This is a genomic window from Hallerella succinigenes, assembly GCF_002797675.1.
In the GTDB taxonomy this organism is placed as follows: Bacteria; Fibrobacterota; Fibrobacteria; order Fibrobacterales; family Fibrobacteraceae; genus Hallerella; species Hallerella succinigenes.
In genome coordinates, this window is the sequence record NZ_PGEX01000001.1 from 2016158 (window position 1) to 2070860 (window position 54703).

General features: G+C 47.2%; 65 protein-coding genes and 2 pseudogenes (2 of these 67 cut by a window edge). 42 read left to right on the top strand and 25 right to left on the bottom strand.

Annotation, left to right across the window (positions count from 1 at the left end; genetic code table 11):
• The 4 genes in view from infB to ribF are tightly spaced (each overlapping or abutting the next) and all read left to right on the top strand, a layout consistent with a single transcriptional unit that may run on beyond the window.
• On the top strand, positions 1–1837 hold the 3' portion of the coding sequence (gene infB / locus BGX16_RS09215; RefSeq protein WP_100425774.1) for a translation initiation factor IF-2. Its footprint begins 1238 nt before the window's first position; only the last 1837 of its 3075 coding nucleotides appear in the window; its start codon lies off the left edge, out of view; the stop codon is at positions 1835–1837.
• Complete coding sequence (gene rbfA, locus BGX16_RS09220) at positions 1837–2220, top strand: 30S ribosome-binding factor RbfA (protein ID WP_100425775.1); 384 nt, start codon at positions 1837–1839, stop codon at positions 2218–2220. Before infB ends, rbfA begins: the two co-directional genes overlap by 1 nt.
• A complete protein-coding gene (gene truB / locus BGX16_RS09225; protein WP_100425776.1) occupies positions 2210–3130 on the top strand; it encodes a tRNA pseudouridine(55) synthase TruB in 921 nt (306 codons plus the stop codon). The genes rbfA and truB overlap by 11 nt, the downstream gene beginning before the upstream one ends.
• Positions 3130–4011: a riboflavin biosynthesis protein RibF gene (gene ribF, locus BGX16_RS09230; RefSeq protein WP_100425777.1), complete on the top strand. Its 882-nt coding sequence runs from the start codon at positions 3130–3132 to the stop codon at positions 4009–4011. Before truB ends, ribF begins: the two co-directional genes overlap by 1 nt.
• On the opposite strand, the gene BGX16_RS09235 is transcribed toward ribF, so the two are convergent.
• Together BGX16_RS09235 and BGX16_RS09240 are read right to left on the bottom strand one after the other, a co-directional pair.
• Positions 4008–5897, bottom strand: coding sequence for a heavy metal translocating P-type ATPase (locus BGX16_RS09235; RefSeq protein WP_100425778.1), 1890 nt, complete (start codon positions 5895–5897; stop codon positions 4008–4010). The genes ribF and BGX16_RS09235 overlap by 4 nt on opposite strands.
• 52 nt (positions 5898–5949) lie before the next feature.
• The gene (locus BGX16_RS09240; protein WP_100425779.1) at positions 5950–6168 is read right to left on the bottom strand and encodes a cation transporter; all 219 of its coding nucleotides are present in this window, start codon (positions 6166–6168) and stop codon (positions 5950–5952) included.
• Positions 6169–6338: 170 nt separating this feature from the next.
• On the opposite strand from BGX16_RS09240, the gene BGX16_RS09245 reads away from it, so the two are divergent.
• On the top strand, positions 6339–6710 hold the full coding sequence (locus BGX16_RS09245; RefSeq protein ID WP_100425780.1) for an ArsR/SmtB family transcription factor: 372 nt from the start codon (positions 6339–6341) through the stop codon (positions 6708–6710).
• Between the two features lie 13 nt (positions 6711–6723).
• Positions 6724–7650: a ketopantoate reductase family protein gene (locus BGX16_RS09250; protein WP_100425781.1), complete on the top strand. Its 927-nt coding sequence runs from the start codon at positions 6724–6726 to the stop codon at positions 7648–7650.
• On the opposite strand, the gene ilvA is transcribed toward BGX16_RS09250, so the two are convergent.
• Complete coding sequence (ilvA, locus tag BGX16_RS09255) at positions 7647–8858, bottom strand: threonine ammonia-lyase (RefSeq protein ID WP_100426816.1); 1212 nt, start codon at positions 8856–8858, stop codon at positions 7647–7649. The genes BGX16_RS09250 and ilvA overlap by 4 nt on opposite strands.
• A gap of 202 nt (positions 8859–9060) precedes the next feature.
• Between ilvA and BGX16_RS09260 the strand changes: the two genes are divergently transcribed.
• The 6 genes from BGX16_RS09260 (at position 9061) to BGX16_RS09285 (ending at position 18519) form a co-directional block, all read left to right on the top strand.
• Complete coding sequence (locus tag BGX16_RS09260) at positions 9061–10494, top strand: oligosaccharide flippase family protein (protein ID WP_157797960.1); 1434 nt, start codon at positions 9061–9063, stop codon at positions 10492–10494.
• Positions 10495–10581: 87 nt separating this feature from the next.
• Complete coding sequence (locus BGX16_RS09265; protein WP_100425783.1) at positions 10582–11544, top strand: glycosyltransferase; 963 nt, start codon at positions 10582–10584, stop codon at positions 11542–11544.
• Between the two features lie 146 nt (positions 11545–11690).
• Positions 11691–12704: a glycosyltransferase family protein gene (locus BGX16_RS09270; protein ID WP_100425784.1), complete on the top strand. Its 1014-nt coding sequence runs from the start codon at positions 11691–11693 to the stop codon at positions 12702–12704.
• Between the two features lie 3 nt (positions 12705–12707).
• Entirely contained in the window at positions 12708–13859 is a 1152-nt protein-coding gene (locus tag BGX16_RS09275) for a glycosyltransferase (protein ID WP_100425785.1), read from the top strand.
• Complete coding sequence (locus BGX16_RS09280; protein WP_241899513.1) at positions 13856–15802, top strand: LTA synthase family protein; 1947 nt, start codon at positions 13856–13858, stop codon at positions 15800–15802. The genes BGX16_RS09275 and BGX16_RS09280 overlap by 4 nt, the downstream gene beginning before the upstream one ends.
• 113 nt (positions 15803–15915) lie before the next feature.
• A complete protein-coding gene (locus tag BGX16_RS09285; protein ID WP_241899514.1) occupies positions 15916–18519 on the top strand; it encodes an efflux RND transporter permease subunit in 2604 nt (867 codons plus the stop codon).
• Between the two features lie 218 nt (positions 18520–18737).
• Here the strand turns inward: BGX16_RS09285 and BGX16_RS09290 are convergent, their stop codons facing one another.
• Positions 18738–20726, bottom strand: coding sequence for an LTA synthase family protein (locus BGX16_RS09290; RefSeq protein ID WP_100425787.1), 1989 nt, complete (start codon positions 20724–20726; stop codon positions 18738–18740).
• 123 nt (positions 20727–20849) lie between these two features.
• Here BGX16_RS09290 and BGX16_RS09295 point away from each other — a divergent pair, with 123 nt between their 5' ends.
• Both BGX16_RS09295 and BGX16_RS09300 read left to right on the top strand, forming a co-directional pair.
• Positions 20850–21356, top strand: coding sequence for a low molecular weight protein-tyrosine-phosphatase (locus BGX16_RS09295; protein WP_100425788.1), 507 nt, complete (start codon positions 20850–20852; stop codon positions 21354–21356).
• 19 nt (positions 21357–21375) lie between these two features.
• Positions 21376–22371, top strand: a complete 996-nt coding sequence (locus tag BGX16_RS09300; RefSeq protein ID WP_100425789.1) for a GGDEF domain-containing protein — start codon at positions 21376–21378, stop codon at positions 22369–22371.
• Between the two features lie 90 nt (positions 22372–22461).
• Here the strand turns inward: BGX16_RS09300 and BGX16_RS09305 are convergent, their stop codons facing one another.
• Positions 22462–24390 carry a YgiQ family radical SAM protein gene (locus BGX16_RS09305; RefSeq protein WP_100425790.1) on the bottom strand — a complete coding sequence of 643 codons (1929 nt, stop codon included), beginning with the start codon at positions 24388–24390 and terminating at the stop codon, positions 22462–22464.
• Positions 24391–24449: 59 nt separating this feature from the next.
• On the opposite strand from BGX16_RS09305, the gene pgi (BGX16_RS09310) reads away from it, so the two are divergent.
• The 5 genes and pseudogenes from pgi (BGX16_RS09310) to pgi (BGX16_RS09330) form a co-directional block, all read left to right on the top strand.
• Positions 24450–26114, top strand: coding sequence for a glucose-6-phosphate isomerase (gene pgi, locus BGX16_RS09310; RefSeq protein WP_100425791.1), 1665 nt, complete (start codon positions 24450–24452; stop codon positions 26112–26114).
• 129 nt (positions 26115–26243) lie between these two features.
• Positions 26244–26729, top strand: coding sequence for a DUF3990 domain-containing protein (locus BGX16_RS09315; RefSeq protein WP_100425792.1), 486 nt, complete (start codon positions 26244–26246; stop codon positions 26727–26729).
• On the top strand, positions 26726–26953 hold the full coding sequence (locus tag BGX16_RS14880; protein WP_095879940.1) for a hypothetical protein: 228 nt from the start codon (positions 26726–26728) through the stop codon (positions 26951–26953). Before BGX16_RS09315 ends, BGX16_RS14880 begins: the two co-directional genes overlap by 4 nt.
• Positions 26943–27149 carry a DUF3791 domain-containing protein gene (locus tag BGX16_RS09325; RefSeq protein WP_095879941.1) on the top strand — a complete coding sequence of 69 codons (207 nt, stop codon included), beginning with the start codon at positions 26943–26945 and terminating at the stop codon, positions 27147–27149. The genes BGX16_RS14880 and BGX16_RS09325 overlap by 11 nt, the downstream gene beginning before the upstream one ends.
• 109 nt (positions 27150–27258) lie before the next feature.
• A pseudogene (gene pgi / locus BGX16_RS09330) lies at positions 27259–27507 on the top strand (glucose-6-phosphate isomerase); the annotation flags it as partial.
• Between the two features lie 177 nt (positions 27508–27684).
• On the opposite strand, the gene BGX16_RS09335 reads toward pgi (BGX16_RS09330), so the two are convergent.
• Genes BGX16_RS09335 through BGX16_RS14890 form a run of 3 tightly spaced genes read right to left on the bottom strand, consistent with a single transcriptional unit; the run spans position 27685 to position 28306 of the window.
• Entirely contained in the window at positions 27685–27870 is a 186-nt protein-coding gene (locus BGX16_RS09335) for a hypothetical protein (protein ID WP_100425793.1), read from the bottom strand.
• Positions 27858–28199 (bottom strand): PIN domain-containing protein, encoded by a 342-nt coding sequence (locus BGX16_RS14885; RefSeq protein ID WP_241899518.1) that lies wholly within the window; start codon positions 28197–28199, stop codon positions 27858–27860. The genes BGX16_RS09335 and BGX16_RS14885 overlap by 13 nt, the downstream gene beginning before the upstream one ends.
• On the bottom strand, positions 28160–28306 hold the full coding sequence (locus BGX16_RS14890) for a hypothetical protein (protein WP_198514901.1): 147 nt from the start codon (positions 28304–28306) through the stop codon (positions 28160–28162). The genes BGX16_RS14885 and BGX16_RS14890 overlap by 40 nt, the downstream gene beginning before the upstream one ends.
• A 400-nt stretch (positions 28307–28706) precedes the next feature.
• Here BGX16_RS14890 and BGX16_RS09345 point away from each other — a divergent pair, with 400 nt between their 5' ends.
• From BGX16_RS09345 to BGX16_RS09370, 5 genes are all read left to right on the top strand, one after another.
• A complete protein-coding gene (locus BGX16_RS09345) occupies positions 28707–30017 on the top strand; it encodes an ATP-binding protein (protein ID WP_100425794.1) in 1311 nt (436 codons plus the stop codon).
• 787 nt (positions 30018–30804) lie between these two features.
• Positions 30805–31170: a hypothetical protein gene (locus BGX16_RS09355; RefSeq protein WP_100425796.1), complete on the top strand. Its 366-nt coding sequence runs from the start codon at positions 30805–30807 to the stop codon at positions 31168–31170.
• A 133-nt stretch (positions 31171–31303) separates the two neighbouring features.
• The gene (gene cas1, locus BGX16_RS09360; protein ID WP_100425797.1) at positions 31304–32200 is read left to right on the top strand and encodes a type II CRISPR-associated endonuclease Cas1; all 897 of its coding nucleotides are present in this window, start codon (positions 31304–31306) and stop codon (positions 32198–32200) included.
• Positions 32201–32244: 44 nt separating this feature from the next.
• Complete coding sequence (cas2, locus tag BGX16_RS15255; RefSeq protein ID WP_420866602.1) at positions 32245–32499, top strand: CRISPR-associated endonuclease Cas2; 255 nt, start codon at positions 32245–32247, stop codon at positions 32497–32499.
• A 95-nt stretch (positions 32500–32594) separates the two neighbouring features.
• Positions 32595–32801: a hypothetical protein gene (locus tag BGX16_RS09370; RefSeq protein WP_100425799.1), complete on the top strand. Its 207-nt coding sequence runs from the start codon at positions 32595–32597 to the stop codon at positions 32799–32801.
• A gap of 4 nt (positions 32802–32805) precedes the next feature.
• Here BGX16_RS09370 and BGX16_RS09375 read toward each other — a convergent pair whose 3' ends face one another.
• Positions 32806–33054, bottom strand: a complete 249-nt coding sequence (locus BGX16_RS09375; RefSeq protein ID WP_157797963.1) for a hypothetical protein — start codon at positions 33052–33054, stop codon at positions 32806–32808.
• A 111-nt stretch (positions 33055–33165) separates the two neighbouring features.
• Positions 33166–33507 carry a retropepsin-like aspartic protease gene (locus BGX16_RS15260; RefSeq protein ID WP_157797964.1) on the bottom strand — a complete coding sequence of 114 codons (342 nt, stop codon included), beginning with the start codon at positions 33505–33507 and terminating at the stop codon, positions 33166–33168.
• A gap of 169 nt (positions 33508–33676) precedes the next feature.
• Between BGX16_RS15260 and BGX16_RS14650 the strand changes: the two genes are divergently transcribed.
• The 5 genes from BGX16_RS14650 to BGX16_RS09400 all read left to right on the top strand — a co-directional run bounded on the left by BGX16_RS14650 (position 33677) and on the right by BGX16_RS09400 (position 38340).
• Positions 33677–33775 (top strand): PspC domain-containing protein, encoded by a 99-nt coding sequence (locus tag BGX16_RS14650; RefSeq protein ID WP_157797965.1) that lies wholly within the window; start codon positions 33677–33679, stop codon positions 33773–33775.
• Positions 33776–33978: 203 nt separating this feature from the next.
• Complete coding sequence (tet(O), locus tag BGX16_RS09385) at positions 33979–35898, top strand: tetracycline resistance ribosomal protection protein Tet(O) (RefSeq protein ID WP_100425802.1); 1920 nt, start codon at positions 33979–33981, stop codon at positions 35896–35898.
• Positions 35899–35948: 50 nt separating this feature from the next.
• On the top strand, positions 35949–37169 hold the full coding sequence (gene tet(40) / locus BGX16_RS09390) for a tetracycline efflux MFS transporter Tet(40) (protein WP_100426818.1): 1221 nt from the start codon (positions 35949–35951) through the stop codon (positions 37167–37169).
• Positions 37170–37819: 650 nt separating this feature from the next.
• Positions 37820–38053, top strand: coding sequence for a PepSY domain-containing protein (locus tag BGX16_RS09395; protein ID WP_100425803.1), 234 nt, complete (start codon positions 37820–37822; stop codon positions 38051–38053).
• Positions 38054–38106: 53 nt separating this feature from the next.
• Entirely contained in the window at positions 38107–38340 is a 234-nt protein-coding gene (locus BGX16_RS09400; RefSeq protein WP_100425734.1) for a DUF7675 family protein, read from the top strand.
• Here the strand turns inward: BGX16_RS09400 and BGX16_RS14655 are convergent, their stop codons facing one another.
• Both BGX16_RS14655 and BGX16_RS09405 read right to left on the bottom strand, forming a co-directional pair.
• Positions 38341–38586 (bottom strand): hypothetical protein, encoded by a 246-nt coding sequence (locus tag BGX16_RS14655; protein ID WP_157797966.1) that lies wholly within the window; start codon positions 38584–38586, stop codon positions 38341–38343.
• A gap of 111 nt (positions 38587–38697) precedes the next feature.
• Positions 38698–38988, bottom strand: a complete 291-nt coding sequence (locus tag BGX16_RS09405) for a hypothetical protein (protein WP_100425804.1) — start codon at positions 38986–38988, stop codon at positions 38698–38700.
• A gap of 265 nt (positions 38989–39253) precedes the next feature.
• On the opposite strand from BGX16_RS09405, the gene BGX16_RS09410 reads away from it, so the two are divergent.
• Entirely contained in the window at positions 39254–39523 is a 270-nt protein-coding gene (locus BGX16_RS09410; RefSeq protein ID WP_100425805.1) for a hypothetical protein, read from the top strand.
• A 229-nt stretch (positions 39524–39752) separates the two neighbouring features.
• Here the strand turns inward: BGX16_RS09410 and BGX16_RS09415 are convergent, their stop codons facing one another.
• Positions 39753–39962, bottom strand: a complete 210-nt coding sequence (locus BGX16_RS09415; RefSeq protein WP_100425806.1) for a DUF2213 domain-containing protein — start codon at positions 39960–39962, stop codon at positions 39753–39755.
• A 223-nt stretch (positions 39963–40185) separates the two neighbouring features.
• On the opposite strand from BGX16_RS09415, the gene BGX16_RS09420 reads away from it, so the two are divergent.
• The 3 genes from BGX16_RS09420 to BGX16_RS09430 are packed head-to-tail and all read left to right on the top strand — an operon-like array spanning position 40186 to position 41097.
• A complete protein-coding gene (locus tag BGX16_RS09420) occupies positions 40186–40458 on the top strand; it encodes a hypothetical protein (protein ID WP_100425807.1) in 273 nt (90 codons plus the stop codon).
• The gene (locus tag BGX16_RS15010) at positions 40418–40804 is read left to right on the top strand and encodes a helix-turn-helix transcriptional regulator (RefSeq protein WP_241899519.1); all 387 of its coding nucleotides are present in this window, start codon (positions 40418–40420) and stop codon (positions 40802–40804) included. The genes BGX16_RS09420 and BGX16_RS15010 overlap by 41 nt, the downstream gene beginning before the upstream one ends.
• A 59-nt stretch (positions 40805–40863) precedes the next feature.
• Complete coding sequence (locus BGX16_RS09430) at positions 40864–41097, top strand: lipoate--protein ligase family protein (protein WP_100425808.1); 234 nt, start codon at positions 40864–40866, stop codon at positions 41095–41097.
• Here the strand turns inward: BGX16_RS09430 and BGX16_RS09435 are convergent.
• From BGX16_RS09435 to BGX16_RS09460, 6 genes are all read right to left on the bottom strand, one after another.
• A complete protein-coding gene (locus BGX16_RS09435) occupies positions 41094–41543 on the bottom strand; it encodes a toxin glutamine deamidase domain-containing protein (protein WP_100425809.1) in 450 nt (149 codons plus the stop codon). The two genes, BGX16_RS09430 and BGX16_RS09435, sit on opposite strands and share 4 nt — an antisense overlap.
• Before the next feature lie 61 nt (positions 41544–41604).
• Positions 41605–41793, bottom strand: coding sequence for a hypothetical protein (locus tag BGX16_RS09440; RefSeq protein ID WP_157797967.1), 189 nt, complete (start codon positions 41791–41793; stop codon positions 41605–41607).
• A gap of 119 nt (positions 41794–41912) precedes the next feature.
• Positions 41913–43229 carry an ISL3 family transposase gene (locus BGX16_RS09445; RefSeq protein WP_100425318.1) on the bottom strand — a complete coding sequence of 439 codons (1317 nt, stop codon included), beginning with the start codon at positions 43227–43229 and terminating at the stop codon, positions 41913–41915.
• 763 nt (positions 43230–43992) lie between these two features.
• Entirely contained in the window at positions 43993–45345 is a 1353-nt protein-coding gene (locus tag BGX16_RS09450; RefSeq protein WP_198514820.1) for an IS5 family transposase, read from the bottom strand.
• A gap of 101 nt (positions 45346–45446) precedes the next feature.
• The gene (locus BGX16_RS09455) at positions 45447–45725 is read right to left on the bottom strand and encodes a hypothetical protein (protein ID WP_157797968.1); all 279 of its coding nucleotides are present in this window, start codon (positions 45723–45725) and stop codon (positions 45447–45449) included.
• An 812-nt stretch (positions 45726–46537) separates the two neighbouring features.
• Positions 46538–46771 (bottom strand): hypothetical protein, encoded by a 234-nt coding sequence (locus BGX16_RS09460; protein WP_100425812.1) that lies wholly within the window; start codon positions 46769–46771, stop codon positions 46538–46540.
• A 227-nt stretch (positions 46772–46998) separates the two neighbouring features.
• On the opposite strand from BGX16_RS09460, the gene BGX16_RS09465 reads away from it, so the two are divergent.
• The 6 genes from BGX16_RS09465 to BGX16_RS09490 all read left to right on the top strand — a co-directional run bounded on the left by BGX16_RS09465 (position 46999) and on the right by BGX16_RS09490 (position 51492).
• Positions 46999–47268 (top strand): hypothetical protein, encoded by a 270-nt coding sequence (locus tag BGX16_RS09465; RefSeq protein WP_100425813.1) that lies wholly within the window; start codon positions 46999–47001, stop codon positions 47266–47268.
• Positions 47269–47447: 179 nt separating this feature from the next.
• Positions 47448–48203: a hypothetical protein gene (locus BGX16_RS09470; protein ID WP_100425814.1), complete on the top strand. Its 756-nt coding sequence runs from the start codon at positions 47448–47450 to the stop codon at positions 48201–48203.
• The gene (locus tag BGX16_RS09475) at positions 48203–49375 is read left to right on the top strand and encodes a hypothetical protein (protein ID WP_100425815.1); all 1173 of its coding nucleotides are present in this window, start codon (positions 48203–48205) and stop codon (positions 49373–49375) included. The genes BGX16_RS09470 and BGX16_RS09475 overlap by 1 nt, the downstream gene beginning before the upstream one ends.
• A 49-nt stretch (positions 49376–49424) precedes the next feature.
• Positions 49425–49784: a hypothetical protein gene (locus tag BGX16_RS09480; protein WP_157797969.1), complete on the top strand. Its 360-nt coding sequence runs from the start codon at positions 49425–49427 to the stop codon at positions 49782–49784.
• Positions 49785–49831: 47 nt separating this feature from the next.
• A complete protein-coding gene (locus BGX16_RS09485; protein ID WP_073306514.1) occupies positions 49832–50878 on the top strand; it encodes an IS630 family transposase in 1047 nt (348 codons plus the stop codon).
• A gap of 287 nt (positions 50879–51165) precedes the next feature.
• Entirely contained in the window at positions 51166–51492 is a 327-nt protein-coding gene (locus tag BGX16_RS09490) for a hypothetical protein (protein ID WP_100425817.1), read from the top strand.
• Positions 51493–51856: 364 nt separating this feature from the next.
• Here BGX16_RS09490 and BGX16_RS09500 read toward each other — a convergent pair whose 3' ends face one another.
• The 5 genes from BGX16_RS09500 to BGX16_RS09520 all read right to left on the bottom strand — a co-directional run bounded on the left by BGX16_RS09500 (position 51857) and on the right by BGX16_RS09520 (position 53336).
• A complete protein-coding gene (locus BGX16_RS09500) occupies positions 51857–52180 on the bottom strand; it encodes a hypothetical protein (protein WP_100425819.1) in 324 nt (107 codons plus the stop codon).
• Positions 52181–52252: 72 nt separating this feature from the next.
• Positions 52253–52492, bottom strand: a complete 240-nt coding sequence (locus tag BGX16_RS09505; RefSeq protein WP_100425820.1) for a hypothetical protein — start codon at positions 52490–52492, stop codon at positions 52253–52255.
• Positions 52493–52496: 4 nt separating this feature from the next.
• Positions 52497–52769 carry a hypothetical protein gene (locus BGX16_RS09510; RefSeq protein ID WP_241899520.1) on the bottom strand — a complete coding sequence of 91 codons (273 nt, stop codon included), beginning with the start codon at positions 52767–52769 and terminating at the stop codon, positions 52497–52499.
• A 1-nt stretch (position 52770) separates the two neighbouring features.
• Positions 52771–53103, bottom strand: a complete 333-nt coding sequence (locus BGX16_RS09515; RefSeq protein ID WP_100425821.1) for a hypothetical protein — start codon at positions 53101–53103, stop codon at positions 52771–52773.
• The gene (locus BGX16_RS09520) at positions 53082–53336 is read right to left on the bottom strand and encodes a hypothetical protein (protein ID WP_100425822.1); all 255 of its coding nucleotides are present in this window, start codon (positions 53334–53336) and stop codon (positions 53082–53084) included. Before BGX16_RS09520 ends, BGX16_RS09515 begins: the two co-directional genes overlap by 22 nt.
• A gap of 179 nt (positions 53337–53515) precedes the next feature.
• Here BGX16_RS09520 and BGX16_RS14660 point away from each other — a divergent pair, with 179 nt between their 5' ends.
• Positions 53516–53677 (top strand): hypothetical protein, encoded by a 162-nt coding sequence (locus BGX16_RS14660; RefSeq protein ID WP_157797970.1) that lies wholly within the window; start codon positions 53516–53518, stop codon positions 53675–53677.
• A 173-nt stretch (positions 53678–53850) separates the two neighbouring features.
• Here BGX16_RS14660 and BGX16_RS09525 read toward each other — a convergent pair whose 3' ends face one another.
• Positions 53851–54120, bottom strand: coding sequence for a hypothetical protein (locus BGX16_RS09525; protein ID WP_100425813.1), 270 nt, complete (start codon positions 54118–54120; stop codon positions 53851–53853).
• 173 nt (positions 54121–54293) lie between these two features.
• Between BGX16_RS09525 and BGX16_RS14665 the strand changes: the two genes are divergently transcribed.
• Entirely contained in the window at positions 54294–54443 is a 150-nt protein-coding gene (locus BGX16_RS14665; RefSeq protein WP_157797971.1) for a hypothetical protein, read from the top strand.
• A 242-nt stretch (positions 54444–54685) separates the two neighbouring features.
• Positions 54686–54703: pseudogene (locus BGX16_RS15265) on the top strand (ORF6N domain-containing protein); its annotated part runs 81 nt beyond the window's last position; the annotation flags it as partial.

Below are 54703 nucleotides of genomic sequence, written 5' to 3' on the forward strand. Positions count from 1 at the left end.
CGGTGAACAGAAAAAGATTTTGAAGACTTCTGACTTCATCACGGTCGGCGAACTCGCCGGTATGATGGATCAGATGCCCGCACGTGTCATTGCAAAGTGCATGGAAATGGGCATGATGGTCACCATCAATGCTCGCTTGGATTTTGAAACGATTCAGGTCCTCGCCGACGAATTCGGCTATGAAGCGCAGCTGATGGAAGAATATGAAGAAGAAGTTCTCGGCGTGGAAGAAGAAAAGAGCGAAGATCTCGAACCGCGTCATCCTGTGGTTACCGTGATGGGTCACGTGGACCACGGTAAGACTTCTCTCCTCGACTGGATTCGTAAGACCCATGTGGTGTCGGGCGAATCGGGTGGTATTACTCAGCATATCGGAGCTTACGAAGTGACGACTTCTGTGGGCAAGGTCACGTTCCTCGATACGCCGGGTCACGAAGCATTTAGCGCGATGCGTGCTCGCGGTTCCCAGGTGACGGATGTGATCGTGCTCGTTGTCGCTGCGGACTCCATGGTGATGCCGCAGACGGTGGAATCGATTGAACTCGCTCACCGCGAAAAGGTGCCGATGGTCGTTGCCATAACGAAGATCGACCTTCCGACTGCAAACCCGGATAAGATCCGCGCTCAGCTCGCGGACCGTGGTGTCGAAGTCGAACAGTGGGGTGGTACCGTGAGCTGTATCGAAGTTTCGGCTCGTACCGGTCAAGGTATGCCACAGCTTTTGGAAACCCTCGCTCTCGAAGCAGAAGTCTTGGAACTCAAGGCTTCGAAGTCCGCACGTGCCCGTGGCGCGGTCGTGGAATCCAAGCTAGATGCGGGTAAGGGTTCTATGGCAACCGTCTTGATTCAGAATGGTACTCTCCACATCGGTGACCCGTTTGTTTGCGGTGTCTATGCGGGTCGAGTTCGTGCGATGTTCGATGACCATGGTAAGCAGATGAAGGAAGCGGGCCCGTCCGCTCCGTGTCAGGTTCTCGGCTTTGACGGTACTCCGCAGGCAGGCGACGAACTCAGCGTGGTGGAAGATGAAAAGACCGCACGTGAAATTGCTTCCAAGCGTCGTATGGCGGCTCGTGAACGCGATCTCCGCGCTCGTAAGTCGATTTCTCTCGAATCCGCTTATGAAGGCGTCAAGAACGGTACGGTTTCTGAACTCAATTTGATCATCAAGGCAGACGTGGGCGGTTCTTCTGAAGCGATCGCTGCAAGCCTTGAAAAGCTTTCGAACAGCGAAGTCAAGGTCAACATTATCCGCAAGGGCGTCGGTGCGATTACCGATTCCGATATCTTGCTCGCTTCGACTTCTCAGGCTGTGATCGTCGCGTTCCACTTGATGCCGTCGCTCTCTGTGCGTGAAATGGCTCAGAAGGAAGGCATTCAGATTAAGACTTACCGCATTATTTACGAAATCATCGACGATATCAAGAATACGGTGGAAGGTCTTCTGAAGCCGACGACTCGCGAAGAGCTCACCGGCGAAGCCGAAATCCGCCAGCTGTTCAAGATTCCGAAGATCGGTATCATCGCAGGCTGTATGGTGACGGATGGCGAAGTCGACCGGAACAGCCATGTGCATGTTTACCGCAACGGCGTCGAACTCGGTTCTACCGTGGTTCAGTCCCTCAAGCGTCACAAGGACGATGCGAAGTCCGTTGCCCGCGGCTTTGAATGCGGTATCGGTCTTAAGGGTTATGACAACCTCCAGGAAGGCGATATGCTTATGTTCTTCAAGGAAGTTACCGTTGCCCGTACACTCGCAGACGTTGCACGTGATGAAGCTGCCGCCAAGGCCGCTGCAGAAGCGAAGAAGGCCGCTGAAGAAAAGAAGGATGCTTAATGCCTCGTAATTCTCACAGCCATTCCAACCGCCGTGTACCGCGTACTGTCCGCTTGGACGAACAGTTCCGCGAAGAAATCAGCAAGCTCCTGATGAAGGGCTTGAAGGATCCGCGGATCGGTTTTGTAACGATTAGCCGTGTGGAAATCACGAACGATCTGAGCTATGCGAAAGTCTTTATTTCCGTGCTCGGTTCCGATCGTGAAAAGGCGGCGTCCTTGATTGGACTCCGCAATTCCGCGGGTTTTATTCGCACGTACCTCGGCAAGGCCTTGAAAATTCGCAAGATCCCACAGCTCTCGTTCCTGTTGGACGAAAGCCTCGATCATGCGATGCATATCGAAGAAATTCTCGCCGAATTAAAGGAACAGGGTGAACTCTAACCTTCCTCCTTCTGGACTGATTCTTTTAGATAAAACAGCGGGTGTTACCTCGTGTAACGCCCTTTTCCCTATTCGTAAAATTTTTAAGACGCGTCGTGTCGGTCATGCGGGTTCGCTCGATATGCGAGCATCCGGTTTGATTGTGGCTGCTGTAGGCAGAGCGACTCGTCTTTTGCCGTTTGTAGAAGCGGGCGAAAAAACATATTCCTTCTGCGCCCACTTTGGCTATTCGACGATTACGGATGAATGGGACGGTGAACTTGCCGAACAGGATCCGAGTTCGGAGCCGATTTCGGAAGAAGCGGTGCGTCAGATTTTGCCGCAGTTCATCGGTGAAATAGATCAGGTTCCGCCGGACTTTAGCGCGATCAAGTTGAACGGCAAGCGTGCTTCGGATTTGAAGCGCAAAGGTCGCGATGTGGAACTCAAGGCGCGTAAGATTACGATTCAGAATTTGCGCTTTGAAGGCAAATGCGAAGCTCCGGAAGGCATTTCGGGCCGTATCCGTAGCTCGTATCGGTTTTCGTGCGACTGTTCCAAGGGAACATATATCCGTTCGCTCGTCCGCGATATGGCGAAGGCTTTGGGAACGGTCGGTGCGGTTTCGGGAATCCGCCGGACGCGCATTGGACATTTGAATGTGACGGATGCGGTCAAGTCGGAAGAGCTTTGCGAAGCTTCGTTGATGAAACCGCAGGATTGCATGAAGTTCCCTGTAGTGAGCCTGACCGATAAGCAGGTAGAAGCTTTGCGTCAGGGCCGTGAAATGACGTGGAACAAGGAACCGATCCAAATCGAAGAAGGCGCTCCGAACATGGTTCTCGCTGTGGATAAGGACGGCGATTTAAAGGCGGGCTGCTCTTTTGAAAATGGAAAGCTTGCTCCAAAATTCTATTTGGGTTTGGATTGATGACGGACAAGGTTTTACGTGCTGCAACAGTGGGAAATTTTGACGGTTGCCATTTAGGGCATCAGCAAATTTTCCAGATTCTTCGCAACGAAGCAAAGGCGCACGGACTTGTGCCGACTGTGATTTCTTTTGAACCGCATACGCGCCATGTACTCGGCATTCCCGGTCATCCGGCTTTGCTCACGACCACCGAGGAAAAGGGCGCGTTTGTGCGTTCTCTCGGTTTGGATTTTTTGGCACTTCCGTTTTCGCGAGAAGTGGCAGAACAACCGTATCAGACTTTTATCCAGAACGAAATTTTAGACAAGCTGAACGTGAAGTTTTTGGTGCTTGGACACGATCACCGCTTTGGCGCTGCGGGCAAGGGAAGTTTTGATGCAATTTTACAGACCTTCCCCGAGCTTCCGGCGATTCAGGTTTCTGCCAAATATAAAGATGGGGAAGTCTTAAGTTCTTCCCGTATTCGGGATGCCTTGGAAAAGGGTGCAGTCGAACGTGCGACGACTTTCTTAGGACGTCCTTACCGCTTTCATGGAATTGTCGTTGCGGGAAAGCGCATCGGCAGAACGATTGGATTTCCGACGGCGAATGTGCAGACCGGCGTGTATAAGCTGATTCCCAAATACGGAGCTTACGCTGCCGTCGTTCGTCTTCAAGACGGTTCGGCGCACCGGGCTGTGGTGAACATTGGACTTCAGCCTTCGATCGGCGATTTGCCGCTTGCTGTGGAAGCGCACATTTTGGATTTTAACGCGGACATCTACGGTCAAACGATTGACGTGGACTTGCTCACGTTCATTCGTGCGGAACAGAAGTTTGCATCTATCGACGATTTGAAACGCCAGATCGGCATGGATGCGGACTTTGCCCGCAATTATTAAACTTTTGGACTCACCCAAAGATTGCGGACGGCATTGAGCACGGCGAGAATCATCACGCCGACGTCTGCAAAAATAGCCGTCCACATATTGGCAATGCCGAACGCGCCGAGCAAAAGACAGAGCGCTTTGATTGAAATGCAGAAGACGATGTTCTGATGCACAATGCGCATGCATTTTTTTGCCACATTCATCGCGGTCGAAATCTTTAACGGATTATCGTCCATCAGCACGATGTCCGCGGCTTCGATAGCGGCGTCAGAGCCCATCGCGCCCATCGCAATTCCGATGTCTGCACGGGAAAGAACGGGGGCGTCGTTGATGCCGTCGCCGACAAATGCCAAGGTTTCGGAAGGGGACTTTTTCGCTTTCAACAGTTCTTCGACTTTTTGAACTTTATCCGCCGGAAGAAGTTCTGCAAAGAAACTGTCTAGCTGGAGAGTTTTGGCAACATTTTCCGCGACCTTCTGCGTGTCACCGGTCAGCATAATCATTTGTTTGATGCCCTGTTTTTTGAGGGCGGAAATCGCCTGCTTGGAATTTTCCTTGATGATATCGGAAATCACGATATGGCCCGCATATTCTCCGTCAATTGCGACGTGGATGCATGTGCCGATGCGGTGACATGCGTGCCATTTGGCTCCGACATCATCCATCATTTTGCTGTTACCTACGCAGACGATTCTGCCGTTTACAAGAGCTTGGATTCCGCGGCCCGAAATTTCTTGAATGTCATCGACTTCGCAGCCGTCCGCTTCGTCGCCGTAGGCCTTTCTTAAAGAGTTTGCAATCGGATGCTTGGAGTAACGTTCTACGTGGGCGGTCAAATGCAACAACTCGTTTTTGTCAAGCTTTTCCGGGTGAATCACCGTGACTTCGAAGTTTCCCTGGGTCAAGGTTCCCGTCTTGTCAAAGACAAGCGTATTCGTTTTTGCAAGGATTTCTAAATAGTTCGCCCCTTTGATTAAAACGCCTGCGCGTGAAGCGCCTCCGATGCCTGCGAAGAAGGAAAGCGGAACGCTTACCACAAGAGCGCACGGGCAACTGATCACGAGGAAAATCAAGGCGCGGTAAATCCATTCTGTCCACAGAGGATCTCTGCCGATCGCAAACAGAACGAGCGAAGGAATTGTGGCGAGGGCTAGTGCGGAAAGGGTGACGATTGGCGTGTAAACCTTGGCGAACTTGGTAATGAACTTTTCGGATTTTGTTTTTTGGGAACTCGCGTCTTCGATGAGTTCTAGGATCTTGGCGACGGTGGATTCTCCAAATTCCTTCGTGGTGCGAATTTTTAGGACACCGCTCAGATTGATACTGCCCGAAATGATTTCATCGTTTTCGTTCACATCGCGCGGTAAAGATTCGCCGGTGAGCGCAGATGTGTTGAGGGTCGAAAAACCTTCTACGACAACGCCGTCGATAGGAACCTTTTCGCCGGGCTGTACCACGATAATCGTGCCGACTTCCACATCGTCCGGGTCGACTTGTTCGAGTTTACCGTCATCGGTTTCGATGTTCGCATAGTCTGGGCGAATGTCCATGAGTTTTGCAATGCTTTGTCGGCTCTTTCCCACGGCGTAGCCTTGGAACCATTCTCCAATCTGATAAAAGAGCATCACCGCAATCGCTTCGACATAATCGCCTGTCTTAAAGAGTCCCAGGAAAATGGCGCCTAAAGTGGCGATCGCCATCAGAAGGTATTCGTCAAACGGCTGCTTGTGCCAAATGCCTTCTGCCGCCTTCTTCAACACGTCGTAACCGACGATCAGATAAGGAATGACATACAGAGTAAAACGCAAATAGCCTTCGATAGGCACAAAATGCAGCGCGATTAGCATCACGGCGGCAGTGATGATTCGGATCAGATTTTTCTTTTGTTTTTGGCTCATAGGGATTCTTGAAAGCTAAGGTAAAAGACCGCATTTCTGCGGTCTAGACGTTTTAGAAGAAGACTTCGCAGTCGGATTCGACTTTTTTGCAGTTTTCGCGAACAGCTGTCATCACGGCGGTTTCATCAGCGCCTTCGTCAAATTCCACCTTCATTTTAAGCAGCATGAAGTTTACGGAAGCGTCTTTCACGCCGGCAGTGTTTTTGGCGGCGGATTCCATTTTACCTGCGCACACAGGGCAGTCCACATCGATTTTATAACTCTTTTTCATTTCAAACCTCTTTTTTGAAAAGTTTTCTTCAAAATAACGATTAAATAATCGTTTAATTGAACTATGGATAATATAGATTCTGAATTCTCCTTTCGCAAGATGATTAAGCAAATATTTAATCGTTTGGAGTAATTTGTGCCGGAATATTGCTATTTTAAAAAATGGATTAGATGAAGGGTAACAAGTTGCATCACGAACATCCGGTGACCGAAAAAGAGCTGATTTTAGCGAAACGCATGCCGACAGAACGCGCGGCAATTCAGGTGGCGGATGCCATGAAACAGTTGGGCGATGTTTCGCGACTCCGCATTTTTTGGCTGCTTTGCCACGCAGAAGAATGTGTGACAAATATTGCAGAACTCGTGAGCATGTCGAGCCCTGCGGTTTCTCATCATTTAAGACTTCTCAAGGTGGCAGGCTTGATTGTATCGCGTCGCGTAGGGAAGGAAATGCTTTATACCGCATCCGATACACCGCTTGTGCGTCAGCTGCACCATACGATTGAATCCGTAGCGGAAATCACCTGTCCGGAAGAAGATTAGAGACTTTGCCATCATGCAAAAAATTCAGAAAGTAGCTGTTGTCGGTCTTGGAGCGGTCGGTGCAGTCGTTGCCGAACAACTGCAAGCGATTCTCGGAAAGGAACTCTACTGCGTCATGGATGCAGCCCGAAAGGCGCGTTATGAAAAAAGTGGAATGTTCATCAACGGCAAAAAAATAGACTTTCACTCTGTGACGCCAGATGAAGTTCCCCCGGTAGATCTTCTGATCTTTGCCACGAAAAATCTCCAGCTGAAAGATGCTTTGGACGTTGCCCAAAAGGCGGTCGGTCCGCAGACGGCAATTCTTTCGCTGCTCAACGGCGTACATTCCGAAGCGGAAATAGAAAAGGCTTTTGGTGCAGAAAAAACACTCTACGGCTTTATTGTGAATTTGCAATCCATCAACAAGAGCGGCGTTATCGATTGTGCTGCGAAGGGAATTATTCTTTTTGGTGAAAAGGACAATCGTGTTTCGGAACGGGTACGGGCAATTTCGAATCTTTTTGAAGCGGCGCATGTGACACATAAGGTCCCAGAAAATATCCGCTTTGAAATGTGGAAAAAGCTGTTGATGAATACGGTCTTTAATTCGCTCGGCGCAATCTGCCGTTCTACATTTGGCGGATTCCATTCTCCGGTAATGCAGAAAATGGCCCGTCAAGTGGGCCGTGAAGTGATTGCAGTCGCGAATGCCGAAGGATTCCCGCTCACGGAGGAACATTTGGAAGAAGATCTGCGCATTACGTGCAATTACACGCCTCTTGGCAAATGTTCCATGCTCCAGGATGTGGAAGCGGGCCGTAAAACGGAAAATGCTTTCTTCTGCGGCACGATCTGTGAACTTGGAAAATCGCACGGCATTCCGACCCCTTACTGCGAATTCTTGGGCGGTCTTCTCGAAGGAACGGAATACGCCCGGGAATTGCAAAAAAAAGCTTAGATCAAGGTTCGCACGACTTGAGGCTTGTAGCCTTCTTCGTCGAGCCGCTTCAAGATCTGCTTTTTGTGTTCTGGACCGTAAGCTTCCATCGTAATCTGCAATTCGACTGCGGACTGACGGTTGATCGTAAAGAACTGGTTATGTTCAAGCTTGATGACGTTACCGTTTGCCTTGGCGACGACGTCGGCAACTTTGGAAAGCGTTCCTGGACGGTCCGGCAAATGCACCGCAACAGTAAAGATTCGGTCTCGCAAAATAAGGCCCTTCTGCACCACGGACGACATGGTAATGACATCCATGTTACCGCCCGAAAGGATCGAAACGATTTTCTTGCCTTTGACGTTTAATTGCTGAAGAGCGGCGACGGAAAGAAGCCCCGAATTTTCCACGACCATCTTGTGATTTTCCACCATATCGAGGAACGCGAGAACGAGCTCTTCATCTTTGACGGTGATGATGTCGTCAAGGTTCTGACTCACATACGGGAAAATCTTGGATCCTGGCGTTTTGACCGCAGTTCCGTCAGCGATGGTGTTTACGCTTGGCAAGGAAACAACCTTGCCCGCCTTGATGGAACTCAGCATGCAGGCAGCGCCTTCCGGCTCTACTCCGATGACTTTGATGTTTGGGTTCAAAAGCTTGGCAAGCGTCGAAACGCCTGTGGCAAGCCCACCGCCACCGATCGGGACGAGAATATAATCGACTAATGGCAGCTCCTTGAAGATTTCCATGGCGATTGTACCTTGCCCTGTCGCTACAGCCAGATCGTCAAACGGATGGATGAACGTGTAACCGTGCTCTTGGGCAAGTTCCAGAGCTTTTGCGCAGGCGTCATCGTAAACGTCGCCGTGTAAGATGACTTCTGCACCGTAAGACTTGGTGCGGTTTACCTTGATGAGCGGAGTTGTTGTAGGCATCACGATGACCGCTTTGGCGCCATAAGCTTTGGCCGCATAGGCGACGCCCTGAGCGTGGTTGCCTGCAGAAGCGGTAATCAAGCCTTTCGCTCGTTCTTCTGGAGAAAGCGTGCTGATCTTGTAATAGGCGCCACGAAGCTTGTACGCGCCGGTGAGCTGCATATTTTCAGGCTTAAAATAAACTTTATTTCCGGTACGCTGGGAATAGAAGTCTGAATAGATCAGCTTCGTTTCGAGCGTGATACTTTTGACCGCTTCGGAAGCTTCTTCAAAGGCTTCGAGCGAAAGCATTTCCTTGTGCATGAATAATCTCGTCGAGTTTGTTGTTTTACGCTGGGAATGTAGTTTTAACGGGCTTGAACGTCAACTAAAATTGTAGGATTTAGAAAGGCTGAATTTTTAATGAAGCGTAAAATCGGGGCAAAACACTTTTTATCGCAGGATTTGTCGATCAGTTTTTTCTTAAAAAGAAAAAAAGCTATCTTGCATGCCCATGAGCGATTTAGAAGCGGATAGCAAATTCTTAAAGAAAAGCGTGATTATTAATGTCATCGGAACCATCCTCAAGGTTTGCGGTCCGCTTCTCACGATTTTGCTCGCCCGAATTTTTGGCGCAGCGGATTTTGGCGTTTTTGTCTCAACGCAAACGCTTCTTTTGACGATTTCACGTTCGTCGACGCTCGGCCTGGACAAAGGCTTGTATTGGTACTTGCCGCAGAATCGTCTGAACGGTCGTCCGGCTTATGAAGGAGTGATGGAGTCCTTTTGGGTCTCGGCGCTGGTGGCACTTATTTGCACGCTGGTGATTTTTGCCGGATCCTTTACACCGCTTATTTCCAAGGAGCTTCCTTGGTATGCATTTTCGCTCGTGTTTTATGCGGTCTCCTATGTTTTAAGCAATACTTCGGAAGGAAATCGCAAACCGCAAAATGCGGTCTTTATCAATTCGTTCTTTGTTGCAGTGCTTTCTCCGCTTTCGTCGATTGTGATGCACTTTTTGGGAATTCCGCATGCGCTTCCGCTTGGCCTTTTGATCGGGCAGATTTGCGGATTTTTGCTGCACTTTATTCTGGTGCAAAAGCAGTTCCCGGAAATGCCTTTGATTCCGGTGAAGAAAATTTCCAAGGCGTTGCTCGTTTATTCTTTACCGCTCGGTTTTAACGAATTCGTTTCTTCGTTCCTCATTCGTTCGAGCCTTTGGATGGTGATGCTTTTTCTTGGACCGGAAAAGGCTGGCGCTTACGGCATCATGGTGACGATTTCGAATGCCTTGCAGACGATTCGTGTGGGCTTTACACCGATTCTCACTCCTGTCGTTGCAGGAATGGACAAGGACCGTTTGCATACCGATTTAAAACCCGTGTATTCTTACTGCGTTTCGATGGTGACGTATATTCAGTTGCTAATCGGCTTCTTCATTATTCTTTTTCCGAATGAAATTTTGAATATCGCGGGTAAAGACTTTATTGTGCAACCGGAAACGCTAGGCATTTTGCTGTTGGTGCATTTGCTCGCTGGTTTCTGGGGTATGGCGATTGTGATTATGAACGGTCTTGGAAAAAGCCTGTACACGCTTAAGATGAATATTTTTTCGCTAGGAATCGCTCTCGGGTCGGGATATTTTCTGGTGCCGGCTTATGGACTTGTGGGGGCGGCGCTTTCAATGCTCTGCTACAATGTTGTAGCGATGATCTGGAATAACGTTTATTTGGCAAAAATGGGACTTTGGCCGTATTCGAGCAAGCTTATCAACCGTTTCGTTTGGATCTGTGTGCTGATCGCTTGCTACGTTGTGTTGAACGTGGGAAATTTTGAATTGAGTCTTTGGCAGAAAGCCGTTGCCTATTTGGTTGCCCTTGCTGCCCTTGGACTCCAGTGGCTTTACGACAAAAAGGCGGCGAAGCCTATTCCTTCCACCAATCGTTAAAATCGTGCGTAATGCGCTTTTCTTCGGACGGGCGCTATTGAATAATTTCTAACTTTTAGTCAGGTTTTATAATGTGAGGAATGCAGCATGTTGAAGTTCTTATATATACTGACAAGCAATGAGAAAGATATTTATTACGAGCAAACGCTGGTGTCTGTTCTTTCGCTTCGCCATTACAATCCCCAGGCTTTCATAACATTATTGGTTGACGACAAGACAGACAAAAACTTGGTGGGTTTTAGGAGCGAAATCAAAAACCTGATAGACGAATACAAGGTTGTTCCCTTTGATGATAGATTGTCAAATATGGTCCGATCCCGTTTTCTAAAAACGAACATGCGGAATCTGATCGAGGGAGACTTCTTGTACATCGATGGCGATACCGCTGTAGTAGACCGGCTGGATTCCATTTTGTCTAATGTGACGGGGAGCGTTTGTGCGGTTGCCGATTTGCATGCGCCCGAAAATGACAAGTACCATTTAAAGCACAAGAAAATGTTGGCCCACAAGAAAAAGATGAATTTTTCCCTGTCCTTAGGCGAGAAATATTTTAATAGCGGGGTCATCTTTGCAAGGGACGATGTCCCGGCCCATGAATTCTTTACGAAGTGGCATGAATTGTATCGGCAGTGTGCCCAAAATGGAATTTTTACAGACCAGATTTCTTTTAATGAAATCAACCATGTTTTAGGCCATCCCATTGAGGAATTGCCGGGGGAATGGAATTGTCAAGTCCGCGAAGCCTATAACCATCTGTATCGAGTAAAAACTATATATCCTATCCTTTGTCGGTCCAAGATTATTCATTTTTTTTGTACGGGAATTGACGGAAAAAAAGAACCTCATCCCCTGATGAGAAAAGATTTTTTTGATAAAATCAAGGCTCAGCAGGTTGTAGACGAATTTTCCATGCAGATCATTTGCTCCGCCAAGAATCAGTTCTGGGGTGCTCCTGAAAAATTGGACGAAAGCGTCTCTTTTCCCAAGTTTTTTCTGTTCCGCCAGTTTCCCAAGGTATGTAAATTGTTGAAATGGCTGAACGTGATTTGATTTTAGTACGCTGCAGGAGCCAAGAAAGCCTAAGTGAAGGACGTTCATCAGCCTGTGTCTGCGCTAGCGGGTTCTTTTATATTAGCTCTTGGTTACGGGTTCAACGCCGGTAACTGTAGAATGAAGAAATCGTATATTTTAAAGATATGATCAAATACCTTTTTGTTTTGACTAGTTCGCCGAAGGATTTCTATTGCGAACAGACCTTAGTGGCGATCGCATCTTTGCGCGATCATAATCCGGGCGCGTTCGTGACTCTTTTGACAGACGACAAGACGGCGGAAACTCTCACCGGTCCGCGGGCCGCCATCAAGGAAGCGGTTGATGAACTTAAGGTCTTGACCTTGGACGAAAAGTTCACGCCGATGCTCCGCTCTCGTTATTTGAAAACGGTGATGCGCAATGTCGTAGACGGAGATTTTCTTTACATGGATTCGGACATCGCGGTCGTGGGCGATCTTTCGATTCCAAAAGAATGGGAAGGCGGCATTTACGCCGTACTCGATTTCCACACGAATCTTTCAAAAGCGATCAACCGCAAGAAGGTTTTGAACAACGCGAAGAGGATGGGATTTTCGCCGATTCTGAACGACGAAATCTTTAACGGGGGCGTGATGTTTGCCGCCGATACGCCAGAAGCCCGCAAGTTCTTTGAAACGTGGCATGAACTGTGGCTTTATTGCGTTTCTAAAAATTTCCCGTATGACATGGCAAGCCTTGCCGAAACGAACTTCAAGTTCGGCTATATCACGCAGAAAATGCCGGGCGGTTGGAACTGCCAGCTCGCTTACGGCAACCGTTTTTTGCCGACGGCAAAGGTTTTGCACTTCTTCGGTTCCCGCATCGTGGATACATGCGGTCACAAGGTTCCGGAAAGCATGAACCTGTTCCTTCCGAAAATTTTGCGCAAGGATTTCTACACGAACTTGAAAAACCTTCCGGTGACGGTCAATGCCGACAAGAGCATTTCGATCAACGCTTATTATGACGATGTAATTTTGCATGCAAAGGAAGCGTTTGAGTACCAGACGAAAAAGGTCGGTGCCGCAGGCGCATACATCATTCGCAGTTACGCATTCGCCAAGTCACTCGCTTGGCTGTACAAGAAAATGCCGATTCTTGTAAAGCCTTTGGCGTTGCTCGGAAAGATCCTTGGATAGCTTATGAATCTACTTTTTAACTTAGTTGCTGTCCAACCGATTCACAGTGCCAAATTTCACGGTGGTGGAAGCTACGGCGAAGTAATCTTTTGGGCGCTAGTCAAACGCGGGGCAAAATTCTCTTGCGCCTATGACAGTCAAAAGTATTTGGCCCCGAAGATCGTAGAAGCTTGTGAAAAACACGGGATACCGTTGTACGATATTCAAAAGCGTTCTCCGCAGCAGATTATTGACGGAAATCAGATCGATACATTTTATACGCCGCTGTACTCGCTTGAAGCCAAGTGGCAGATTCAGGTAAAACGCTTTGTGTTTACGTGGCACGGCGTACGCGCCTTGGAACTGCAATACAGCCCGCTCGGAATTTCTTTTGCCAAAAAGTTCGGTCAAAAGATGGAAGCGCTTGTGCGTTACCGTGCAAGCTGGAAAAAGTATTTTTACAAGCCGAAGTATGCAGAACTCGCCGCAAGGATTGCGAAGGGTGAAGTCCAGACGATAACCGTGAGCGAACACAGCTGTGCATCGATCAAGGCGTTTTTCCCGGAACTCTTGGATAAGGAAATCCCTGTATTCTACAGTCCGATGACGGAAGTCGAAGGCAAGGGAAATCTGCCGGCTGGAGTTTTGCCGAAAAAGTTCTTTTTGCTCACCAGCGGCGCTCGTTGGGAAAAGAACAATTTGCGAGCCGTAAAAGCCTTTGATGATTTGATTTCGATTCAGCCGAATTTGGATATGAAGCTCGTGATGACGGGCGCGACAAATCCGCAGGTATATCTGAAAGAGGTAAAGAACCGTGACCGTTTTGTGCTGTTGAATTACGTGGAAACGGAAGAACTTGAACTTTTGCACGAGAACGCGTACGCGTTTGTTTTCCCTTCGCTGAATGAAGGCTTTGGCTATCCGCCGATGCAGTCGATGCGCTATGGCGTACCGGTTGCGGCAAGCGGTACCACGTCGATTCCGGAAGTATGCGGAGATGCGGCGATTTTCTTTGACCCGTATTCGGTAAGTGAAATAGAAAATCGCATGATTCAGCTGTTAGATCCTGAAATTTACAAGAAGTATTCGGAACGGGGGCTTGCCCGGTATGCGGAAGTGCATTGCCGTCAGAATGAAGATTTGGAAAAAACTATTGATTTTATTTTGAATCTATGAAAAAGATTTTAGAACTGTTGAAGAATCCGTTTATTCAGATTACGCTGTTTGCTTTTGTGCTTCAGACGTTTTTGTTCGCTGTCTTTTATATGTTGCCCGACCCGCTTGGACTTTCCATGACGGAAATGTTTTCGGGGAGAATGCTTTGGCAGTTTACGATGACTTACGGAGCGATCCTTGTTCTGTCGGCGCTGTTCGCATTTGCCAAGGCTCCACGTGCACTTTCGATCTTTTACGTTTTCTACTTCTTTTTTGCCATTGCCGATTATGAGGTCTTTCGTTTTACGCATCAGAGACTTTCGTATTCTTACTTGCGGACTTATTTTCATTTGTCGAATATTTCGGATGCAACGACCATTTCGACTCTCGGAGGCGAATCGGCTACGGTTTGGTTTTTGGGCGCGCTCTTTGCGATGGTGTCGGCTGCGGTCTTCTTTTGTGTGTATTGGACGAATCGCAAGTGCCGTTTGAAGAAAGCGGGCCAGCCGACCAAGCTTGTGTTTGCAAAGAAAATTCCGGTGACAATGCTCGTGTTGGGCCTTGTGCTTTCGGTGATTCCGTTGATTTTATTCTTGGCGGGAACGCGTGGCACGGTAACAGTCCCGCTGATTCACTTCCCGGTGGATATGCGTTTTACGCTTGGCAAGCATACGATTACGGCTCCGATTTTACATATTGCGGCAGAAGAATCGTTTGAATTTGTGCGGGATAATTACAAGATTACCGATGAACTCATGAAAGAATTGGATTCTTTTTTACCCGCGGATTTTGCGGAGAATCGTGTGAGCCTTGAATATCCGGGCTTCCGCAAGGCTTCTGCTGCTAAATTCAAGGCGACGCATCCGTACAACATCGTTTTTATTTTTGGGGAATCTTTCAAAGGCTGCATTTTCAATCAGATGCTCGAAGGGGATACTACCCTTGCTCCGAACATTTGGAAGTTGGCAAATGAAGGCGCGATTTGGTTCAAGAATGCGTTCAGCAGTGGATATCCGACGGTGCGCGGCACCATGTCAACGTACTTGGGCTTTCCTTCGCATCCGAACCGGGATTTGCCGAGTTTTTATGCGTCGAATCGTTTCAAGGGGTTTCCAGAATATTTGACCGATTATACCCGTGCTTATGTGACGATTTCGAATCCGATTTTTGACCATACGCTCCCGTTTGTGGAACGCTTTTTCGGGGATAATTGGCATGTTGTTCCAGAACCTAAAATTCACGGTACTATGGATAGCTTGGGGGCAAATCTTGCGATTGAAAATCTTGCAAAGATGCCGACCGACAAGAATTGGTTCCTGCTCTTTAACACGATTGCTTCGCATATTCCGTTCCAGAATTATCCAGACGCATTTGACGCAAAACCGGACGATGCGATGTACCGCTACCGCGCCGCTGTACGTTACACTGATCAGCAGTTGGGCCGTTTCTTTGAAGAACTTTCCAAACGCCCAGACTATGACAATACGGTGGTGATTTTGCTGGGCGATCACGATACGCCTGTGGATTCGTTGGACTACCGTGTTCCGCAACCACTTGGCGTTTCCGCTTCGCAGATTTTTATGTGTATCTTCTCGAAGGATACAAATTTGGTGAAAGGTTTGACGGTGCGTGAAGATGTCGCTGCCCAGCATGACATCGGCCCAACTGTGATGGATTTAGCCCAGGTGCGAGGCGCAAATCACTTTTGGGGCTATGACCTTTTGACGGATCAACGCCCCGAAAATCAACCGTCGATATTTCTTACGCAGAATGCCTATTACCTTGGATTCCGGGATTCTGTGATTGTCGGCGGGCTTGAAAATGAAGATGTCTTTGTCGGGAAAAAGGGAGTATACCGGGAGTCTTCCGATGCAACTGCAAAGGCGTGGAGAGAAAATGCGATTGGGGCAAGTAAAATAATCCGAACTTTGCTCCGAAACGACAAGATGATGCCGCCCGAGTAGGCTTGTGCGAAATCAGGTGGAAGAAGGTAAGAGCGTAAGCCCCCTCCCTTCGACCCGCAAATCCGTTACTTTGTCGGTGGTATTTCCCTTTTCAGGCTTGAAAAGGGGAATATTTGTATATTTTCACCATGGATACTCAAAAGTCGCTCATCGAAAGATTTTCCAATTGGTACATCCCTTTGATTTGCAAGCACCAGTATAAGGCGCTTGTTTTTTATATTCTGCTCGCCCTTCTGCTCGCATTCCCGATTCTCGTGTATCCGGGATTGAAGCTCGATGCGGACCTCGCTCATTTGCTCCCGGAAGAAACGCCGAGCGTGAAGGCGCTGAATGAATCTTATGAGAGATTCGGCAGTACCGACAAGTTCATGATCGCCATCCAGAGCGAAGACGTAGAACTCGTTGCTGCGTTGCAGGATTCCATTGCGGACTACATCCACAAAAACTGGGAAGGCGATTACGTTTCGACCCAAGTGGACAACGACAACCAGTTCTTTAAGGACAATGGTCTGCTGTACCTTCCGCTACACCACTTGGAATCTTTGCGCGACAATTTGGAAGATGTGCAACAGGAAATCGGCCGTAAAAATGGCCCGCTCGTGGTAGACCTTTTGGACGATAACGCTCCGGCAGAAAAGAAGGAACGCGTTTGGTTCGATGCGAGCATTCCGCAGGAACTTGGCCTTCCGGATGAAGCTTTGGGCGCTTTTGATACTTTCTTTAAAAAGGACACTTCCAAGTCCGAAGAAAAAAGTTCGGGCGAATGGAACGCAAAGTCCACTGTCCCGTCTCACTTGAAGAATCGCCTGATCGGCTCTCCGAATCCGGAAAACTTTGACGGCAAGATTCTCTTCAACGGCGTGGTGAATGCAAAGCTTTTGAAGCCTTCGACGGACTATGAATTTGTAACCCACATTCTTGCCCGTACCGATACGCTGTTGCAATACTTCAACGGAAAGCAGTATCCGGTGCCGACCCGCTTTACCGTGGAAGGGACCTATGAAGGATTGAAGGAAGTGGATGATGTTGCAAACGACAGTATCTTCTCCTTTGGCATCAGTCTTTTTTTGATCTTCTTCTTGACAGCGTTCTTCTTCCGCAGCGTGAAGGGACCGATTCTTGTGACGGCATCCGTGCTTTACGCTTGCGTTCCGACTCTGGCGTTTACGGCGATTTTCTATGGAAAGTTTAACCCGTTTACGGTGTTTGTCGCTTCGATCATTTTGGGTATCGGTATTGACTATTCCATCCATATTTTGGGGACGGCGCAAAAGCTTCTGCACAAGTATGCGACTCTCGAAGAGGTGCTGGAACACGCTCAAAAGAAGATGATCAAACCGTTCATTTTGGCAAGCTTTACGACGATTGCTGCGTTCCTTACGCTTCTCGCTTCGAGCTTCCGCGGTTTCTACGAATTTGGCATTGTCGCTTCGACGGGAGTGCTCTTTAGCATGCTGACGTCGGTGCTTGTGCTTCCGGTTTTTGTGAAGTGCATGGGCGGTATTCCGAAGGCTCCGAATAACAGCTTCCTTCCGAAGTCCTGGAGTGAACAGAAAATTTTCAAGTTCTTCAAGGTGGCGGCGATCATCGGCTTTGTGATTGGAGCGCTTTCGCTGTATTACTGCCAGTATGTGGATTTTGAACACAATCTGCGCAACCTGCGCCGCGTTTCTACGGAAAAGACGCAGAAAAAGAACAAGATTTCGACCAAGGTGACGACTGCTTCGGGTAAGGCAAAAACTTCGACACCTGCTGCCGTAATGGGAAGCAAGCCGGAACAGCTTGACAAGCTTTACGATACTTTGATGGTGCGCCTTCTCAAGGAAAAGGATCCGATGCTTGGAAGTTTCCTAACGCTCAAGACCTTTGTTCCGCCAAAGGATTCTCAGGAAGCGCGCCTTGAAATTATCGAAGAAATTCGAGACTTGGCCAATGCCCGCGTTTTTGACCATGCGACGGGCGAGGATTCTGTCAATATTGCAACGCTCCGTCAACTTGCCCAGGTTAAAGAATCCTTTGGCCCGGAAGATATCCCGGCGTGGACCTTGGATATTCTTCGTGAAAAGGACGGTTCTTACGGCAAGATCGGCTTTATCTACGGCGACTTCCCGAGCTGGGATGCGCATGCGTTGCACGACTTCCAGAACCGTTATGGACATTGGAATTTCGATGGCGAAAATCTGCGCACCTTCTCATCGCAGTTCATTCTTTCGGACGTGATCGAATCGGTAAAGGCGGACAGCTTTAAGCTTGCTGCAGCGATTGTCGTCGTCATCTTTGCCACGCTCGCGATTTCGTTCCGCAAGCCGAAGCTCTTTATTTCGGGCTGTATTTCGTTTGGCCTAGGATTCTTGATAACGCTTGGAGCTCTTGGCTTCTTGACGCATACGATTGAATTCGGCAAAATCAGCATTTACAACGTGATTGTGATTCCGATGACTCTCGGTATCGGTATCGATGCGACGATCCACTTTATTTCCGCTTGGATTTCGGATAAGAACTTGACTCTGCGTGCGCTTTTGGACAATACGGGCCGCAATGTGATGGCGAGTTCCACGACGACGATCGCGGGCTTTGTGGGCTTCCTCTTTACGACGCACCGCGGTTTGCAGGGAATTGGCCACTTGGCCTGTGTCGGCCTTGCAATATTCCTCGTAACGAGCGTCGTCTTTAGCATGTTCTTATGCGGAAGCTTGTTAAAGAAGGATTCGAAGTAGTTTTTTGAAAAGCAAAAAGGTTCTCGTTAGAGAACCTTTTTTAAGAATTTTATAAACATGACTCGCATGGAGTTTCCTGATTCAGTAAGTCATCGGTATACGGTCAAGCATACCTGTGGGAATTGACATTGGGGGTTCATACTTTTTTGAATAACCTCAATTCCGCAGTCAGTTTCCGGCATCACACTTTCGCCTCGCAACATCCAAAGGCTCATTGTTTAGAAACCAGTTTCGAGCGTGTAATCGGAGATTTTGATGAGCGTATCGATCAGAGCTTCCAAGCGTTTGACCTCGGCTGTTTTTTCTGCAGCGAGGTCTTTCTTTTGGTGCGTATCGCCTTCGGCAAAAAGGCCGTCGACATTTCCGGAGTTTAACGGATAACGATCGATTAAGCGGTAACCGTCAAAGCCGATGTCTGCCACTTTGGAATAGGCTCCGAGTGAAAGTCCACTGCCGTAGCCGCGCAAAAGATTGTGACCCATGGAAACGTTCGGGACAGCCAAACCGGCGAGTTCAAGAATCGTGACGCCGACGTCGATCTGTGCCGTGGTTGCGGTATCGATCGCCGGTTCTAGGCCTTTGCCGTGAATGACAAACGGAATCCAGGTGGCGTTCGAATAGGCGCTGCCGTTCATCGTGGAAACGTCATTTTCTCCTAGAGGAAATCCGTGGTCCGCCATGATGATGACATAAGTGTTCTTGTACCAGGGTTCGTTTTCGATCGAATGGATGAATCTAGCGAGCTGCCGGTCGGTGTAATGCATTGTCACTTTGATACGTTCCTGCAACGGGCGATTCTTTTCTTCATCCGTCATGCCGGCGGCAAAGTTGAACGGATAATGGTTCGAACGGCTCATGATCGTGGCGAGGAAAGGCTTATCTCCGGTGGCCAAGGAATCCCGGATAGCGGAAACGGTCTTGTCGAAGAAGCTCGAATCGTCTTCAAAGTTACGGTCGTAATGCTCTGCGGTGTACCATTTTGCCATCCACACGCCGAGATTATCCCAAGCAGGATCTGCTGCCGAGAAATAATGCGTCGTGTACCCGGAATCCGTGAGAACGGAGGCGAAGCTCGGCAAATTCACATGGGCAAGATCCGTCGCTTCGGCGAGTTTCGAATGGTGCGGTATACCGAGATGCGTCGAAAGGACGCCGCCGGTGGTCGGAAGCCCGCTCGCGTGCATACGCACCCAGGCGTGGGAATGTTTGGCGATGGAATCGAGGAAAGGCGTCGGGGAAGGTTCGTTCGGATTCATAAATCCGACGTTTAAGCCTCGGTGCGATTCTAGCAGGAAGAAAATAATATTCGGCTTTTCTGCACGGCGCGCCTTGAGCGCTTCACTTTCGGCGAGAGCTGTCTTTGGGATGCGGTACAGGGGAAGTTTTTGCCCGATTTCGGAGCTGTCAAATTCCCACAGGGAATCGCCTTGGACTTTCTGCCACAATTGTTGGTAAGCCTTCCCGAGAACGGCGACGTCCGTTGCATTTAAATGCTCGGATTTTTTCGCGGGAAACAGATCGTTGTAAACGAGAGTGACGACCGGGCGGAGCTTTGTCATGCGGGCGTTTCCCGTCCAAATCACGTAGACGAACAGGTGCGATGCGACGTAGAAAATGCACATTGCAATCAGCGGAATTTTTAACGAGCGATTTCCAAGGCCCTTACGAATCAAGCGGTAAAGCCCGTAGGTGGCAGGCAAGATCAGCGCAAGCACAAAGAACTGCAAGAACGGCACCGACAGATCATTGGCCACGTAATCGTAGAACATCACAATGGACGAAGTGTCCTTGTAAGTGTTTGCAAGTCCAAAGGAAAGGTGGCTTCCCAAAAAACGTTGCACCTCGTTGTCGAGAAGGGTCGTGAGCAAAATCGCGGAATGGAAAATCGTGTACAGAACCGTGCAAACGCGGTGCTTGTTTTTGGAAAGCTTCTTCAAAATCTTGGATTGGATATATCCAAAGAGAACCGTGAAAAGTGCAAAGACGAGAAGCGCTTTGCCGATCCACAAAAAGTCAAGACAGATGGCGTGGAAAATGTACCAGTCCGGTTTACTGACAAACGGGAATCCGTAGGGATTATTGCGGAACAAAAGCAGGAATCGCAAAAGGATATGCGAGCCCCAGAACGCAAGAGATATAAAGACCAGATTCTTCCACGGAGCAAACTCCGCCATTTTGCCGGTAACGGCAGATATAAACTTTTTCATTTCCTAAAAATATTAAAAAGGGTTCGTGAAAAATCAGAGATTTTGACGAGAGAGCATTTTTTGTTTCGAGGAGGAATGCTTATATTGGATGGAATAGGGTACTTGAATTTGGAGAAAGTCCGCATGATTTCGATTCTGTTTGTTTGCCATGGAAATATTTGCCGCAGTCCGATGGCGGAATTTGTAATGAAAAAGATTGTGGCTGATGCTGGACTCGATTATGAATTTTGCATTGAAAGTGCCGCGACAAGTGCAGAAGAAATCGGGAATCCGGTGTACCCGCCTGCCCGTAAAATGTTGCAAAAACATGGGATTTGCTCCGATGGAAAGACGGCTTGCCAGATGACGGCCAAGGATTTAGAAACTTTCGATTATGTCATTTTGATGGATGAAAATAATCTGCGCAATTTAAAATGGATTTTGGCGCGTTCACCCTTTGAAGATTTGAATATTTCAAAGGATCCATGGAAACGGCGGCTGCAAAAGGTCTCTCTGCTAATGGATTATACAGATAAACCTCGGGAAGTGGCCGATCCATGGTATACAGGCGATTTTCAAGCGACTTGGGACGATGTTTGGGAAGGCTGCTCAGGACTTTTGGAATTCCTGAAACCACATTTTTCAAAATGAGAGTATTTTAGAGAATACCATGGAATTTGAAAGATTAGAGACATTACCGATTTCGCGCAGTGACTTTAACAAGTTGGATGTTTTTCGAAAGGTTTCCTTCGAAAGCTTGGCCGGCTATTTGCTCGGCTGCCGGACTTTTGTGGCGGATCCGGGGACTGTTTTGATTGATCCCGACCATCTTGAACGCAATCTGATTGTGGTGCTCGATGGGTCTCTAGAAGCGCGTTCTGTCAACGGCAAGGGTCTTGTTTACAGTACGATCGAAGTAGGGCAGTGCGCTGGTGAAATGTCGGTGATCGATAATGTAAAGCCCAGTGCGCGTGTCGTGGCGAAGGAAAAGAGCCGAGTCTTGATGATTCCGGCAGATGTCGCCATGGCGATGCTCAATGCGTCGCATGATCTCTGTTTGAATTTTTTGCATATTCTGAGCAGCCGTGTGCGCAATAACAGCAATATGGTGGTGGAAGAAGAATTCCATATCCGTTGCATTGAAGAATCTTCCAAGGTGGATTCTTTGACGGGCTTGCACAATCGTCGTTGGCTTCAAGAAATGTACACGCGTGAAATGCATCGCAGCAACGCGGGCAACTATCCGCTGGCCGCTTTGATGATCGACATAGATTTTTTTAAAGATGTGAATGATACGTTTGGACATCTCGCCGGGGATCAGGTTCTGATTGCGGTGGCGCAGGTGATTGCGGACAATATGCGTCCGACGGATATGCCTGTGCGTTACGGTGGCGAAGAGTTCTCCATTTTTTTGCCGGAAGCGACGATTGAAAATGCTCGAATTGTGGGGGAACGTTTACGCAAAGGCGTGGAGTCCACTCCGATTCATCTGGATTCGGGCGAAGAAATCAAGGTGACTGTCAGTGTCGGGATTTCGGAACGCCGTAAGAATGACTCGGTTCAAGACTTGATCGATCGTTCGGATAAGGCGCTTTACCATGCAAAACAGAACGGTCGAAATCGTACCTGTTTGAACGTGGAAGACAATTCGCTTTTTCTTGTGTAATTCCAAAATTTATTTCGCCTGCGGATTTCTCTATTGATTCTCGGATTTCAGAAGGGGCGAAACTTTATCGGTTTTTTTGAAAATAAAGTTTTAGGATCTGCCGAGACGTCGTCCGCGGCGGCGGATGTTGCGGTCTCTGCGGACTTGTTCGCGTTCGACTGCGCGTTCAAGGCTCGGTTCGTATGTGCGGCCTTCCTTGTACGAGGTGTGCGAAAGTAAAAGGCGCGAAATTTTTCCGAGCTTTAAGCGTTCGAGAGTCTTTCGAATCCAGACGCGGTTCTCGGGGATATACCAAAAGAAGAAACGCTTCTGGTTTGCTTTTTGTTCGGGCGTCTTGGCGACGTAAAGAGGCTTTCCGTCCGGGTACATTTCCGCGTAATACAGCTCGGTCGCAATCGTCATCGGTGTCGGGGTAAAATCCTGAACCTGTTCAAGTTTAAAACCGAGCTGTTTCGTTTCGAGCGCAAGTTCTGCCATATCCTTTTCGGTGCAGCCAGGATGGCTCGAAATAAAGTATGGAATCAGTTGCTGACGCTTTCCGACGGCTGCGCTTTCCTTGTCAAAGAGTTCCTTGAACTTGTAAAAAAGGCTAAAGGACGGTTTGCGGATAAGGCTTAAGACCGCATCGGATGTATGTTCCGGCGCGACTTTCAAACGTCCGCTTACATGGTTGTGAATGAGCTGTTTTGCATATTCCATGTGATCCTGTTGCAGACTCTTGTCGGTCGTTTCTTGCAAAATCAAATCGTAGCGGACGCCGCTTCCAATGAAGAGATGCTTGACTTTGGGATTCTTTGCGACTTCTTTGTAAAGCTCCGTCAGGTCATGGTGACGCGTATTCATGTTGTCGCAAATACGCGGGAACACGCAACTCGGGCGGGCGCATTTTTCGCAACGGGAACGATCCTTGCCGCGCATCTTGTACATGTTCGCACTGGGACCGCCGAGGTCCGAAATCGTGCCTGCAAAGCCCGGCATGTTTGTCACAATTTCCACTTCGCGGAGAATGCTTTCCCGGGAACGGCTTGCGATGAATTTGCCCTGATGCGCATTGATGGCGCAGAAGCTGCAACCGCCAAAGCATCCGCGATGCGTGTTGATCGAGAACTTGATCATTTCGAAGGCGGGAACCGGGCCTCGCTTTTTGTATCGCGGATGCGGAGCTCTCATGTACGGGTATTCGTAGCTTTCGTCGAGTTCACCGTATTCAAGAGGCGGGTAAGGCGGGTTGATGACAATTGTCTGTTCGCCGGTATCTTGCAGAATGCGGCGTGCGTGGATGCGGTTTGTTTCAATTTCCGTTTTGCGGTAGGCGTCGAACTGGGTGCGCTTGTTTTTTAAGCATTCTTCATAGCTCGGCAGCACCAGATCCTGCATGTCGCGGTTCTTGGGAACGCGACCTTTGGGGGCGAGGTACGCTGTCTGCGGAATGGAGTTCATGTTTGAAAACGGCACGCCTTTCTTGAGCAGATGGAGCAGAGCCTTCATCGGTTTTTCGCCCATGCCGTAAAGCAGCAAGTCCGCCTGTGTCGTGGCGAGAATCGAGGGAAAAAGTTTGTCGTCCCAGTAGTCGTAATGGCTAATGCGGCGTAGGCTCGATTCAAGCCCTCCGATGACCACAGGAACGTCCGGGTAGAGCTTTTTAAGAATTTTTGCGTAAACGGTAGTGGCTCGGTCTGGGCGGAATCCCGCTTTGCCACCGGGGGTAAAGGCGTCATCGCTACGGAGACGTTTAGCCGCGGTGTAATGGTTCACCATGCTGTCCATGCCGCTTGAAATGGCAAAGAATAGGCGCGGCTTTCCGAGCTTTTTGAAGTCTCTTAAATCGTCCCGCCAGTTGGGTTGGGGGAGTATTGCTACACGATAGCCTTCGTTTTCAATGAGGCGAGCCATAACGGCGTGGCCAAAAGAAGGATGGTCGACGTAGGCATCTGCGGAAATGACGATGACATCGACAAAATCCCAGCCACGCGCATCCAAGTCCTCTTTGGAAATTGGCAAAAAATCATGAGCATCCATAAGAGTAAAGATAGAAAAAAGCTATACTTGTTCAAAACTCATTTTTACAAGGACACATTATGAGCCGTTTGACTGAATCGAATGAATGGAAGGCCCTCGAAGCGAAAGCTCAAGAAGCCAAGAAGTGGAACATGCGCGAAATGTTCGCGAAAGACGCAAAGCGTGCTGAAAAGTTCAGCGCAGAAGCTTGCGGCATTTTCCTCGACTACTCCAAGAACTTGATTGATGACGAAACGATGGCGAAGCTCCAGGACCTCCTGAAGAGCGCTAAGTTCGAAGAAATCCGCGCTAAGTATTTTGGTGGCGAAAAGATCAATACCACGGAAAAGCGCGCAGTGCTCCACACCGCTCTCCGTTACAAGGGCAATGAGCCGATTTGCGTTGACGGTAAAGATGTGATGCCGGAAGTTCGCGCTGTGCTCAAGCACATGGAAGAATTCACGAAGCTCGTCCGTACTGGTAAGTGGAAGGGCCATACGGGCAAGTCCATCAAGTACGTGGTGAACATCGGTATCGGCGGTTCTGACCTCGGTCCGGTGATGGTGACCGAAGCTTTGAAGCCGTATGCCGACAAGCCGGCTGAAGGCGAATATTCCCCGACCGTTTATTTTGTTTCGAATATCGACGGCACGCACATGGCGGAAACCTTGAAGAAGGTCAACCTCGAAGAAACCCTCTTCATCGTGGCTTCCAAGACGTTCACGACTCTCGAAACCATGACGAACGCCCAGACGGCAAAGGCCGCTGTTCTCAAAGCGTTTAACGGTGATGAAAAGTCCATTGCAAAACATTTTGTGGCTCTTTCCACCAATACCGAAGCGGTTGCCGCATTTGGCATTGACACCGCCAACATGTTTGAATTCTGGAATTGGGTTGGCGGTCGTTACTCCCTGTGGTCTGCAATCGGTCTTTCGATCGCTCTCCGCATCGGCTTCGAGAACTACATGAAGCTCCACCAGGGCGCTTATGAAATGGATCAGCATTTCAAGACCGCTCCGGCAGACAAGAACCTTCCGGTGATCCTCGCTCTCATCGGCGTCTGGTACAACAACTTCTTTGGCGCTTCGAGCTATGCCATGCTCCCGTACGACCAGTATCTGCACCGCTTGACCGCTTACTTCCAGCAGGCAGACATGGAATCCAACGGCAAGACCGTGGATCGCGATTCCAAGCGCGTTGACTATCAGACAGGCCCGATTCTCTGGGGCGAACCGGGTACGAACGGCCAGCACGCCTTCTACCAGCTCATTCACCAGGGCACCAAGATGATTCCGTGTGACTTCATCGCTCCGGCAAACAGCCACAACAAGGTCGGCGATCATCACCAGAAGCTCCTCTCGAACTTCTTTGCTCAGCCGGAAGCCTTGATGAACGGTAAGACCCTCGCCGAAGCAACGGAAGAACTCCGCAAGGACGGCAAGAGCGAAGAAGAAATCGCATTCCTCGCTCCGCATAAGGTGTTCGAAGGCAACAAGCCCACGAACTCCATCATGATGGACTACGTTTCTCCGGAACGTCTCGGCGCTCTCATTGCCATGTACGAACACAAGATCTTCACTCAGGGCGTGATCTGGAACATCAACAGCTACGACCAGTGGGGTGTTGAACTCGGCAAGCAGCTCGCGAAGAAGATCCTTCCGGAACTTGCCAAGGCCGACGCAGAACTGAAGCACGATAGCTCCACGAACGCTCTCATCAAGTGGTTCAAGAAGCACCAGAAGTAAGCCGGTGCCGCAGGGTAAACCACCCCGCACCTAAAAATTAAAAAGGCCGCGACAATCAAGTCGCGGTCTTTTAGCATTAGCACAAAAATAGTATATATTATCTGTTATACCAAGGATTTATAAGTCTATATGGAACTTTATCACGGTAGTAACATAGTGGTTTCCGTTCCCGAAATCAGAACTCCGTCTCACCGACTTGATTTCGGCACAGGATTTTACACAACCACGAGTTTTGACCAAGCCAAGCGCTGGTCGATTAGTAAAGCGAAGTTAGAAAAGAAAGGCTCTGCAACGGTTTCTGTTTTCACTGTTCCTGACGATTTTCTTCAAAACAAAAATCTAGATATTCTTGATTTCAAAAAAGCTGATGAGCAATGGCTTGACTTTGTTATCGCGAACAGGACGGACAAAGACTTCATTTATGAGCACGACATCGTGAAAGGAGCCGTTGCCAACGATAGGGTTTTTGCCAGTCTTAACGCTTTTGAATCCGGCTTCATGGACAAGCCCACCTTACTAAAAGAACTTAGCACCTGGGTCTATGTGGACCAAATCCTGTTTCATACAGAAAAGGCCCTTCAAATCCTTAAATTCTCGAGGGCAGAACAGGTATGATTCCCGAAATTACACAAAAAAATGTCCGACTTTTTATTCCGTATAAAGTCGCAAAAATCTGCGACGAATTATGTCGGCAAGACCACTTGACTGCTTCAGAGGCTATTCTTAAATTCTACAAAAGCAACTTAAGTCGCCTACTCGGTCAAGAAGATACAAAACTTTGGCAGCTAGGTTGGGTTGCTTTATTTGACATGTATAAGGAAGAAGCGCATGAACACTGAGGACTTGGCATTTTGGCTCTCTTGGTGCATAGAAGAATACGCATCTAACAAAGGCAAACAAGCCTCTGACATCGCCCAGTTTTTTGAAAAAACTGGTACACTTCAATACCTTTCCGAAAATGCAGAAATTCTGCACACACAAGGAAAGTCTTTTATATTTGACTGCATAGAAAAATTTTTGCAGAACAATCATTAAATTCTAAAATTTATACCCCAACGCAGCATATCCCTTCTTGCGCTTGGCGAGCATACGCATGAGTACAGGAACATCAACATCTGCGTAGTCATGGTGTTCGAAGCCCAACCCGACGAACTCCATCATGATGGACTACGTTTCTCCGGAACGTCTCGGCGCTCTCATTGCCATGTACGAACACAAAATCTTCACTCAGGGCGTGATCTGGAACATCAACAGCTACGACCAGTGGGGTATTGAACTTGGCAAGCAGCTCGCGAAGAAGATCCTTCCGGAACTTGCCAAGGCCGACGCTGAACTGAAGCATGATAGCTCCACGAACGCTCTCATCAAGTGGTTCAAGAAGCACCAGGCTTAGGTGACGCGCGTAGCGTGTCATTCCCCATGCGGGGACCATGCGCACTAAGGCAACAAGTTGCCAAGTGCTGTCCGCCCTGAACGAACGCCGTAAGGCGTGAAGTCGAAGGATCCAGCCCATATAAAACAACCCGTCCGTTTTTTCCGGGCGGGTGTTTTTCTAGGAACAAAATTCTACTTAAGGCTGGTACTTCTCCCGCTTTTCGCGGAGGGACTGAATTTCCGCCTGGACTCGCAATGCAGCCTCATGAACTTCAGCATAGATTTTATCTGAAGACCAATTCTTTGTCCTCTCATAATGAGCTTCACGGATTTTATGAATATCCTCTACAGTAAAGTCTTTCGAGATTTCTATTTTTTCCATAAACGATACTCCTCGTCTTCCTGATGTTCAATAAGGACCGTGGGCTGCACAATTTCTATCGGCTTATATCCTTCAAGATTCGTAATTGCACGAATTCCACGAATCGTTTTAATGTTGACCATATGCTTAAAGTTCCATGAGATAACACAATCGCATTCCGCTAAAACAGCAGAAGCAATATGTTTGCAATCATCAATACTTTTGGCAGTAAGAATCCCCATTTCAACAATTCTATTTGCCAACCTAGATAAATCTTGATGCTGCGGCAATACCTCGTAGGATATTTCGCCTAGACGTTCGAGAAGAAGTGAACGTGGAACATTTGCCACAGGGCCTGCGTATCCCGCATGCGTTCGGGAGCATCTTCCTGATGCAGGTAACTGATTACAGAAGTGTCAAGATAGACCTTCAATTTTTTCTGATTGTCATTAGACATAGTATCTCCTTAAAAAGAAAAAAACACTTGATTTTTTTTCAAGTGTTCAGGAGACGATTTCTAACGCTCGGAAGGAAACATAGAAAGCACCCATTTATTTGAAAAGGGCGCTTTAGTAAAAGGTTTGTAATTTATTTGTAATAACTCTCTTCAAATACTTTTGTTTCCATTTTTGGAAATAATCAACATCATTCTTGTCCCGCCACAAATATACATTCTAGCAATGACAAATTATGTCATCTTAAACTTGTCAACAACCATTTGACGGAACAGAGCCATTTCAACTTATGTTCGTTAAAAATGCTATGTTTTACACGTTTTTAATCCTAAAAAAGTGTATTTTTACACGTTTTTATCGTTTTTCCGTGTATTTTGCCTTTTGGCTTATTATATTTAGGATATGCAAAGATTTGCACTGAAACAGCTTCTTGAATGGAAAAACTCGACACGACGCAAGCCCCTTGTTCTCAAGGGGGCAAGGCAGGTGGGCAAGACATGGCTCATGAAGGAATTCGGAAGACTACATTATCAAAAAACGTTCTACTTCAGCTTTGATCGGGATGCTTCACTTGCAAATCTTTTCAAGACGACAAAAGACCCAATCCGCCTGCTGGAACAGCTGGGGGCAATCCTGGGCGACAAGATATTGCCTGGCGAACACCTGGTTATCCTTGACGAAATACAAGAATGTCCCGAAGCCCTCAACGCGCTTAAATACTTCAACGAAGAAGCGAACGAATTCCACGTGATGGCGGCAGGGAGCCTTTTGGGAACTTTGCTAGCAAGTCCTCATGGGTACCCCGTCGGCAAGGTCAACCTGCAGAAAATCAACCCCATGACTTTTGGTGAGTTTCTTGAAGCTGTTCAGCCATCCTTGGCGAATTACCTGGATTCGGCAAGTGATTTCACACAAATTCCCGAGATACAGCACCGCAAGCTTATTGAATGCTACCGTAACTACCTGATTGTAGGCGGAATGCCAGACTGCGTTGCCGCGTGGGTAAACGAAAAGGACTGCCGGCAAGTTCAGTTAATTCAAAAGGAACTTTTATCCCTTTACGAAAATGATGTTTCCAAATACCACGGCAAGGTAAATGCAGGTCGAATACTCATGGTGTTCCGAAATGTCGCTACGCAACTTTCCAAGGAAAACGAAAAGTTTATTTACGGATGTGTGAAGCCCGGAGCCAGAGCCAGGGAATTTGAAGAAGCCATCGAGTGGCTCACGTCCGCAGGCCTTATCAACCGGGTGTACAACGTGTCCAAGCCCGAGCACCCGCTCAATATTTTTGAGCAAATCAATGCGTTCAAACTGTTTTTCTTCGATACAGGACTGTTGAAATGCCTTTCTGGTACAAGCAACCAGTCAATCATCCTTGATGAGGCTTTTCAGTTCAAGGGGCCGCTGGCAGAAAACTTTGTCTTGCAACAGTTGCTGAGCGTCCTGGGCGAGAATCTGCATTATTACGCTCCCATGCAAAATTACGAAGTCGATTTTTTGCTACAGGAAGGTTCAGATATCATCCCTATAGAATGCAAGGGCGGAGAAAACGTAGCTTCGGCTAGTTTCAAGCGATTCATTAGGGAAAAAAATCCAACTCGTGCATTTCGTTTTTCGCAGCTGCCGTACAAGGTGCAAGACATCATGACCAACATTCCGCTGTACCTTGCAGACAGGGCCGTGCTGCTAAGCGCAGAGGACAGCCATTGACATATCGCTGATCCAAACCCTAATTGTCATTCTATTTCAGAAACTGATTTTCGAACTCATGCTAGAAATGCAATAGAAAGTACAAAAGAACATTGGGATCATCTATAAGTTTAGAACAAATTAACAAGAATATTATCGATCCAGTCAAATTTGCATTTGACAAAGCGCTGTATGGACTTTCTTGCCTTTATTGATATTTTGCGAAATAACCGAACCACTCAAAAGTATTTTTGAAATATCCAAAGAGGGTATTTTTTACAGATTGAAAAGTTTGAAATTCTATGTGACGCAAAAAGAATTCAATGAAAAACATTCGCAAATGTCTTTGTTTTAAATTGGGGTGCAAGATGGACGCAAAAACAAGATACACAAAATTGGTGGAAGATGTCAAAAATGAAATTGCCAAGGATAGGGCAAAATTCGACCGCATTAAGGAACGAAATCGGCATCAGGAATAATACAAGGAACTTTGGGAAAAGGTAAATATTGACGAAGTGGTTGAGAAATTTGCTCCCAATTCGGAACCCGTTATCAACGACAATGGTAAAATAATCTTTAGGACGCCTGGCAGCAACATTCAGGTAGTTTGCGAAGCGACCATCGGATCTCTTCGTATTCAGGATTTGAATATAAAAAGTCGAAGAAAATCTTATCTTGATCTTGATGGGAAACGCCCTCTCAATATCGTAGAAAATGGCAAAATACGTGGTCGAACTAACAAAGAATATGAACTTGCAACTCATTTTAGAATCAAAAAGCTGAAGGAACTTTAACCAAGGAGTAAGCTATGAACGAAATGGAAGATACGACCGTATTGTATATGGAAATAGCAAAAGATGCCATTGGGCAAGAATACCTCGATTCAGGAGCCGATGTAGAAGCTGAGGAGGAAACTGAACATTACGCTACAATGACTTTGTCTGCCAAGGAATATTATTCTATCGATGAACTTCTTCTTTCCATGATAAAGCCCTGTGATGTTTTCATAGATGCAGGAGAATCGTCTACCATGGAGGCGAGGCGTGTTCAAAAGGCAAAGGAAATGACCATCGCTTTTGCAAAAAATCATCCCGAAACCAAAACGGCTTGTGATAAAATGATAAAGATGTTTGATATTGCGCTGAAGTATAATCGTGATATTGATTTCGCCTAGGAAGGTATCCATGAAGCTGGATAAATATACCCTTGTTGCAGATTTGGAAAATTTTCTGACAAAATATTCTGGGTTTGTAATTTGTCAACTTCATGCTCCTTAATACACAAATACACACAACAAAAGGAGAAACATGCCCAAACAGACTCTCGTATTCGAAAGCCCCGTCCAGCTTTCGGTGCAAAATTTCATGCTCAAAATCGCCTACAAGGACGATCCCAACAACGTCACCCTCAGAGCTATCGAGGATATCGCCATCATCCTCATCGACAATCATTCGGCATCGCTCACCACGCCGCTCATCGGCAAACTGGCAGAGCAGAATGTCGCCGTCGTATTCTGCAACGAAAAGCATATGCCGTCATCCATGCTCATGAACCTGGACGCAAACACCCTGCAAGAGAAATACTTCCGCCTGCAACTGGACGCACCCCTACCGCTAAAAAAGCAGATGTGGAAAAATGTCGTGGAGGCAAAAATCAAGAACCAGGCGCTGCACCTAAAGTCCCTTGGCAAAAAACACGACAAGCTCCTGAAATACGCCACTGGAGTCCTTAGCGGGGACTCCAGCAACCGTGAAGGACTTGCCGCGCAATGCTACTGGAGGGAACTTTTCGGCAAAGAGTTCATCCGCGACAGGTTCGGCGAGCATCCCAACGACTTTTTGAATTACGGCTACACGCTCCTGCGAGCCGCAACGGCACGCGCCCTAATGGCAAGTGGGCTACTGCCCTCCCTCGGCATTTTCCACCGGAACTATTACGACGCATTCCCACTGGCAGACGACATTATGGAGCCCTACCGCCCCTTCATCGATCAGATTGCGTACAAATTACACGCGACCAAAAAGAAAAAGTTGGACAAGGAAGTCAAGGCATCTTTTCTGGAGCTGTTCTACACCAACATTCCCTTCGGGGAACAGATGGTGCAGCTCGGAACATGCCTCACTTACACCACCGCCTCCGTCGCTAAATTTTTTATGGGCGAAACAAAGAACATCGCCTATCCGAGGGTGTCATGTGGGTCGTAGCGATTTTTGATTTTCCAAGGCACTGCAAAAGTGGGCGCCAAAACATGAATCGGTTTGTGGTCGCACTTGAAAAGGAGGGATTCAGCAGAGTCCAGCGTGGAATGTACGTCCGCTATTGCTCCACTGCGGACAACGGCAGGACGCACCGACGACGAATCGCCAATTTAATCGAACCCCGCTCCACGGTCTGCCTACTGAGCGTCACTGACAGGGAATTCCTGGAAATCTACAGCCATTTCGGCAGCACCAGGGCTCCGAAAAAATGGCCCAAAAGTCAAGATTCCATCCAATTTTTCTGATTTTTTTCAACGTCAAACCGCTGGTGAACCCGCATAAAATAAGGTATATTCAAAAGTAGGTCTTATAAGGGCTCTTTACGAGATGAGGTAAAACTTTGGGTTATGGGCACAGCAAATCGTATTGGAATTCAAAAACCATTGGCGCGGAAAGCTTTACACATTTTGGTACTTTGATTGAAAGCGAATTTGGACGAAAATTTTTACAAACGTATTTGTCTGGACCGTTAAAGGAATGGGAGGACATGATAAAGCTTGGTGCGGACAAGGCTCCCGATGTTGATGAATCACTTAAAAAACATTAAATGGCTACAATAAAACATCCGGCGGCAAATCGAGTTTTTCGAATGCGGTTTTGAATTTTTCGAACCCCTCTTTGGCCAGTTGGAATAGCTCATTCTCACTAATCCCCTTTTTTAAAACGAGGGTGTCTTTGTTGCCGGGATAATCAAGGCATAGACGTCCCGTAGGTTCTAATGTAAAAACTTGCGCTTTTTCCTTTTCAAAGTAGTTTCCAAAGAAAACCATAATCAACCTCCGTTTTCCATAAAATACCATTTTTCCTCCTAGCCGTGGTCGCCCGCCGGGCGACATTTCGCATTTTCATCCACAGACCAGCCTCTCTGCATTTTCGAGAGACTGCATGAACAGGCTCGCATATTACAAAATTTAAGGCAATTCGAGTGTAAGAACCTTTTTTACTTCTCCGTTCTCATTCATATTTTGAACGGTGAATTTGCCAAGCCCAATCAGGTCCATCCCGATTAGAACGAAATCATCTGGAAGAGGTGGAGAAGTCACTGCGATTTTTTGAAACCGAATGTTTCCAATCGCAATATCTACAATATGCTTGTTTGATGCTGTCGATCCGTTTGCCGTATGGTTTGTCGTTGTTCCTACGGCGGACAAGTTCAACGTTTTAGCTATAGTTGGCGAAATGCACGAAAGCGTTGCCCCGGTGTCCCAAATGGCTTTTGCGTGGCAGCTATTGCCTGTCAGCGGGTCGTACACCAAACACGGCGAGCAAAGCAGGTTCGTATCAAGATTGTCTTATAAGGGCTCTTTACGAGATGAGGTAAAACTTATAGCAAAAAACGGCCGAAAAACGCAAAAACACTTGACAATGTTTTTTTTTTTTTGTTTACATTTGTGTAAAAAATCTTAAAAATGGAGCTCTCAAATGAAACGCAATGCGTCAAAACGATTAGTTGCTGGTGTTTGTTCTGGAATTGCAGGGAAAAAAACACTTTTTTTATGGGTGCTTCGTGTTGTCTTATAAGGGCTCTTTACGAGATGAGGTAAAACTTTAATATGGGGCTTAGTTTTTTGTACCCAGTTTAAGAATACTTTTATCATGTAATTTTATATGCCCGAAAACATATAAGTGTTTTGGGGCTATTGGAGTTATTTACCCAGTGATAGGAGTATTTATCACTTGGTATTTTTATGCCCTTTTTTGGGTGTTGATAGGATGAAAATCACATGAAAATAATTAACTTAGGCATTCTGGCTCACGTTGACGCAGGAAAGACAACATTAACGGAAAGTTTATTGTATACCAGTGGTGCAATTGCAGAACTAGGGAGCGTAGATGAAGGCACAACAAGGACAGATACAATGAATTTGGAGCGTCAAAGGGGAATCACTATCCAGACAGCAGTGACATCTTTTCAGTGGGAGGATGTAAAAGTCAACATTATAGATACGCCAGGCCATATGGATTTTTTGGCGGAAGTATACCGTTCTTTATCCGTATTAGACGGAGCAGTATTATTAGTTTCTGCAAAGGATGGCATACAGGCACAGACCCGTATACTGTTTCATGCACTACAGATAATGAAGATTCCGACAATTTTTTTCATCAATAAAATTGACCAAGAGGGGATTGATTTGCCAATGGTATATCGGGAAATGAAAGCAAAGCTTTCTTCGGAAATTATAGTGAAGCAAAAGGTTGGGCAGCATCCCCATATAAATGTAACGGACAATGACGATATGGAACAGTGGGATGCGGTAATTATGGGAAACGATGAACTATTAGAGAAATATATGTCAGGGAAACCGTTTAAAATGTCAGAACTGGAACAGGAAGAAAACAGGAGATTCCAAAACGGAACGTTATTTCCCGTTTATCACGGAAGCGCTAAAAACAATCTGGGGATTCGGCAGCTTATAGAAGTAATTGCCAGTAAATTTTATTCATCAACGCCTGAAGGTCAATCTGAACTATGCGGGCAGGTTTTTAAGATTGAATATTCAGAGAAAAGGCGGCGTTTTGTTTATGTGCGTATATATAGCGGAACATTGCATTTGAGGGATGTTATTAGAATATCTGAAAAAGAGAAAATAAAAATCACAGAGATGTATGTTCCGACAAACGGTGAATTATATTCATCCGATACAGCCTGCTCTGGTGATATTGTAATTTTACCAAATGATGTTTTGCAGCTAAACAGTATTTTGGGGAACGAAATACTGTTGCCGCAGAGAAAATTTATTGAAAATCCTCTCCCTATGCTCCAAACAACGATTGCAGTAAAGAAACCTGAACAGCGGGAAATATTGCTTGGGGCACTTACAGAAATTTCAGATGGCGACCCTCTTTTAAAATATTATGTGGATACTACAACGCATGAGATTATACTTTCTTTTTTGGGGAATTTGCAGATGGAAGTCATTTGTGCCATCCTTGAGGAAAAATATCATGTGGAGGCAGAAATAAAAGAGCCTACTGTTATATATATGGAAAGACCGCTTAGAAAAGCAGAATATACCATCCACATAGAAGTCCCGCCAAATCCTTTCTGGGCTTCTGTCGGGTTGTCCATAGAGCCGCTCCCTATTGGAAGCGGAGTGCAGTATGAAAGCAGAGTTTCACTTGGATATTTAAATCAATCGTTCCAAAATGCGGTTATGGAGGGGGTTCTTTATGGCTGCGAGCAGGGGCTGTATGGATGGAAAGTGACAGACTGTAAAATCTGTTTTGAATATGGATTGTATTATAGTCCTGTAAGTACCCCCGCAGACTTTCGGCTGCTTTCCCCTATCGTATTGGAGCAGGCTTTAAAAAAAGCAGGGACAGAACTATTAGAGCCATATCTCCACTTTGAAATTTATGCACCGCAGGAATATCTCTCACGGGCGTATCATGATGCTCCAAGGTATTGTGCAGATATTGTAAGTACTCAGATAAAGAATGACGAGGTCATTCTGAAAGGAGAAATCCCTGCTAGATGTATTCAAGAATACAGGAACGATTTAACTTATTTCACAAATGGGCAGGGAGTCTGCTTGACAGAGTTAAAAGGATACCAGCCAGCTATTGGTAAATTTATTTGCCAACCCCGCCGCCCGAATAGCCGTATAGATAAGGTTCGGCATATGTTCCACAAGTTAGCTTAACAGCTTGCAAAAGTCATATAAAATGAGATTTGAAAGGAGAATGTGACTTCATGTTTGCTAAAAATTCAAAGGCATATTCTGTCTACCTGCTGATCCGATTTGTCTTTTCCCTGGCGGTTTCTATGTCCACAGTGCTTTCCATCGTGTACCACCTGGAGGTGGTGCAGCTGGATGCTTTCCAGCTTGTCCTGGTAGGGACGGTTCTGGAGACCTCCTGCTTTCTGTTCGAGATACCCACCGGTGTGGTGGCGGATTTGTATAGCCGTCGGCGCTCGGTGCTGATTGGAATGTTCCTCTACGGCCTGGGCTTTCTGATGGAGGGTGCGCTACCGTGGTTCGCGCCGGTTCTGCTGGCCCAGGTTGTCTGGGGTTGCGGTGATACCTTCATCACCGGCGCTCTGGAGGCGTGGATTGCCTCGGAGGAAGAGGACAAACCCATAGACAAGGTGTTCCTGCGGGGCAGTCAAATGGGGCAAATCGGCGGCGTTCTGGGCGTGGTGCTGGGCACACTGCTGGGAAACATAAACCTGCAAATGCCTGTCATCTTGGGGGGCAGTTTGTGCTTGTTGTTGGGGCTGGTGTTGGTTCGCATCATGCCAGAAACCAACTTCTCCCCTGCTATTGAGGAACGGCAGGGCTTGCTTAAAGACTTTGTCTGCCTGTTCAAGCTCAACCTGGGCTTTGTGAAAGGCTCACCTGTGTTGCTGGCGCTCTTAGCAATCACACTATGCGGGGGACTTGCCAGTGAAGGCTTTGACCGGCTCTCCACCGCTCATTTTCTGGATGACACGGTAATACCCGTTATCGGGCCGCTGAACAGCGTCACTTGGTTCGGTGTTATCAGTCTTATCGGCAGCGGCTTAGGTATTCTGGCTTCTCAGTTGCTCATCGCCCGCATGGAGAAAAAAGGGACTGTCAGCCGAACCAGTGTGGTCATGTCCACCAGCGCCGGGTATATCCTGTGCCTGGTTCTCTTCGCGGTGGGGCGGAGCTTTTGGTTCATGTTGTTGGTGTTCCTGCTGGCGGGGCTTATGCGCACCATCAAGGAGCCTGTGCTGGCCGCCTGGATGAACGACCATGTGGATGAGAAAATGCGCGCCACAGTCTTTTCCACCAGCGGACAGCTGGACTCTTTCGGGCAGATCATCGGCGGGCCTATTGTGGGGCTGGTAGCCCAGCAGGTGTCCATACCCTGGGGGCTGGTCTGTACCGCTTTCCTGCTGTTGCCCGCGCTGTTCTTAGTGCCGGTGGCGGGAAAGAAGCGGGATTGATATGGCATAGTTAAGTTTACTGACGAGCGGGAGATTACTTCCGCTCGTCTTCATTTAGTAGCGCAAAATTTGAGGACTCTTTATTTCCTTATTCGGTATAGCGGAGGCGGCTGTCAATTCGACATAATTTTCTTGTGATACTTTACCGTACATGAGCATTTGTTTCGTATTTGAAAGAACAAACTCACCAAATAAAAAAAACGATATTCGGGTGGGTTATTTTGTTATACCCTAAATTACCCTCTGAGTAAGCACGACCTTAAAGACTTAAAGGAACGGTGCAACGAGCAGAGCTGGGAACAGGGCTTGCGTCTTATAAGGGCTCTTTACGAGATGAGGTAAAACGCAGGTCTTTTTGAAGGTTCTAATGGTCTTGGACTTCTACAGGAAGTATGTGCAGGTTATGTTGGACATGCTATTGCAGCCAAGTTTAAGACCTACTTTGCCCAGCACGGTACCGGTCTTGATGCAAAGGCAATTATGACATCCAAGGATTTCAAGAAGGACTACGAAAAGAAGATTAAGGCTCTTTGCTAGAAGTCCAAGATTGAAGGTCTTATAAGGGCTCTTTACGAGATGAGGTAAAACTAACCTATATTCGGATACGGAGGTTTGATTGTGGCTGAACAGAATTTTCCCTGGAGGAACATATGATTACACCGCAGCAAGCACTTGAAATCTTCAAAAAGCGTTTCCCTAAAACGCGTGTTCTATGGATTCGTGAGCATAGTGATTTCTATTCCTTCGAAAGGCGTTCCGAAGACGGTCACTCGTATATTACAGGCGGAATCCCTGTTGTAGATAAAAAAGACGGAAGCATGTACGGTGTACACATTGTCAAAGACCGTGAAGCACTCAACAATTATAAAAAGATTGACATCTAATCTACAGCAAACTTAAGTCTTATAAGGGCTCTTTACGAGATGAGGTAAAACTTATGGAACTTGTAGAAAACATAAAGGAAAAATTTTCATTTTACAAGGAAAATGACACGGACAAGATGTATCGCGTCGATTTTCCGGATATGGACGGTTGGCTAGCTGTTTCATTTGACAAAAAAAAAGTTCTATTTCTCTATAAGGATTATCCCCAGAATTTTTCGAAGGAAGAAAAGGCTATCTTTGAAAAAGAAGAACCTTTCTGGGCCTCATTTTTTAATAACGGTCGATAATCATTTTACATCACCATCGATACCTTTCATCTGACTTTCGGGACGAGTGTTAATAAATCCCATCATTTTTTGAAATTCATAGTTATTCGCTATAGTTTCTATATTCGCCAGATACGCTTGCTGTTCTAATTTAATACCATAAGTGCTCATTGTTTTTTGACAACCAAAACGTTCCTTTAAGAAACGATCTGAAATTGTAAATGTCTTAAAGCCATTATTCTCCGGTATACGTCTTTGCAACTCCAAATACTCTACGATACCGCTCCTTTTTCTAACAATGGCTGCGTGTCGGCCTGTAAAGAAATAATACTCCTTTGTCTTATAAGGGCTCTTTACGAGATGAGGTAAAACTAAAAATCAGTAGTTGTCGCCGAGGAACTCCTCGAACCTTTTGTCTCGGAATTCCCAGTCAATTTTTATGCTGTCTCGATTTTGATTGTGACGATTGTAAGACATAGCATGAAGACGGAAAAGGTCCGGGTCCAAGAAATCCTTGAGGTCCGGTTTAAGCTTGACAGGATTTTTTCTGACGCGCTCTACAGAACGACGGATTTCGTCCTCGTCCTTACGCAAGAATTCATCAAGTTCATCCATCGTGTACGGCATGTCAAGCCTCCAATTCACATTCGAATATAACAACTTCTCCAAACTTTCGTTCTTTTGTCTTATAAGGGCTCTTTACGAGATGAGGTAAAACTTCGCCCGGTGAGGTAGCCCTCCGGTGTCCTGCGCAACAGCTGCGGTTCAAAAATGCTGGAATCTTTAAGAATTGCCATACGTGCATAATATAGGCACGTACGGTCACGATGTTGTCAATCGCCTAAAACACGCTAAAAGACGCTTAAAAAGGACTAAAGAGGAATCCGACTTTTCTCAGTGGAAAAATGTATATTGGTGATATGTAGGTTTGATTATGGCTGAACAGAAAAAAGAATTCTTCTGGAAATACGAAAGCGTCCTTGACCACGACATAACTCCGGAACAGTTCAAGGCTATTACAGGATGTAGCTGGGAAAGGCGCTTCGAATACCTCCAAAGCGTCGTCAATAGCCCCTATGCTGGAGCATCTGACATTTGCCTTTTGTATGGTGGCCGATATGGAAGGCCTAGAAACGAGGATGTATGCAATAAGTATTCGGCACTAGCAGCTAAAGCACCTATGGTTTATGACAGGTGTGATTAAGGGCCAAGAAACTTTATAAAATCGTCATGGTCTCTCATAGATTCTAAAGCCCCAAGAACTTCATCAAGGCTTTTTGTGGTTCCGCTATGTTTCTTGAAGAAATCATACAGGACAGTATCAAGTTCATCATATTTTCCGTTTAACAGCTTATCCCTAAAGTGAGCAAGCGCATTACTTTCGTCTATCCCTTTCGCCTTGATAAATTCCCGTAGAGTCTTATAAGGGCTCTTTACGAGATGGGGTAAAACGCCGTGATGACGGATTCGGGCGCGCCCACCTCAGATTCGGGGCGCAGCACGCGCACGATCGTCTTTCCGTCCTCGCCGAGGTAGCGGAACACGCCCGCGCATGTCACGCGGATTCGCCCGGTGAGGTAGCCCTCCGGGGTCCTGCGCAACAGCTGCGGTTCAAAAATGCTGGAATCTTTAAGAATTGCCATACGTGCATAATATAGGCACGTGCGGTCACGATGTTGTCAATCGCCTAAAACACGCTAAAAGACGCTTAAAAAGTTTAAAGCCCAAAGAATACGGATTTGTCTTTTGTAGCGAAAAATGGTATAAAAGGCATAAGGACAGCATTTTGTAAGATATGCACAATTCAAATAATTAAGAATAATCAAAAATAATTAACTTTTGAAAAAATTAAGGTATATTTGGATTATGAAGGTCTTTTATACAAGCCGAGTGAAGAAATCCGTTGAAAAGATGCCCCAAGAACAGCAGGAAATCTTCTACCGTCTAGTAAAGGACATCCAGCTGAACGGCCCCGTACGTTTCAACTGGCCACATTACGGAATACTCACGGGGACACATACGCACCACTGCCACCTGTCTAGGGACTGGGTCGCGTGTTGGTACGAAACAGTCAAAGGAATCGAAGTGGAGGTCACCTATGCTGGTAGCCGTGGAAAAGCCCCGTACGCGAAACACTGAGGCCGTCTCGTTCAAGGTCGAAGGCGAACGAATCCCGGAATGGCTTCTGGGGATAGTCCGCGAAGTTTACCCGACAGCGAAGGTTGAGGACGGCGACGATAGAATCGAGATATCGAGCACAGACTGGTACAAGGAAATGGAATCCAGGGACACTCCGGCAAGGACGCTAAAGATCATGCGGACCGCCGCTGGACTCACGCAGAAGGATTTGGCAAAGAAATTGGGGATTGCGTTCCAGAACTACAACCCGCTTGAACGCGGAACGCGCCCAATCACCATGCAGATGGCGATGAGGCTTGCGGATGCCCTTGGCACGTCCTACGAGATGTTCTACAAGGAAAAATAACCTATATTCGGATATGGAGGTTTGATTGTGGCTGAACAGAATTTTCCCTGGAGGAACATATGATTACACCGCAGCAGGCACTCGAAATCTTCAGGAAGCGTTACCCAAAAACGCGGGTTCTATGGATACGAGAACATAAGGATTTCTACTCCTTTGCTCGACAATCCGAAGATGGACACAACCTCATTACAGGCGGCACTCCAGTTGTCGACAAAAATGACGGAAGTATGTATGGTCTCCATCTCGTGAAGCACCGCAATTTGTTGATGAATTTTAAAAAAATTGACATCTAATCTACAGCAAAATTAATCTTGTCCGTGAAACGAAGCGTATCTATACGTGTGTAAGCAAACGAGTTCTTCTTTTGCCCGCTGAATACTTCCGTCCCGTAAAATTCGTTAGTTTGTGGGTCTATAAAGAACACGCGACCGCCGATATTCTCACCAATAAACACGTGACCTTCATAACCATTTTTTCCTTCGTACCTAACAACCACCCTTGAACCGGGACTGTATTCCTTCAACGCATGCGCAATATTTGCCTCTATGCTTTTCGGGTGGTACCCTTCTACCCTGACCATCTTCGCCCCCTTGAAGGCAAGCGTCCACAAGTCCGGGTCATTAGCTAAAGCCAAAATGTCGTTTTCAAAAGATTGTGCAGCATGAACATCGTAACCGCGACGCCTAGCCTCGTATGCAATCACGGAGCGTTGGCAATTATTATCCCATTCTAGCGTCAAATACCCCTTCGCATTCCTTTGGGCGTTTGCGTTGGCGAGTTCTAGGTCTTATAAGGGCTCTTTACGAGATGAGGTAAAATCCGCCCTCGCGCCCGTAGCAGAGCGTCTTGGCGACCGTGGCGAGGCTCGCCCCGGGCTTCCCGTCCTTGGACGGCTCCTTCGCGTCGTCCGCCCATCCGACGACCACTTCCTTGAACGAGAGCCGCCTTGCGCGGTTCTCCATGGCTTCCAGCTTCTTGACGAGTTTCATTATCGCGGACATGGCAAAAAAATAGGCTCCCACGAGAAATGGGAGCCGGAAAACGGAAATTCTTGTAAAAATCTATTCTATAAACTTAAACGAGGCATCATCAATATGTGTGGTAGCATTTAGGCAGCCTTGCTAGATGATTCTCTCGATTCCGATTCCCATTCGTAGGCTATCTTTACATCGACATAGGAACAGCTCAACATTATCAGCGACAGCATGTTGTTCATGTTCCTGAAGCCATAGGCAGTCCGTATCAGTAGCTTTATCTTGTTGTTCGTCGCCTCGATCCTTGCGTTTGACACGCCCAGCCTGATTGTGTTGAGGATTCCGTCGTAGTTACGCTTGATCTTTGCGTACAGATCCTTGACTGAGCCGATGCGTGAGTGGCTTGCACGCCACAGCCACCTGTCCAGATTTTCCCTGGCATCGTCATAGCCCATCTTCAGGATGATGCGCAGTTCCTCCTTGAGCTGGTATGCCCTGTAGAGACGCGGATAGCGGCTTGCTATGAGTTCTATTTTTCTCTGCTGGCTTTCGTTAAGGTTCTCTGGAGCCTTGCCCAGAGCGTACCTGGAGTTCTTTATCCCCTCCGCGGTGCGGTCCTTCGGGACGCTATCCTTCGTGGGCCTGCCTCGGCCCCGTTTCTGATTGCGGTTTTCCTTGCGGGCCTCCTTCCAGGCTTCCACACGGACCTTGTCCAGGGCTTCTGTCGCCCACTGTACGACATGGAAGCTGTCCACGCACCGTTCGGCATTGGGCAGGAACTCCTCGATGCTTGACCTTATCCACTTGGCTCCGTCACAAGTCACAAGCTCCACGCCCTTGCGCTGCTCTTCGCTGAGTTCCCTCATGAAGAGGTCCAGCACCTCCTTCCCGTAGCCCTCGTGGACCCAGATCACGCAGCGCCTGTCGTGATCCACTACCACCGTTATGTACTTGTGCCCTTTCTTGTAGCTGGTCTCGTCGATGCCTATGCGCCTGAAGATGCAGCCTGCCTTGATCGGCCTTGTGTCCAGGCGATCCCATACGCGGTCGGCAATTTCCCCCACGGTATTCCAGGCGATGCGTAGCTGCTTTGCGACAGCCTTTTTCGACATGCTGCATACGGCCCATGCGACCTGCTGCTCGAAGGCGTCGGTGAAGCCTGACCTGTGGCTTGCCCACGGCACCTTCACCGTTTTTACGCCGCATTTCTTGCACTTCACCCTGTAGGTGTCCATCCTGATGAAGCCCATCTTCGTGCCGAGATCGAGCGTCCGCCATACCCTCTGTTCCCGGCCGTTGTCGTAGAGCTTCCCTTTTCGCCCACAACAGCCGCACCTGCTGGCGTTGCCCTTGGTGAGTCTTACCGTGATGGTGACCGTGGTGTCGGTTTGCTCCTGCTTGACGACTGAACAGCCGTTGACATTGAAGATGGATTTGTATAATTTTGACATGGGCTTTTTCTTCTGTTTTTTTTGGCGATTAAATTTTAGAAAATAGCCCATTTTTTTTTGTTTGATTTAGGCGAAAGTCAACAAAAAAAGGGTGGCGAAGCCACCCACACATGTTGATGAAGAGCCACTTAAACTCATGTTTTTTGTAAAAAAAGAAAAAAGATTTATCGTAATTTATCAAGTCTTCAAGAACACCCTTTGAAACTTCAGATTTTTCACAAAACCTGATTTATACGCCTTTTCCAAGGCTTCGAGGGATCCTTTATTTTTGAAGAACGGTATCATTTTTCACCTTCCGTACATAATCTACTAAATAATTCGGCAAAGTGGTATCCCCACGGGCGAACATTGCGTATATTTCAGCAAAGAACTCGTCCCTATTCCGTTCTGCATATTCAGATATTTTAGCCATATCACCGTCTTATAAGGGCTCTTTACGAGATGAGGTAAAATTGTAAATTTTGCGAATTTTGCGATTTTTTACAGGACGATTTTTTACTTGTAAACTTATAGACTGGAGAATGAAAAGAATGTATATTGTATATGTCTCGGAAAGCAACATACCGGTATAGATGCCGGACCATGGGTGCTACCGAGATTTTTTGTATCCATCAACATTTTAATTGTCTTTTGATACTTATTAGGGTGAACAGGGAACAAATGACCTCCTGTATTTGAATGCCTAATTCCGATAATATTTGTTCGGACTAAAGAGTCCCACCCTGCGAAACCGACTGGCCTTATATAGTTGACCCTTAAAAAGTCACTTCGCGAGCGCAGGATAAGGAGGTTCGCCGTTTTTATTCACCCCTTCCCGGCAAAGGAAGCAACAGTATAGCCATTCCAACAGGACAAAAAAGCGCCTCATGGCCCTCTTGAAGTTGAACGCCGCTGCTGCAAGCTTTGCATTGAGCATGTCGCCAAAGATTCCCTTGTAGAAATTTCTACCCATACGGTGGTCGCTTTTCAGGTGGCCGTTGATAGGCTCGATGCCTGCCCTCTTGCAAAAAAGCTTGTGAGCCTTTTCCTTCTGGTAGTAAGTCGCGTTTTTCTTCGGGACGTCCGGTATCACGATCTTTGTCGTTCCGGATTCCTTTTGTCCGCGGTAGCCTCGGTCGCATGCGGCCTGGCTCGGCCTGAATCCAAGCATTTGTTCAACATGGTCAAGCGTATCGTCTATCGTATGTCCGTCATACTCGTCCCGGAACGAGACCGCGCCGACAATGATGCCGCTGTAGCTCCGGGCGATTGACACCTTGTTGCCGAACTCGTATTTCTTGTGTTCCTTGCCCTTGCCGATGCATTTTACTTCGGGTTCGTGAAGCGAATAGACCTTGTCCTTGTCGCATTTCTTCTGTGCCAGAACTTTTTTGAAAAGCTCGATTTTTTCTTTGTACGTGTTCAACAAGTTCTTGCTGGCGAGATTTCGCTCTAATTCACGGACGAGCCGTCCCGCGATTGTCTTCAGCCTGCGATCTGCCTTGTGAGCCTTCTTGCCGTTCTTCGGGTGATTGCGGAAACGCTGGTCACGATGGACCTTCTTCAAGGTTCTCTTGTAGGACTGTCTTTGCGGAAGATCATGCTCTTCCACGATCCTCTGTACCTGTTCTATTATCTTGTTCGCAAGTTTGGCGTCTGTAGGGAACGTGATGTTCTTTTCCTGCACGGTCGTGTCAAGAAAGACCGTGCCGCATCCTGTCGGTCCTTGTTTATCGTGGTCATCGTTGACGAGGATACTTTCCTTGAGGATCATGTCCATGCCCGCTTCGCCAATCATGTGCCGGAAGTGAACAAGTTCGCTCGGGTCGCAGGGTTGCTCCGTCGAGAAGAACCGTTCTCCGCAAAAATACTGGTAATAGGCGTTTTCCTGAAACTGCTCCACGACGGACTCGTCCGATACGTTGCGGATGTGCTTCAGGATGATGAGCCCGGTCATGAGACGGATCGGCTTGTTCGGCGCACCCATTTTGTCGTCAAACCGTTTCGAAAACTCGGTCTCGAACTTGTTCCAGTCAATCTTGTTCGCGAGAACGTAGAGGGAATGCTTGTGGTTCAACTGCTCCTCAAGGGAACAGAAAAGGCTTGTCTGTGCGTGGGATTTTGGCGGTCTGTACATAAAAAATTGCAAGGTTTTCAATCATATTTTAGAAAACCTTGCAATATTTTCACAGGGTAGAAATCAGTTTTTCCCAATAGTTATGCGGGCTGGGCGGGATTTTAAGGGACGACTATATATTTAATTATTTCTCTTTTTTCTCCATTCACATCAAACAAAATTCCTGTACCAACAAGTTTTTCGTATTCCGCAAATGGGTCAAAATCGGAATCAAAGAAACACTGCAGCGCTGGTCTATTTTTTCTTTCTCCAACACCTTTTTTATTGTTCTCTAAAATTATTTCGTATTCCTTTGTACCAACAATATGCCTGTTCTGTTTTTCTCTGTTAATAATTAAATTATTCTTGTCAGCCAAGAACACAGGCCACATTTCTGCCAATTCCCTTTCGGTATACAGTCCGCTCGCTCTTGCCTTGGCTAGTTTCTCTTCGTGTCTTATAAGGGCTCTTTACGAGATGAGGTAAAATTTTACGATTTCAAGCAGGTCAAATTTTCAAAGATTGAACACCGATTTAATGATGCCTTGGAACAGACGGACAACGTGGTTCTGCGATTAGAAGGGGACGATTTCGATATCCAGCGTGTATTCGGAAAGTTACGGAAACACGTAAGAAACAGAACTGGAAAATTAATCTTGATTCTTGGGGAAAAAATAGTCGTTACGGATTTCAATGATATAAAATAAAAAATCCAAGTTTTTCCGGCGAGAAAACTTGGAAAACCCTGGCGGCCCGGGCCGTAGCCCCGACCAGTTAGCTCGTTTCCGAACTCATGGCTTCGTTTCCGAAGTCATCTGTAATATACATTATTTTTGTGCTCTACACAATAATTTTATAAAATTTTGTCGGTAAAAAAGCGGTATCCGGATGTGCCTTTCGTGTGCCGTTTTTACGGAAGCGTTGCTGTCAGTGGCTTTTCCGGAAGCCGCGGACTCATAAGTCTTATAAGGGCTCTTTACGAGATGAGGTAAAATTGTTCTCCGGTATTTTACAAGGAATGACAATCCTTTTTTATCAGTTGGTCACGTAATCATCGCCGATGTGAAAAATGGATCGCCGAAATACATAGATCCGCAAACCGGAACGGTAAAGGTTTTTGCCCTTTCGGAAATAAAGCTGGATTCTATTCGCATAACAAAAACGGACGATTTCAAACCGTCCGCAAATATCACTGACTTCGTAAAATGAGAACTTACTTCAAAACGCAAATCGTTTTGGATTCAGGAATTTTGTCGTACACCGTGTAAGGCTTCCATTGTAGGGTCTTTTTAATTACTGCAGGGATAGTCCCCAAGATGGGAATTGAACCATTGGAGCAACGAATTGCAAAGACGTACCGTTCGTCATTTTCCGCGACGGCCTTGATCGAAAACCCCTTCATGTGGTCATATACGATGTCGATCGCTTTTTTTAAATCAGGGCTCATAACAAATTCCTCTCCTTGTAAAAATAAACAATTCGATTGTTACAAGCAATAAAAAGATGACTCTTTTGCCTAAAGTCTTATAAGGGCTCTTTACGAGATGAGGTAAAACTTGAAGAATAGAAATTGACCGTCGGAACAATTTTTTGTTGATTTCATGGGGAAAACAAGGGTTCGTTTGTTGATTTTCTCAGTGGAAAAAGGTATACTGGTGATATGTAGGTTTGATTATGGCTGAACAGAAAAAAGAATTCTTCTGGAAATACGAAAGCGTCCTTGACCACGACATAACGCCGGAACAGTTCAAGGCAGTTACCGGCTTTGACTGGGAAAGGCGCTTCGAATACCTCCAAAGCGTCGTCAACAGCCCCTATGCTGGATGCAGGGATATTGTTGAATTGTATGGAGGTTTGCACAGTCGCCCAAGAAACAACAATAAGTGCAAGCACTATTCCGAACTCGCAGCAAAGGCCCCAATGATTATGGATTACTGCGACTAAGGAAAGATATAAAATCATTGGAATCTTTACAATTTTCAAAAGTAGACATGACTTCATCCAATGACTTTTTTGTTCCGCTGTTTTTTCTGAAAAAGTCATAAAGGACTGAATCAAGTTCGTGTCTTATAAGGGCTCTTTACGAGATGAGGTAAAACCTAACAATTAACCAAAGGAATTTTATGAATACAAAACTTACAATTCTTGCGATTTTCGCTATCCTTATGATGGGCTGCAACGAAGCGAATGACTCTACTCCATTAACTATTACTACGACAAATAATACTGAAATGTCAAATGCCCTGCTCACGTCTTTCGGTGATGAAAAGGCAATTTACATTGACCAAAATAAAAAGGTAACTATTATTTCAAAGTTCGGCGATATTTTGGTTCAAACCGATTTGAATGCGGCTAAGCCAATCGAAACCAGTGCGTCTTGGAAAACTTCTATTCCAGCGCATGATAATGACACACTATATGCGTCTGCTGAATTTATTGATGATATGATTTATTATACATATCATATTGAGAAAGGTAGAACTTACGGAATGAAACCATATCTAGGGGTGGGCGTGAAATTGCTAGATTTGCCATGCCAAAGCGGTTGGATAGGCGATGTAGATGATAAAAAAGACTATAGTTGCCATGGAAAGGTTAAGGCATCGCTTTCCATTTGGAAAAAGGTTTTGTCAAGTTATTCATTGGGCACAACTATAACAGAAACTATCGAAGCCGGCAAGAAGTCAGGCGTCCAGTTCTACTCCGCTGCCAAGGAACGACACGACGCGGACGTGAATAAACTCAAGGAAGAGGCGGAAAAGAGAAAGGACAACTCTTACTTACGAATGGGTTTCCTCGATGACATTTCCAAGTTCAAGGGAAGACTTTCGGAAGAAGAAGCAAAGGCGATAGCGAACGAAGTTTTCGGAGGCAAGTAATGACAGAAGCGGAATACAGGGAATTTATCGAGCTCGAAAAGGATGGAAAAGCGAAGGAAATCTACATGAGCGAATACCCGAAAGTCCGCGCGGAAGCTGACGAATACAGGCGTTCGCTCGACGTGAAAGCCTCCGCGACCAAGGGCGGGAAGACTTCCGGCGAGAACGCACAGCTCGTGAACGGCCTTGACTGGGCAGGGCTTTATACAAAAGTAAATGGTGGAAAGGACGCACCGACGCAGGAACAGCTCGACGCCTTCCGCGGGAAAATCGCAAGCATCGTGACGGGTCTGAAAGTGGACAAGGACGGAAACGAATACTATGACCGTGGCGACCCCGACGACCTTTATGAACTTGCTGTAAATGCGGGACTCTATACGAAAGACCCTATCGCGAAGAAGTATTTCTCAAAGTTCCTCCGTGACGGCAACATAACGGAAGACGAAGCCAAGCAAAAGGTGGCGAACGGCGAATGGGACGAGGCGGACTTCTCGGACTGGCTCCGCGCAAAGAACTTTGCGGATATTCGCAACGATGCAAGCGAATTTGCACGCAAGCGCTCCGCAATGGCTTCTGCGGAGAAGTACATCGAGGAAAACCCGGTAAAGTCCGCACTCGCGGAATTTTTCCTTCCTTCCACGATGCGCACGCTCAAGGAAGGTGAAACGCCTACACGCTTGCAGATAGGAGCGGATGCGGCTGTTTCAGCCCTCGGGTTCATGCCTGGAGTCGGGGCAGTGGCCCGCACGCCTTCCGCATTGGCCGGTGCTATCCGAGTCACTCCGGCGTTGAAGTCCGCAAGCGCCGTCGAAAAGCTTACCGGACTCCTTATGCCTTCATTGGCGGGTGCGCTCACGGGAGCGAACGAGTACATCTTCAACGGCGAGGATTTTGGAACGTCAGCAAAGGACGCTTCCAAGAATGCTCTCATCGGTCTTGGAGGCGGTGCAGTGAATGAGCTAGGCACGCTCGCAGTGGCAAGCGCCATTCCAGGAATGAGCAGGGGTTCCGCCTTGCTGTCCCGCCTGTTCAACATTAACGGACCGGAAGTGCAGATTCTCCGACAGAAGAAGGCGTTGCAGGAAGCGGTAGGAATCATGAACGACGCGCTTTCAAGTTTTGCCAAGTTATTCATTGGGCACAACTATAACACGGTAGGTGATGTCTTATAAGGGCTCTTTACGAGATGAGGTAAAACAAAACTTAAAGGAGATACAAACAATGACAAATGCAAAACTCATGGCTGAAAATATCGCCGCTGGCATCAAGTCCAATTTCAACAAGACCCTAACAAAGTACGAATATGACTCTCTGCTCATGGCATGCAAGGACGTCATGAAAGACATACATGGACCTAAGACAAAGAAATATGTCGCTTCCGAAGTAGGCAAGGGCAACGGATTCTGCCACTTCGAGGATATCTCTCAATTCCACTTCGAAGATATCTCTCTATGGTTCTATTACGCGGTGTTAAAGGAATCTGCCGAATGTATCTCGTACCTGAAGGATGACAAGAAGATGCATCTGATGTATCATCACAACATGGAGTTGGCAGAATACTATGTGCCTAGTATAGATTAGGCAGATAAATACTTTACAAAACAAGCAAAGTTTACTATATTTGCATCATGGAAAAAGATGATGCAAGAAAGAATGTCCAGAGCCTTCTCGAAAAACGGAAGACAATCGTAAAAATGAAGAAGGCGGGATTCAAGAAAAGCAAGATCGCAGAGACCTGCGGCGTGAGCCGCCCCATGGTGGATGCAGTTCTATCGCTTTACGAGAAAGGCGGGATGAATGCGCTCAAGCCGAAGACAAGGGGCCGCAAGGAAAGGGAAAAAAGGCTCCTTTCCGCCAATCAAGAATCCGAGATACAGAAACTAATCCGGGACAAGCGTCCCGAACAGCTCAAGTTCAAGTTCGCCCTCTGGACCCGCGAAGCGGTTGCGGAGCTTGTCCGCAGCAAATTTGGAGTGAAGCTGGCCAAGAGAACGGTCGGCGACTACCTCAAAAGATGGAACTTCACCCCGCAAAAACCGATTGTCCGCGCGTACGAGCAAAACCCCGAAGCGGTGAAGAAGTGGCTCGAAGAGGAATACCCGAAAATAAAGGCCGATGCGGTATGCGAGAATGCGGAAATCCACTGGGCGGACGAGACCGCCATCGTGAACACGGATGTCCGTGGCCGCAGCTACGCCCCCTGCGGGCAGACCCCGGTCGTGAAGGCTCCCGGATGCAGGGAGCGCTTTTCCATGATATCGGCGGTGAACAATCGCGGGAAGTGCCACTGGATGATGATTGACGGGGCGTTCGACGCGACGAAGCTCATCGACTTCATGACGGCTCTGGTGAAGGATGTGTATGCAGACGGGAAAGGGAAGAAAGTGTTTCTCGTGATGGACAACCTGAGGGTTCACCACAGCAAGCCGGTAAAGGAATGGCTTGAAGCGAACACGGACAAGATAAGCGTATTCTACCTGCCCAGCTACAGTCCCGAGCTGAATCCTGACGAACGTCTTAATGCCGACCTGAAACACGAAATATCTTCCAACGCACCGGCTCGGACTCGCGAAAAGCTACGCTCCCATGCGGAATCCCACATGAAAATGGTGAGCAACAGCCCTGAACGAGTAATCAAGTATTTTGGCGACAAGCATGTCTCTTATGCAGCATGACTATGTAAAAAATATATCCGCCGGAGCAATAATAACACGAACATTAACCAAAGGAACAAACATGAATAGAAAAGAAACTTGAAATGTACCTAAAGAAGCAGAAAGCAAATGGACGTAACCCTGATGACGTATGACGCCATAAAAGCTAATCCAGTTTTAAACAGAGTTAGCAAACAGTAGAGCAAGACAAGTTAAGTCTTATAAGGGCTCTTTACGAGATGAGGGAAAACAAAAACTAGACCGGAAGCGGGGATTTTTGTTTAGATTGATGACGAGGAGGTGACGCCATGGGAAACGAAAATAATCAGTTCACTGAAAGTGGTTGGACTGAAAGTGATTGGGTCTGTGCAATCGTGTACATTACTTACGTCTTTTGGCCGTTTGTTTTGGCCATTCTTCTTATGGCGCTGTCCCCGTTGCTTGCAATTGTGTGTGGAGATCCTACTCTACTTATAGGTTTACTTCCTCTTGCATTCCTGATTTTCGTCATCTGGGGCTATCGCAAAGCGCTCAGGGATACGGCCGAAATTGCAAGGCAACGCCAGCAACCGCCACCGAAACTTTCGAAATGGGAAGAAAAGAAAAAGGCTGAATCCCTCTATAAATTCCCCTGAATATTCAAAAGACGGCCACGAATGGCCGCCTTTCTTGTTCCATGGCAAATTGTCGCCTTATTGAGGTATAACCATCTGAGCCTTATCCGTCATTCCATTGGTGGTTTTGTGGACATGTTCGATGAGCGAAATGCCGGACGATCCGCCCTTTACGTCGGTTTGTCTTATAAGGGCTCTTTACGAGATGAGGTAAAACGGAAAGCGTACTGGAAAATATTCACAGACGCTTAAAAACGGCGCAGAGCGCGCCTAATGGTCGTTTTTGCACCAAGTGGTACGAGAATACCCCTTGCACCCAAAAAGGCCGCAGAAACGCACCTAGACGCAAAAGAAAAACCACCGCGCTTCGACACGCTAGAACGCCTCACGGCTCGTAGTTGCGGTCTCTGAATTTTTCCAGCAGTTTTCGGCCCTTTTCAAGCAATTCGGCCTTCCACGGCGTTGTCGACGGTTCGCCAGCTACCTTGTCGGAGTACTTCTCGAAGACATCGCAAATTTCTGCGACCTCGTCGAAACCGTTCACACTGACGCTCAAATACTGGAAATTTTCGTCGTCAATTTCGACAAAGCCATGAAACTTTAGCGACGGATCCCCGAACTCGTAGAAGAACTCGTCAAGCGGTGAATTGCGGAATTGCCAGCCTATACACCGCTTGCGCACGCCACCAGCAAAGCGCATGGACTTCATTCTGCATCGCCGGAAATTACGGCGTTTTCTGAACCAGTTGTCGGCAACCTTCCAGAGCATTAAATCAGCCTCCTACCGAAACAGCCCGTACACTTCGGAAATGGTTTTGCACCGCAAGTCCTTCAATGGGAACGCAGGTGTCCCCGGTTCGAACGACCTGAAAAGGACCCAACCACCGTCATCCATCTCCGCCACCCAGACCGTTTCGTCCGTCTTCCGGTTCTTGCACTGGCAGAAACCGTACTCCATGTCCATTTCGTCAACGTCCAGGTCTTCGGCACGGCTCATGCGGATAAGATCGTCGATGCCCATAGCGTTACACGGCCCCCGCAAGCTCGCGCCCGATACGGTGCAGTTCGTCGCTTATCATCTTTCGGCGAGCGGCGGACGGCTTCTTCGATCCGTTCACGTATGCGGCGAAAAGCGGTTGCGGTATGTTCAGCCTGCGAGCGAAAGCGGTCGCGTTCAGCTCCGGGAAAAGCCAAAAGATACGCCCGATGGGGTTCATCTTCTGGGGCGCAAAGAATCCGGAAAGCTCCAGCCCTTCTTCGAGGTCGTCGAACGGCACGGCCGCGTCGTCCTCGAACATCCTAGAACGCCTCGGAGAACGACACGGTACCGTTGAGGTAGCGGTGCACCAGGCTGTTGATGAGCGTCTGGTAGTTAACGCCCATGCGTGCGGCCTTGGCCTTTATCCCGTCGATGTCTTCGCAGTCCATACGGAGCGAGACCATCCTCTTCCGGCTATCGGCGGCTCGTTCCTTGGCTGCTGCAATCGCATTCTGCAAGGCGCCCGGACCGCTGAAAGACAGTCCGTTCCTAACGGCCCACTCGTGGTCTGCAAGTTCCTCTGCCTCGGAGCGGTTCTCGAAGTACGCTGCCTTTTCGGCGGCATCAAGTTCTATTTCGTCAGCTTTTTCCATTGGTTGTCCCTCAGCTTGAAAGCGGTTGTCACGGTGTTGGTAACGTAGGAATAGACCACCTTGCAGAACTGCCCGGAAAGGACGGCCAGGATTTCGATGCAGTCCTCGTATTCCTTGGACTGTTCCGCCTTGACCACGGGAATCTTCTCGTCAAAGAGGTCCCGTACATCCTGCTCTGAAATGGAGCATTTAGCCATGTGTCCTTTCGCGTGGTCGCCGATTCTAACGTTCATGCCGATAATATATATTATATTTTTGACATTGTCAATACACTTTCAAGATTTTTCAAAAAAATATATCCAAGCCCCGTTGGCTCTCTTTCCGGAAAAAAGGAATCCCGCTTTTCGGGGAGGGATTCTTCTGTCTTATAAGGGCTCTTTACGAGATGAGGTAAAACTTCAAGCGGACGGCGATGGAGACGATAAACCAGTTCGTGAGCCGCCACGATTACGCCGAATTTATACGCAACATGGGCGGCAGGGTGTACAACAAGGCGGATGTCCTAGACAACGGCGGGGGGGTACAGGAACTGGGTTCGGACGTTACGCGATTTTATAAGAACGAAAAATCTTGATGAAGCAAAGATTCTTACTGAATTTAGGGACAAACTGCTAAATGGTCGGTATGACGAACTTGATTCAGTCCTTTATGACTTTTTCAGAAAAAACAGCGGAACAAAAAAGTCATTGGATGAAGTCATGTCTACTTTTGAAAATTGTAAAGATTCCAATGATTTTATATCTTTCCTTAGTCGCAGTAATCCATAATCATTGGGGCCTTTGCTGCGAGTTCGGAATAGTGCTTGCACTTATTGTTGTTTCTTGGGCGACTGTGCAAACCTCCATACAATTCAACAATATCCCTGCATCCAGCATAGGGGCTGTTGACGACGCTTTGGAGGTATTCGAAGCGCCTTTCCCAGTCAAAGCCGGTAACTGCCTTGAACTGTTCCGGCGTTATGTCGTGGTCAAGGACGCTTTCGTATTTCCAGAAGAATTCTTTTTTCTGTTCAGCCATAATCAAACCTACATATCCGAATATAGGTTATTTTTCCTTGTAGAACATCTCGTAGGACGTGCCAAGGGCATCCGCAAGCCTCATCGCCATCTGCATGGTGATTGGGCGCGTTCCGCGTTCAAGGTCTTATAAGGGCTCTTTACGAGATGAGGTAAAACTCTAAAGGAGGCTCTATGGATTACAGCAGTTATAAATTTTATCGAGGCGAAGAAGAATGCCCCGAAAAATTCGACTCTGAACAGAGCCGTCTATGGAATGCAGAACGCATTTTTGAAATGGACTTTCAAAAAAACGAAAGTTCGGACTGGTATGCTTTTTTTTGAGGAATGCGAAGTTGGCGGAAAAAACGCAAGCCAAATATTCATCCAAAAATTAGACGAAACTGAGTAAGAAAAGCCTAAAGATACAAGCAAAAAATGGATTTTTAATCTTTGGCTTGACTACTATCCCTGCCTTTTTTGCTTGTAGGCGAATTGGAGTAGAAGATGAATGAAGTTGAAAGCAAAATTCTTGTGTTGAGAGGTCAGCGAGTTATCCTTGATTGCGATTGGTTAATGTTGCCAAGCTAAAATACAGTCCTGTA

Excerpts from the sequence above, each read along its gene's own strand:
- BGX16_RS09305 (WP_100425790.1), bottom strand. The coding sequence starts at position 24,390 with ATGGATGCTCATGATTTTTTGCCAATTTCCAAAGAGGACTTGGATGCG.
- BGX16_RS09250 (WP_100425781.1), top strand. The coding sequence starts at position 6,724 with ATGCAAAAAATTCAGAAAGTAGCTGTTGTCGGTCTTGGAGCGGTCGGT.
- BGX16_RS09245 (WP_100425780.1), top strand. The coding sequence starts at position 6,339 with ATGAAGGGTAACAAGTTGCATCACGAACATCCGGTGACCGAAAAAGAG.
- BGX16_RS14890 (WP_198514901.1), bottom strand. The coding sequence starts at position 28,306 with ATGTCTAATGACAATCAGAAAAAATTGAAGGTCTATCTTGACACTTCT.
- BGX16_RS14650 (WP_157797965.1), top strand. The coding sequence starts at position 33,677 with ATGAAACGCAATGCGTCAAAACGATTAGTTGCTGGTGTTTGTTCTGGA.
- BGX16_RS09300 (WP_100425789.1), top strand. The coding sequence starts at position 21,376 with ATGGAATTTGAAAGATTAGAGACATTACCGATTTCGCGCAGTGACTTT.
- BGX16_RS14880 (WP_095879940.1), top strand. The coding sequence starts at position 26,726 with ATGATTCCCGAAATTACACAAAAAAATGTCCGACTTTTTATTCCGTAT.
- BGX16_RS09445 (WP_100425318.1), bottom strand. The coding sequence starts at position 43,229 with ATGTCAAAATTATACAAATCCATCTTCAATGTCAACGGCTGTTCAGTC.
- BGX16_RS09325 (WP_095879941.1), top strand. The coding sequence starts at position 26,943 with ATGAACACTGAGGACTTGGCATTTTGGCTCTCTTGGTGCATAGAAGAA.
- BGX16_RS09440 (WP_157797967.1), bottom strand. The coding sequence starts at position 41,793 with ATGAAACTCGTCAAGAAGCTGGAAGCCATGGAGAACCGCGCAAGGCGG.
- BGX16_RS09450 (WP_198514820.1), bottom strand. The coding sequence starts at position 45,345 with ATGTACAGACCGCCAAAATCCCACGCACAGACAAGCCTTTTCTGTTCC.
- BGX16_RS09485 (WP_073306514.1), top strand. The coding sequence starts at position 49,832 with ATGGAAAAAGATGATGCAAGAAAGAATGTCCAGAGCCTTCTCGAAAAA.
- BGX16_RS09490 (WP_100425817.1), top strand. The coding sequence starts at position 51,166 with ATGGGAAACGAAAATAATCAGTTCACTGAAAGTGGTTGGACTGAAAGT.
- ribF (WP_100425777.1), top strand. The coding sequence starts at position 3,130 with ATGACGGACAAGGTTTTACGTGCTGCAACAGTGGGAAATTTTGACGGT.
- BGX16_RS09280 (WP_241899513.1), top strand. The coding sequence starts at position 13,856 with ATGAAAAAGATTTTAGAACTGTTGAAGAATCCGTTTATTCAGATTACG.
- BGX16_RS09420 (WP_100425807.1), top strand. The coding sequence starts at position 40,186 with ATGAAGGTCTTTTATACAAGCCGAGTGAAGAAATCCGTTGAAAAGATG.
- BGX16_RS09355 (WP_100425796.1), top strand. The coding sequence starts at position 30,805 with ATGAACGAAATGGAAGATACGACCGTATTGTATATGGAAATAGCAAAA.
- BGX16_RS15010 (WP_241899519.1), top strand. The coding sequence starts at position 40,418 with ATGCTGGTAGCCGTGGAAAAGCCCCGTACGCGAAACACTGAGGCCGTC.
- BGX16_RS09265 (WP_100425783.1), top strand. The coding sequence starts at position 10,582 with ATGTTGAAGTTCTTATATATACTGACAAGCAATGAGAAAGATATTTAT.
- BGX16_RS09240 (WP_100425779.1), bottom strand. The coding sequence starts at position 6,168 with ATGAAAAAGAGTTATAAAATCGATGTGGACTGCCCTGTGTGCGCAGGT.
- BGX16_RS09270 (WP_100425784.1), top strand. The coding sequence starts at position 11,691 with ATGATCAAATACCTTTTTGTTTTGACTAGTTCGCCGAAGGATTTCTAT.
- BGX16_RS09480 (WP_157797969.1), top strand. The coding sequence starts at position 49,425 with ATGACAAATGCAAAACTCATGGCTGAAAATATCGCCGCTGGCATCAAG.
- BGX16_RS09515 (WP_100425821.1), bottom strand. The coding sequence starts at position 53,103 with ATGGAAAAAGCTGACGAAATAGAACTTGATGCCGCCGAAAAGGCAGCG.
- BGX16_RS09295 (WP_100425788.1), top strand. The coding sequence starts at position 20,850 with ATGATTTCGATTCTGTTTGTTTGCCATGGAAATATTTGCCGCAGTCCG.
- BGX16_RS09375 (WP_157797963.1), bottom strand. The coding sequence starts at position 33,054 with ATGGTATTTTATGGAAAACGGAGGTTGATTATGGTTTTCTTTGGAAAC.
- BGX16_RS09510 (WP_241899520.1), bottom strand. The coding sequence starts at position 52,769 with ATGTTCGAGGACGACGCGGCCGTGCCGTTCGACGACCTCGAAGAAGGG.
- rbfA (WP_100425775.1), top strand. The coding sequence starts at position 1,837 with ATGCCTCGTAATTCTCACAGCCATTCCAACCGCCGTGTACCGCGTACT.
- BGX16_RS09500 (WP_100425819.1), bottom strand. The coding sequence starts at position 52,180 with ATGAAGTCCATGCGCTTTGCTGGTGGCGTGCGCAAGCGGTGTATAGGC.
- BGX16_RS09315 (WP_100425792.1), top strand. The coding sequence starts at position 26,244 with ATGGAACTTTATCACGGTAGTAACATAGTGGTTTCCGTTCCCGAAATC.
- ilvA (WP_100426816.1), bottom strand. The coding sequence starts at position 8,858 with ATGCTTTCGCTCGAAGCCTTTGAAGAAGCTTCCGAAGCGGTCAAAAGT.
- BGX16_RS09525 (WP_100425813.1), bottom strand. The coding sequence starts at position 54,120 with ATGGCTGAACAGAAAAAAGAATTCTTCTGGAAATACGAAAGCGTCCTT.
- BGX16_RS14660 (WP_157797970.1), top strand. The coding sequence starts at position 53,516 with ATGGAGACGATAAACCAGTTCGTGAGCCGCCACGATTACGCCGAATTT.
- BGX16_RS09345 (WP_100425794.1), top strand. The coding sequence starts at position 28,707 with ATGCAAAGATTTGCACTGAAACAGCTTCTTGAATGGAAAAACTCGACA.
- BGX16_RS09470 (WP_100425814.1), top strand. The coding sequence starts at position 47,448 with ATGAATACAAAACTTACAATTCTTGCGATTTTCGCTATCCTTATGATG.
- pgi (WP_100425791.1), top strand. The coding sequence starts at position 24,450 with ATGAGCCGTTTGACTGAATCGAATGAATGGAAGGCCCTCGAAGCGAAA.
- BGX16_RS09465 (WP_100425813.1), top strand. The coding sequence starts at position 46,999 with ATGGCTGAACAGAAAAAAGAATTCTTCTGGAAATACGAAAGCGTCCTT.
- BGX16_RS09520 (WP_100425822.1), bottom strand. The coding sequence starts at position 53,336 with ATGAACGTTAGAATCGGCGACCACGCGAAAGGACACATGGCTAAATGC.
- BGX16_RS09415 (WP_100425806.1), bottom strand. The coding sequence starts at position 39,962 with ATGGCAATTCTTAAAGATTCCAGCATTTTTGAACCGCAGCTGTTGCGC.
- BGX16_RS09410 (WP_100425805.1), top strand. The coding sequence starts at position 39,254 with ATGGCTGAACAGAAAAAAGAATTCTTCTGGAAATACGAAAGCGTCCTT.
- cas1 (WP_100425797.1), top strand. The coding sequence starts at position 31,304 with ATGCCCAAACAGACTCTCGTATTCGAAAGCCCCGTCCAGCTTTCGGTG.
- BGX16_RS09235 (WP_100425778.1), bottom strand. The coding sequence starts at position 5,897 with ATGAGCCAAAAACAAAAGAAAAATCTGATCCGAATCATCACTGCCGCC.
- BGX16_RS09395 (WP_100425803.1), top strand. The coding sequence starts at position 37,820 with ATGATTACACCGCAGCAAGCACTTGAAATCTTCAAAAAGCGTTTCCCT.
- BGX16_RS09275 (WP_100425785.1), top strand. The coding sequence starts at position 12,708 with ATGAATCTACTTTTTAACTTAGTTGCTGTCCAACCGATTCACAGTGCC.
- BGX16_RS09505 (WP_100425820.1), bottom strand. The coding sequence starts at position 52,492 with ATGGGCATCGACGATCTTATCCGCATGAGCCGTGCCGAAGACCTGGAC.
- BGX16_RS09290 (WP_100425787.1), bottom strand. The coding sequence starts at position 20,726 with ATGAAAAAGTTTATATCTGCCGTTACCGGCAAAATGGCGGAGTTTGCT.
- BGX16_RS09335 (WP_100425793.1), bottom strand. The coding sequence starts at position 27,870 with ATGGAAAAAATAGAAATCTCGAAAGACTTTACTGTAGAGGATATTCAT.
- BGX16_RS09400 (WP_100425734.1), top strand. The coding sequence starts at position 38,107 with ATGGAACTTGTAGAAAACATAAAGGAAAAATTTTCATTTTACAAGGAA.
- BGX16_RS09475 (WP_100425815.1), top strand. The coding sequence starts at position 48,203 with ATGACAGAAGCGGAATACAGGGAATTTATCGAGCTCGAAAAGGATGGA.
- cas2 (WP_420866602.1), top strand. The coding sequence starts at position 32,245 with ATGAATCGGTTTGTGGTCGCACTTGAAAAGGAGGGATTCAGCAGAGTC.
- BGX16_RS09260 (WP_157797960.1), top strand. The coding sequence starts at position 9,061 with ATGAGCGATTTAGAAGCGGATAGCAAATTCTTAAAGAAAAGCGTGATT.
- BGX16_RS09460 (WP_100425812.1), bottom strand. The coding sequence starts at position 46,771 with ATGAGCCCTGATTTAAAAAAAGCGATCGACATCGTATATGACCACATG.
- BGX16_RS14665 (WP_157797971.1), top strand. The coding sequence starts at position 54,294 with ATGGATTACAGCAGTTATAAATTTTATCGAGGCGAAGAAGAATGCCCC.
- BGX16_RS09430 (WP_100425808.1), top strand. The coding sequence starts at position 40,864 with ATGATTACACCGCAGCAGGCACTCGAAATCTTCAGGAAGCGTTACCCA.